The sequence below is a fragment of the Oryzifoliimicrobium ureilyticum genome, from assembly GCF_037199735.1.
Lineage (GTDB): Bacteria > Pseudomonadota > Alphaproteobacteria > Rhizobiales > Rhizobiaceae > Rhizobium > Rhizobium ureilyticus.
This window is the reverse complement of record NZ_JBBBVQ010000003.1, coordinates 1-57,671: the sequence shown is the minus strand read 5'-3', so window position 1 is coordinate 57,671 and position 57,671 is coordinate 1. Positions and strand designations below refer to the sequence as shown.

The window sequence follows — 57,671 nt, the reverse complement described above, 5'->3', positions numbered from 1 at the left end:
CTTCGGCGAACGTATGCTTGTATCGCTGCTCACTGCTTCAATCCGAATAGCTGGTTGTCCGGCCTTGAGCCGGAAGAAGGGCAATTTCGTGGAGGAGTTGCGTGAATATTGCTTTTGTCAGATTCCTTTTCGTGGCTCAACCGCTCTCTCGCCGCCTCATAAAGTTCTTGCCATAACTGCAAAAGAGCGCTTTGATACACTACCAATTCGCTAGACTATCGCGATGGCCATGGCATTCGCATGTAAAAGGCAGTCGTAAACGCTAGACTGCAACGCGCAGCATCAAGAGGCTGCAGGAACCTGTTTGACGCGAAGGACTCAACGCATTCGCGTCAAAACTAAATCGACACGTGACTGCATCAGGCAGGAGAGGTGAGATGAAGGTTCGAAGACTTTTTGCGAGGGGGGGAAGCGACGGGATCCATCAAGATGGCTTGCCGCGGATTGCGATCGTTGGACGCGGATTTTCAGGCATGATGATGGCCATCGCGCTGATGAAGCAGCTCAGGACGCCTTTCCATCTCCAGCTCTTTGATCCCTGTTCTTCGGTAAGTGGTGGACAGGCACTTTCTTCTCTTGGCACGTCCACAATTCTCAACAGCCGCGTCCGTGATCTTTCGGTCTCACAAGGAGAGACCGACGATTTTAACGATTGGCTCGCGAACAACAACGAGTTTCGTGCGACGGTCCCGGCGGCCATTCCCGGCTTTCGGCAAATCTTCGTCCCCAAGCAGCTTTTCAGCAATTATGTCTACCAGCGCTTTTCCGAAGCGTTGGCGCAGCGTCGCGACATCAGCGTTCGGATCCGTCAGGATGTCGCCAAAGCAATCCGAAAACAGCGCGATGCGAGCTTTCTGCTTGAATGCGAAGCAGGAGCATCGATTGCTTTCGATCACATCGTTCTTGCCACAGGCTACGGCATTTCCGAGATGCGGGACGATGGTGTAACAGAGACGCAGGTGCGCGCCCAACGTCTGGCCGCTCGGCCACACATCGTCTTGTTGGGAAGCGGTATCAGAGTTGTCGATCGGCTGTTTCAGCTCCGCGATGCGGGATTTAGCGGTCAGATATCGATTGTGTCCAAGCACGGCTTTCTGCCGCAGAGCCATACACCAAATGCGGCCGAACCGATTTTCCCGAAGGATGCTTTGCCGGAAAAGCTGTCGGAAATCGTCCGCTTTATCCGCAATGCGTGTCAAACTGCCGAGGACAATGGGCAAACCTGGCAATCCGTGATGAATGGTCTACGAGGCCACGCCCGCAGCTTGTGGCGAGATCTTCCTGCTGACAGGAAGCGTCAATTCAACAGGCATCTGCGTGCCATTTACGACAGCCATCGGAACAGATTACCGGAGGCGATGCATTTGCGGCTCGTTCGGGAACTGCAGCAGGGTCATACAACATTGGTTCGGGGCACTGTGATCAGGCAGAGCGTGACGGGGGTCGTCATCCGTAAAGTCAGAAGCCATACCGAGGAAACGCTTTACGCCGAACGAATTTTTGATTGTCGTTGTCAGGCGCCAATGCTGGAATCGCCCATCATTCAAAGCCTCTTCGCCAGGAAATTAGCCGCTGCCGACGAACTTGGACTCGGCATCGCCGTTGACGCCCGTGGCAAACCCTATCTCCCGGATGGAGCGATAACCGAAGGCATCTTCGCGCTTGGGCCGCTCGGCCTCGGAAGCTTGCCTGACATTGATCTCGTCCCCGAGATCGTCAACCAGGCTTACGCAGTGGCGGAAGAAATCGACCAGGCCATTTTTCCACGTACCGCCGCCGTTTGAAAGCTGAGTTGCGAGTGAGCCGGAACGCGATTGGCGCTTACTCTTTTCATCCAAGTTGCCCGCCTTTTTAGCTATCGTCCATCCCAGGTTCGTGGCGTCTGATCAGGTGGTGATGGGTGAGATAAATGAGCATCCCGGCACACATGATCGCCATGGCGAACCATGTGATCGCATAGACCAGATGGTTATTGGGAAAGGATATTACGGTCAGACCGCCGACCGGATACCCGCCTGGATTGGGGGTTGCATCGGCATCGATAAAATAGGGCGCTACGTCTTTGAGGTCGCGTTTTGCAGCGATGGCCGCGATGTCACGCGAGTACCAGCGATCTTCGTTCGGCACATTGGATTTCAGCAAGGTCCCTTTCGGCTCCGTCAGGCGAAGAAGACCGATGATTGTCGTGGTTCCGGATCTATTTCCCTCAAGTCGCGTAGCTGCGTCGCGCTTGTCGGATGGAATGAAGCCACGGTTGATCAGGATTGTCGTGCCGTCCGAAACGTGCAGAGGCGTCATGACCCAGTAGCCGGCGCCCAACTGCGTTGACGCGAAGACGAGTGTTTCGTGGCTGTGGTCGAATGTGCCGGTCGCAGATACCTTCCGGTACTCGTCTTTTTCCCCGTCTATTTGAGACCATTCGCTGCGGGAAGGGGCCACAACGGGATCGGCATGAACGCGCGCATCGACGCGCGCGATCAGGTCCTCTTTCCACGCTAGACGATGGACCTGCCACACACCGAGACCGGTTAGTGACGCGATTAGAAATACCAGGATGAGGCTGAAAGCGATAAACGCAACAGGGCGGCGAGGTTTATTAAGCTGAGGCAGCGTGCCGTTCATGGTTTTTGCGTTCTAGAGGAACTGGTGCGGGATCGCTCCCGCACCCGCTATCGTTCAAGGCATGTTCTTCATCATTTCCGGGCTCATCGGCATCATGTTCGTATTGAGATGATGCATGACCCAGAGGGATCCAGCGAGAGCAATCACGACGATGACGATGGTGAATATCAATGCCATCATCGTCCAGCCGCCCTCAGAACGCGTGTTCATATGGAGGAAGTAAATCATGTGAACGACGATCTGAATGGCACCGAGCGCCATAACCAATGCAGCGGTTACAGAGGCGTCCGAAAAGACATTTCCCATCACGAGCCAGAAAGGAATCGCAGTGAGAATGACGGACAGAACAAAGCCCGTCATATAGCTCTTCATCGTGCCATGACTCGCCTCATGCCCGTGAGCTGCATCATGGTTGTGTGAATGTGTGCCTGAGCTCATCCCAGAACTCCCAGAAGGTAAACGATGGAGAAGACGCCGATCCAGACGACGTCAAGGAAGTGCCAGAACATCGACAAGCACATCAGGCGGCGGCGGTTGGCCTCCACCAGTCCATGCATGGAAACCTGAACCATCAGCGTTATCAGCCAGATAATACCGAAGGTGACGTGGAGACCGTGCGTTCCTACCAGCGTGAAGAACGCGGACAGGAAGCCACTCCGCCAAGGACCTGCCCCCTCATGAATGAGGTTGGCGAATTCGTAGAGTTCCAAGCAGATGAAGGCCGCTCCGAATATCCCCGTAACGGCGAGCCACATCAGCGTGCTGCTCTTCTTGTCCTTCTCCATCGCCAGCATGGCAAAGCCATAGGTAATCGAGGAGAACAGCAGCATTGCCGTATTCACTGCCACCAGTGGCAGCTCGAAAAGATCCTTTGGCGAAGGTCCGGCCGCATAAGAGCGGCCAAGGACTGCATAGGTGGCAAACAGCACTGCGAAAATCAGGCAGTCGCTCATCAGGTAGAGCCAGAACCCAAGATTGGTGCTGTTTTCCGGGTGATGGTCTTCCTTCAGGTAAAATTCCGGCTCAGTGCCTTTTACCGTTGTCACGCTACTCATGTCTTATACCTGCCCCGCCAACACTTGCGTGCGCTTGTTTTCCGTCTCGGTAACCGTTTCGACCGGGATGTAGAAGTCGCGCTTGTAGTTAAAGGTATGCGCGATGCCGACGACCAGGATTGCCAAGAAGGACAAGGCAGCGAGCCACCAGATGTACCAGATCAGACCAAAGGCCATCGACACGCTGAAGGCAGACAGAATTACGCCCGTACCAGTGTTCTTCGGCATGTGGATCGGACGGAAGCCGCCCAGCGGACGATGATATCCACGGCTCTTCATATCGTACCACGCGTCGTGGTCATAAACGACAGGCGTAAATGCGAAGTTGTAGTCCGGCGGCGGCGAAGAAGTCGACCATTCCAGCGTACGACCACCCCATGGATCGCCCGTCACGTCACGGAGTTCTTCGCGTCTCAGGAAGCTGACAATAAGCTGGATGATGAACGAACCGATGCCGAGCGCGATGAGGAAGGCACCGAAGGCCGCAATGATGAACCAGATCTGCAGCGACGGATCTTCAAAGACGCGCATGCGACGTGTCACACCCATGAGACCGAGCACATAAAGCGGCGCGAAAGCAACCCAGAAGCCGACTAGCCAGAACCAGAAGGACATCTTGCCCCAGAAGGCGTCTAGCTTGAAGCCGAAGGCTTTCGGGAACCAATAGTTGACGCCTGCCATAAGGCCGAAAACTACGCCGCCGATGATCACATTGTGGAAGTGGGCGATCAGGAACAACGAGTTATGCAGCACGAAGTCTGCAGGCGGCACAGCTAGCATGACGCCCGTCATGCCGCCGATCACGAAGGTCAACATGAAGCCAACCGTCCACAGCATCGGCACTTCGTATCTGATACGCCCGCGATACATCGTGAACAGCCAATTGAAGATCTTCGCACCGGTCGGGATCGAAATGATCATGGTGGTGATGCCGAAGAACGAGTTGACGCTGGCACCCGAACCCATCGTGAAGAAGTGGTGCAACCAAACGAGGTAAGACAGGATCATGATCACGCAGGTCGCGTAAACCATCGAGGCGTAGCCAAACAGGCGCTTACCGCAGAAAGTAGCAACGACTTCGGAGAAGATACCGAATGCCGGCAGGATCAAGATGTAAACTTCCGGGTGGCCCCAAATCCAGATGAGGTTGACATACATCATTGGATTGCCGCCGAGATCGTTGGTGAAGAAGTTTGTACCAACATAACGATCAAGCGACAGAAGCGCCAAAGTGGCTGTCAGGATCGGGAACGATGCAACGATCAAGATGTTCGTGCAGAGTGAGGTCCAGGTGAAGACAGGCATCTTCATGAAGGTCATGCCGGGTGCACGCATCTTTACGATCGTCGCGATCAAGTTGATGCCTGACAAGGTCGTACCGACGCCAGCGACCTGAAGGCCCCAAAGATAGTAGTCCACGCCGACGCCAGGGCTGTAGGCAATATCGGAAAGAGGAGGATAGGCCAGCCAGCCGGTTTGCGCGAATTCGCCGACAAAGAGCGAGATCATGATGATCACAGCGCCGGCTGTCGTCATCCAGAACGAAAAGTTGTTCAGGAAGGGGAAGGACACATCACGTGCGCCAATCTGCAGAGGCACGACGAGGTTCATCAATCCTGTCACGAACGGCATCGCCATGAAGAAGATCATGATCACGCCGTGGGCTGTAAACACCTGATCGTAATGGTGAGCAGGCAGGTATCCGTCGCTACCGTTGAAGGCAATCGCCTGCTGCGTACGCATCATGATTGCATCCGCAAAACCGCGCAGCAGCATGATGATCGCAAGGATCACATACATGATCCCGATCTTCTTGTGGTCAACGCTCGTGAACCATTCCTTCCAGAGATATCCCCAGAGGCGGAAATAGGTGATCGCGCCGACGACAACCGTGCCGCCGAAGATGACGCCTATAAAGGTTACCAGGAGAATTGGCTCATGCAGGAAGGCCAAGGAATCCCATGATAACCGACCAAATATAAAGTGTAGCAGGTTCTCATTCGTGAACATGGTATATTCCAATACGTCTCAGCCGTTAGGGCTTTGTGTTGGCTTCGGGCTCAGCAGGGGCGGTGTGCGGTTGGCCATCACCCATTTGGTGGCCCGCACCCATGGAGTGCCCGGGGCTCATGCTGCCTTCAGTTTGGTTGTTGTTATTCTGTTGCGGAGCTTCGTCGCTTTTGGCGGGCGCTCCGTCCGCTGGGTGGGTTGCGCCAAGAGCGTTGGTTTTGGACCAATCACTGTCATATTGCAGGCGCTCTAGGTTTTCGTGGCTTTCCTTGCCGCCGCCGCCCATCATATCGATGTGCATCATCTGATCGACGCACATCTTTCCTGGCTGTGCGCACAGGTTCAAAATCGCGTTGTAGAGATCCTTATCCGCAGAGGCAAAGTACCGTACGGGCTCCTTCTCGCTCGGCTTGGCGAGCTTGAGATAGGTGTCGCGGTTCAAGGCAGTCCCCTGCGTCTTCACTTTCTGAACCCAGGCGTCGAAACCTTGCTGATCCAGGCCGTGGAACTTAAACCGCATGTGCGAGAAGCCAGGTCCGCTGTAGTTCGCAGAAAAACCGTCGGATTCACCGGGTTTGTTCACGACGGCGTTAAGCTCGGTCTGCATTCCTGGCATAGCGTAAATCTGGCCGGCCAAAGCAGGAACAAAGAACGAGTTCATCACTGATGTTGCCGTGATTTTGAACCTGATCGGCACATCTACCGGAGCGGCAAGCTCGTTTACGGTGGCGATCCCCAGGTCCGGGTAAAAGAAGAGCCACTTCCAATCAAGCGCCACCACTTCCACGGTCATCGGCTTTGTGTCGGCAGGTATGGAACGCTGCGCATCCAGCCGCTCAAGCGGGCGAAAGGGATCGAGCTTGTGCGTGCTGATCCAGGTTACTGCGCCGAGTGCGATAATGATCGCCAACGGTGCGGACCAGATCACCACTTCCAGGCGGGTGGAGTGATGCCAGTCCGGATCATAGGTCGCCGCCGTGTTTGACTGGCGATACCGCCAGGCGAAAAACACGGTCAAAATCATAACCGGAATGATGATCAGCAACATCAAGATGGTTGCGACAATAATAAGGTCGCGTTGCTGTTGGGCGATATCGCCGGAAGGCGACATGACGACCATGTTGCAGCCGGCCAACGCCAGTAGCGGCAACACGGACAGAAGTCGGGATAGCTTCTTGAGTTTCAGCACGTCTCTGAGCTCTTCTAGTTTTTTTCTGAACCGCGACTAAACCACCTTGGTCCGGGACGAAATGAGGTCTTTGGTCGCACCGCAGCAAATATGCCGCACTGCGGCATAAACTGACGCAGTGCATGTCCCCCGAAACACTCAAGAATGCAATAGGATTCTGTTTCGAGAGCGTTTTTTAAACCGCTAATTCTTGATCGGGAACATAGGCTGTTTACGGCATCGACAAGAGGAATGCACGGGAAAAGAGCGACAGCAACTTTTCAGCGTAAAAAAGCAACTCAATTCGAAACTATTTCAGCCGATTGGACTTGATAAGCTGGCGTATTGGTCCAAGATCAATTGTGAGGCGCTTTGTCGCAGCGCCTTAAACGAGGGAGGCGTTTTTCACCATGGCAGCTACTACACATTATGATGTTCCGTCGTCAACGTCGCTGGAAAGAGACGCACGGCAAATTCATGATGACAAGCCCGTTTCATCAGCCAATATTGCGATTGGTGTGGTCATCGGCCGCATGTCCGAATTTTTCGACTTTTTCGTTTTCGGCATAGCGTCCGTTCTGGTATTTCCGCAGCTCATTTTTCCTTTTGCACCGGATCGTCTAACGGGCACCCTATACTCGTTTGCGATCTTCTCGCTTGCCTTTATCGCCAGGCCCATCGGCTCTGTCGTCTTCATGGCGATCGATCGGCACTATGGCCGTGGGACCAAGTTGACGATTGCCTTGTTCCTCCTAGGCGGTTCAACCTGTGCAATGAGCTTTTTGCCGGGCTATGCAGAAATCGGCAGCACCGCGATTATCCTCTTGGCGCTCTTCCGATTAGGGCAAGGCTTTGCACTGGGCGGCGCGTGGGACGGTCTTGCATCCCTTTTGGCTCTCAACGCGCCGGAAAGGCATCGCAGTTGGTATGCGATGATCCCCCAGCTTGGCGCACCAATCGGATTTGCATTGGCCAGCACGCTCTTCGGGTTCTTTATCGCGAATCTCTCATCAGAAGATTTTCTGAGCTGGGGATGGCGCTATCCGTTCTTCGTGGCATTTGCGATTAACGTGGTCGCCCTTTTCGCGCGTCTGCGACTGGTAGCGACGAAAGAATTTGGCACCCTGCTCGAACAGCACGAGCTTGAAGCCGTGCGGGTACGAGACGTTATGCGCGTCCACGGCAAGGACATCTTGGTTGGCGCTTTCGTACCATTGGCAACATTCGCCATGTTCCACCTTGTTACAATCTTCCCGCTGGGGTGGATGAACCTCTATGGAACACAATCGATCGGTGCGTTCATGGTCGTCCAGGTCGTCGGCGCCATTATTGGAATTGGCACTGTCGTTGCGTCGGGCTTGATTGCCGATAGGATCGGTCGGCGCGCGCATCTTGCCATCTGTGCCGGCCTGATTGCGGTTTTCGCCTTTGTAGGGCCGATCATCATGGGCGCTGGCGACCGCGGTCACGACGCTTACGTTATCATCGGCTTTGCGCTCCTCGGTCTGTCTTTCGGCCAGGCAACCGGCTCGATTTCCTCCCGATTTGGGCAGGGCTATCGTTACACCGGCGCTGCCTTCACGTCGGATTTGGCGTGGCTGGTTGGTGCGGGCTTCGCGCCGCTTGTTGCTCTCAGCCTCTCCAGCCGGTTTGGACTTCCTTTCGTTGGATACTATCTTCTGTCGGGAGCGCTGTGCACCTTAGCGGCGCTTGCCTTTAGCCGGGCGCTGCAACAGAGGCAGTAGAACGATCTCAAGTGATCTATGCCGCCGGCTCGTGCTGGCGGCATTTTGCTTTTGACTGCAGCACGTTTGCGCCACCAGCGTAGCTTGTTCAGGTGAGCTTTAAAGCGTATTGGAATGCGCGAAACTGCCGACGAGACCTGAGCATGTCCCTATCTCCCCCCCAAAAACAGACCCGTCAGACGATTTTGCGCCTGTTGTCAGGTATGGCGAGCGCCAAAGAGATAAATCAATACCTTAAGCGATTTTCGCAACTTGATGCCAAGCAATTTGCCGTCGTGAAGCTGGATGGAGCCGTGCTGCGGGACGATTTGCAAGCCCTGACTTCCTCTTTATCTTTCTTGCAGGAAGTCGGTCTGACGCCGATCGTATTGCATGAGGCAACTGCCGAGATGGAAGAAGAACTCTCGGCGGCGGGTATCAATGTCGACGAGGTCGTTACACGAAAGGTCATCGGCTCTGATGCACTTTCCGTTGTCCGACGCGTTTTCCAGGTGGCTAATCTTCGGCTTGTAGAGGCTCTTCAGCAAAGTGGAACGCGCGCAACCTCGATTACCGGTGGGGTTTTTGAGGCAGACTATGTCAATCGCGAGAGACAAGGTTTCCTGGGTGCCGTAAGTGCTGTCCACCTTGGACCAATCGAAACGAGTCTGAACGCTGGGTCTATCCCCGTCATCAGCACGCTTGGAGAGACCGCGGGCGGCCAGATCCTGCACCTTGATGCGAATTCTGCAGTCAATGCGCTGGTGCAGGTGCTGCAGCCGTTTAAGATTATTTTCCTGACGAGCGTTGGCGGTCTCTTGGGGAGCAAGGGCCGTGTCATCGACTCCATCAATCTCTCGACCGAGTATGATCAGCTTCTTCAGCAGGAAGGTCTGGATGCCCAAACCAAGGTCAAGATCGAACAGATGAAAGAGCTGCTTGATCGCCTGCCCCTTGAATCGTCAGTCTCGATCACACATCCCGCTGATCTTGCCAAGGAGCTTTTCACCCATAAGGGCTCGGGAACCTTAGTGCGGCGTGGTGAACGCGTGTTGCGAGCCACAAGATGGGAAGACTTGGACCTCGAGCGGCTGCGGAAGCTGATCGAATCTGGATTTGGTAGGCGTCTGGTCGATGATTATTTCCAGCAAACAAGGCTGCTGCGCGCCTACGTCAGCGAAAACTATAGAGCCGCTGTCATCCTCGCGGAGGAGGGTGGGCTGGCCTATCTCGACAAGTTTGCGGTTCTCGACGATGCGCAAGGAGAGGGGCTGGGCCGTGCAGTCTGGAATGTTATGCGCCGGGAAACCTCGCAGTTGTTCTGGAGGTCCCGCCACAACAACCAAGTCAATATATTCTACTATGCGCAGTCCGATGGATGCTTCAAGCAGGAGCGTTGGAAGGTATTCTGGTACGGATTGGATGATTTCACGCAAATTCAGCAATGCGTCGCACACTGTGCCGTCCGTAAGCCGACGCTGATGGACGCATGAGACGTGAACGTCAAATAATGGAGTGGGCTGACGATGCGAAGCTCCAAATAGGTCCGAGATCCGAAGCGTAGGTGCTCACACGGATGCGTTCTAAAGTAGAGATCCGGCCCCAGTGTCTTGAGTATTTAAGCGGATTCAATCTTCTGCTCGGAACGCGCGGCCGTCAGTTCCGCTGTGGTATGGTTCAAGCGATCAGCCAGCACGCGCATTACTTCAACGGCCATTTCTGGAAAGTCGCTCAGTAGCTTGAGGAAATGTTCTTTGCTGATGCGAAGAACCTCAAGGCGTGACGTGGCGCGCACAGTCGCCGTTCGGGAAACGTCGCACAAAATCGCGATTTCTCCGACAATGGAGTTCGGCTCCGCGGTCGCTACCTTTATTTCTCCGGCCTGCGAGTCAACGACGATATCGGCGGTTCCGGCCAGCAGGACATAGGCGGCGTCGCCTTGATCTCCTTGGCGGAACAGGCTCTGACCGGGATTATAGGTCCTTCGGTCGGACGTCAGTGCCAAGAGCTTGAGCTTCGGCGGAGCAATGCGAGAAAAAAGCGGCACGCGCCGGAGCGTCTCTACTTCATCTCTCAACAACATCGTTTCTGTCCCCGGACTTGTCTAAGCCAGACCGGCAGTTGGTCTGGATTGCTCCATTTGAGCTTCTTACTGATCAATTACAGCCTATTACGATAACAGTTCCTTGAACATACCGTTGTTCTGAGAAAGTTCACGGTATTGACCGGTCTCTGCAAGGTTTCCTCTCTCGAAAACCAGAATCCGATCAAAAAGTTCAGCTACGCGCGCGTTTGAAAGCACCCAAAGGATGGCCGGCCGCTTTCCATGCTCATGCAGATTAACCACCACGTTGTGAATGATCTCATCCTGAACGCGTTGATCGAGGGCTGAGAGAGGTCGATTGAAGATGAAATAATCCGATCTCTTGAGTAGCGCGCGTGCCAGATTCAATTTTTGTCTTTGGACCATCGTCAGGCGTTTGCCGCCGGATCCCACGTCATATTCGAGCCCGACGGACAGCACCTCTTCATAGAGCCCAAGATCGTCGAAAAGATCGCCCATCATGACACGGATTCGGTCAGATGCGTCAGCCTGCTGGTAGACGATACGACCGAACAAGACATTATCCATCAAGCTGGCAGAAGCGATAAATTTGGAAGGATCGTACCGCTCGATCATACCTTCCAGATCTTCGGGCAGATTTTCGTGGAACTGCTTGCGAACCTCTACGATCTTGTTCATCAGGTCTTCAGATAGAAGACCGAAACGATAGCGCGGTTCGATATAGGCAAAGCTCAACCGGATCATTGAAACGCGGTCTTCTTCCGATACTTCGTCCCACGACCTGTTCTGCAGTTTTTGCAAAAGCCCCTGATATGTCGGGATGTCATCGGCCGTCATGAATGTGAGCTGCTGAAAAAATGGATGATCCGGGGGAAGATCGCGAAACAGCTCCACGACGTTATCAGCGATTTCGATACCCATCTTATACAGCGCCTCGCTGAGACCCGTTCGGGCGAGGAGCGTTCTGAAAAATGGATGTGCAGCCAGACGGCGATTGGTCATCATCGGACGGCGTAGCGTACCGAACAGTAGGTTTTCTCCGATTGTCGCCTGGGTGTTGTAACTGTTAAGGTCGAAAGGCACGACAATATCGGCGAGCTCTTCCCGTTCCATTCGCTGCCGGAGCGCACTACGAAGATCGACAATTCGATCCGCGATGGCCGCATGCGTTCCAATGTCCACGGTTGAGCGAAGCGCCAAGTCCATAATGTCTTTGGAGATCAAGACAGCGTCGAGGACAGGGCGGATCGCTTTTGGAAGATCGTCTGGGCCCTGAGCGCCGGCGGCATCATAATCTACCCAATCGCTATTCAGGTCGAGGACAGGATTGCCGGCTTTCATCGCCTCTGCCTGGTTCCACTTGAAGTGCAAGGCAGCCTGTCCCTCATATCCTGGATCAGTAAGAGGGGCATGCTTCAACCCGTAGAGCAGATTGTCTCGTAGGGTGCCATGGAAGAAGTAGTTATCTGACGATGCATAGGAAATGCGTCGTCCGGTGACAGCCTCGGGCAGATCAAGGATGTCGTTTCCGTCGACGGTGATACGACCGGAGTCCGGCCAGACCAGCCGCCCAATAACTTCTGCAAATGTTTCTGCACCGCTTCCGTTCGGCCCAACAATCGCAACCGTCTCGTTCGGCTTGATCTCCACCGAGATACCATCCAAAAGCCGTGCACCAAGTTCATCGTTGACGCACAGGTTGGTAACAATGAGAGGGGCTTTCAAAGGCTTGATGGGAGCGGTGGGAATTGACTGGATTCGCCGATCGATTAACGGCTCGATGTTGAACTGCTCGTAGACCTGAGCGTACTTGACCTGAACGTCCTGGCGCATCTGATCCCAGTCGATCAGTTCTTTCAGCGGTCCTGGCAGATCCTTATAGGCTGAAATCACGGCTATCAGCTGTCCTACGTCCAGCCGGCCTTGCAACGCGAGGTAACCGCCAATGGCGTAGAAGAGAAATGGTGTTACCTGCGCCAGGAAGTTGTTCAGAAATTTGACGAGGAATTTCCATTGGTAGAGATCGTAACGGATGGAAAAGATGAGACCGAGGCGAGAGGCGATATCGGCGCGTTCGAGATTTGATGTGTCGTTGCTGTGGATCGTTTCAATGCCGTCGACAATCTCGCCAACACGCCCCGATAATTCACGCGCCGTCAATTGCCGCTGACGGCCGAGCTCGAGAAGACGGCGGCGCATCCGCGGTATGACGATCGCTTGAACAGCAACGATCGCAAAGGCGATCATGCCGAGCCAAAAGTTCTGAATGATGATAAAGGCCAGCGCGGTTATCGCCTGGCCACCCAGCAAGGCAGGCGCGACAAAAGCGTCGCCAGTAAAGCCGCCGAGCGGCTCTACCTCTTCGTTTACCATCGTTGCGATTTCGGCCGACTTGACCGATTTGAAGTGCCGAGGTGGAAAGCGCAAAACGCGATCGATCAACTCATAACGAATGCGGCGCAACATGCGCTCGCCAAGCCGACCCTTGTAGGTGTTGATATAGAATTTGAAGAGACCGTTGAGGACGACGAGCGCCAGGAAAACAAGACTGAGCCCCATCAGCATCTGAAGGCGATTGAGCTCGAAGCCCTTGAAGAACTCGACTTTGCCGATAAACGGAATGTTATAGGCGAGATGAAGGAAGCGCTGCGTTGCGCCTTCGCCTTCAAATCCTCCCCCTTGAATGGGACCATTGACGATCTGTTTCGGCAGATCGAAAGATAGGAAATAGGGGATCATCGATATGGCAACGACGACCAATATCCAAAGTTGCTGAAGGCGCGTATTCTGCCAGATGTATTTTGCGAGATTGCTTTCCATATCAGGCACGGCCTCGCAGCCGTTCGATGCGGCGCTTTGACCATGACCTGCAGACAGGAATAGAAAGATCTGACGGAAGCATCGCCCGGTGCATTTTCCAAAGTTTGTGAGTTAAATCGCTGCTTGCCGCAGTCGCGAATCCTCTCTCCATCCCTCTCTATATCACAGGATTTTTACAAAGAGCGAGCCCATTACGTCGGTGCATTCAACATGGGATCTACTGTTGCGTCGTGTATGTTTTTCGATCAGGAATGTTCGCCAGCTGCAAGCAGTTCCAAAAGGATCTGAGCCGACTTATCTGCACCTTTCAAATCCAAACCTGCCTCGACAGGTTTTGGCTTTGACAGAGCATTGGCTATGTCTTCTGCGAGACGCTCTGCCGTCAGCGCATCCTCTGATATGATGGACGCAATTCCCATATCTGCCAGCCTTCGCGCTCGAACGGTCTGTTCCGTTTCGCCGCCTGCAACGAATGGGACGAGGATTGATCTGCAATTCGCAATGAGAAGATCGCAGACTGTATTATAGCCAGCCTGCGAGACCGATAGTTCTGCCCCCCGCATCAGGGAGGGAAAATCTCGCCGAAACCTTACAACAGAGACGTGGTCGGGTGTTTTCATCGACAGTGCCTGAAAATCGTCTTCAGGCAAATTCGGACCGGCGATCAGGAGCCATCGCTTGTCTTGTGCGACCATGTGCGAAGCTTGGAGAGCGGCATCCAACAGGTCCCGGCCAACCGCCCCACCGCCAGCTGAAACGAGAACGCCAAAGGCTTCCGTGGGGGCGGGCGGGGCAGCGGGAGCAACCAGCCCCGTATAATGAATACGGTCCTGGATTTTTACCGCGAGAGAAAATGTTTCTTCTAGCCGAATGAAGGAGGGATCGCCGTGCACGAGCACGGCATCGAAATGTGCTCGAATGAGATCGACCGTTTCCTGGTCTCTGCCCGGCTTGCGATTTTCCTGAAGCACGTCGCGAACCGAACTGACGATTTTCGGGCGAGGGGACATGTCTGCGATGGCTGAAAGGAGCGGTAGAAGCTCGAATCGCATCTGCCGGCGGCCGAATGGAAACGCTTCGATGACGACAATCGCAGGCTTGATGTCATGCAATGTGGCCAACAACAAGTCGCGGCGGATATTCAGAAATTCCTCCCTAGCCGGATTTCCGTCGCGATCGGCAAGACCTGAAAAGCCGGTGTTTGCTGCCACGACAGGAGGCAATGCGACGGTGCATATCTTGTCTCCCGGAAAGCCAGGAACTGGAAGCCCTCCGGTCACGACCGTTACGTCAAAGCCTTGTTTTGCAAGCGCGTTCGCGACGCGACTAGCGCGAGCAATATGCCCAATCCCCAGAAGATGCTGAACGTAGAACAGGACACGCTTATTCATGGCGCTCTTTACCATTCCGTTTCGAACATCTCGCTGAGTTGACGGATGCTCGCATGATAATCGAATTGCGTTCTGACACGAGTTTCTGCGGCAGCTCCCAGTCGCTTTCGCAAAGCCGGATCGCGAATGGCGCGCTCCAGCGCTTGTGCAAGTACAGTCGGGTCTTCCGGCGGCACCACAAGTCCGTTTACATCATTATCGAGAAGTTCTGGCACCCCTGAAACAGATGTCGAGATGCAGGCCAATGCTTGGCTGGATGCTTCAACGAGGACATTCGGCAATCCGTCCCGATCTCCGTCGCGTGCCACGCGGCAGGCAAGAGTAAAGAGGTCTGCACGCCTGTAGTGATCAAGCACTTCCTCCTGCGCCAACGCGCCCTTCCAACTGACGCGGTCGACAAGAGAAAGCTCGCCGGCGAGGCTTTTCAGCTTGCCCAGAGCCTCTCCGCCACCGATATGGTCAAATCGCCAATGAAGGTCTTTGGGAAGAAGTGAAAGGGCTTTCAACAGAACATCGAAGCCTTTTTTCTCTACAGCGCGTCCCACGCTTAAGATTGCAACCGGATTTTTCGGATCGCTTCCGTCGCGCTCGGAACGTTCGATGGTGCTGTGATCGAACCGTGCAAGATCAAGCCCATGATAACTGAGATGGATACGGTTAGGCTCCTGAGACATCGAACAAAGGTGATCGTAACCGGCCTTGGTACAGGTTACCACCCAGCGGGCTTGCGCGACTTTTTGTTTCAGATCCCAATCACCGGACGTCCAGATATCCTTGGCGTGCGCTGAACAGGTCCAGGGGATGTTAGTCAAAAGACTGGTATAGGCGGTAACGGAGGCTGGCGTATGGATGAAATGGGCATGCAGCCATTCGCCGTTTTGCGGCCATTCTCGCGCCAAAACCATGGCTTGCCCAAGGCGGCGAACTCGGTTTCGCGAGAAGTCACGCGGCAAGTCACGGAAGAACTGCTTCCACAAGCCCTTCACACCAGGCTGAAAGAAACTGGTCAATGCCGCCTTCAACACACGAAAAGGTTCTTCGTGGAGATACTCCGGAAGATAGAGGACGGGAGCTTTGATCTCGTCGTGGACCGGATGTCGCTTGGTATCCGTCGGGCGGCGCATGGAAATCAGGGCAAGGGAATATCCAGCGTTTTCCAGGCCAAGCAGTTCCTGCGCAATGAAGGTCTCCGAAAGGCGAGGATATCCCTTGAGGACGACGACGATTTTCTTTTGTTTATGCAAAGGAAACGTCACTCTGCGCCGACGATGGAAAGGCGAGGGCGGCTCTCCAGCCAAGTTCCGACGATGCCGGAGATATGGTTCAGTCCTTCCAGCTTACCAATACTACCGCTTTTTGACGGAGGAAGGCGCGTCCAAAGAGCCTTGAGCGCCGCTGCCATGTTTGCAGGATCGGCCGATTGTTCCGGTAGCAGCATGTCCACAAGTCCAAGTTCGCTGGCGCGGCGAGCCCGCAACAGTTGCTCCTGTCGCGGTCGAACGCGAGGGACGATGAGCGCTGGCTTGTCAAAGGAAAGAATCTCGCAATAGGTGTTGTAGCCGCCCATGGCGACGACCGCCTTCGCGCCTTTGATCAGGGTTTCCATCTGCGAGTCAAATTCTATGACTTCAAGCGAAGAAATGGCTTGTGCGCGCCCGATGAGTGCGGAACGCTCGGCAGCAGGCATATAGGGGCCGAGAACAACCAAGGCCTTTTCGGTGAGGGTTTGGTCGCTTTCATAAGCGCTCATCACGTCGTTGACGAGTTCGGCGCCATCGCCCCCACCGCCCGTGGTGACTAGGATGTAGTTATCGTCGCGAGCGTTCAACGATGTTACGGTTGACGATGCGTTGCGCTGAAGAAAGCCAACAAAATCCATCTTCCGACGTACGCTGTTCGGGACGTCAAGGCCCACGAGAGGGTCATAGAATTCCGGTGGGCCGTAAACCCAGATCGAATCGTAGAACTGGTCGATCTTTTCCATGACGCCGTTCTTTTTCCACTCGGCTTCGAGGAGATGCGGCGCATCCATGATTTCACGCAATCCAAGAACGAGAGTTGTTCCTCTGGCCTTGAGGTAGGCAAGTGTATCCTCAACCTCACCCTTCAGGCCCATCGGCTCCTTGTCGACGATGAAAATGTCGGGCTGAAACGTTTCTGCGGTGTGGCGGATAATCGATTCGCGCATCTTCAACGTATCGGCAAGATCGATATGCCTTGCCATCGACGTGTATTCGCCGTTTCGCAATTTGATGACGCTGGGAACTTTAACGAAGTCGACTCTCGCACGATAATCGAAGGCACCCGCGATCGTCGCACCGGAAATGATGAGAATGCTGAGGCCTCTATAGTCCTCCACCAGCGCGTGCGCTATGGTTCGGCAGCGCCTCAGATGGCCGAGCCCGAACGTGTCGTGGCTGTACATTAGAATTCGCGCATCCTCCAGCCGCTTGGCCATGGGAGCTCCTTTTCCGATAGGCGACACGTTAGCTCCTTCGTTGCACGAAGGTCAAAGACATGGATCGACGGATCGTTTTCCAGATCCTGTCATCACTAACCTTATTTGTAAGGGTCTGCTGCATCGCGCAACCCGTCTCCCAGAAAATTGAATGCCAAAATAACCATGACAACCGGCAAGACTGGAATGAGCAGCCAAGGATAAAATGCAATGACGCTAACACTGCGTGCTTCTGTCAAAAGGACGCCCCAGCTAGTGATCGGCGGGCGAAGCCCAAGACCTAAAAAGGAAAGAGCCGTCTCTCCGAGGATCATTGCTGGGATTGAAATCGTTGCCGACGCGATAAGGTGGGACATGAAGCCGGGAACCAGATGACGAGAGATCACCCTAGACGTTGATGCGCCCATCAATTGAGCCGCCTGAACGTAATCTTCTTCGCGGAGGGACAGAAGCTTGGAACGCACTGCACGCGCGAGCCCAGTCCAGTCAATGATGCCAAGAATAATGGTGATGCCGAAATAGATAACCAATGGGCTCCATGTCACCGGCATGATTGCCGCCAGTGCCATCCATAGCGGCAAAGTAGGCAATGATTGCAACACTTCAATGATGCGCTGGACAACGAGATCGAAGGGTCCTCCCCAATATCCCGCCAGCCCGCCAATCAAGATGCCGAGACAAAAGCTGATGCTGACGCCCAGAAGACCGATGGTCAGCGAAATCCGTGCCCCGTATAGTATTCTCGACAGCACATCTCGCCCCAACCGATCCGTCCCAAGGAGAAAGAGCTGGCCGCCGGGCGCTGCGCAGACAAGATGAAGGTCGCTTCTGATCAAACCCCAGAATTTGTAGCGATCCCCTTTGCAGAAGAAGCGCAAAGGCTGCACTTGATCAGGTTGATCGACATAAACTCTGCGAAGCGTATCCATGTCCAAGGTCATCCTTCGCCCATAAACGAACGGCCCGATAAAGCGACCTTCGTCGAAGAAGTGAATCCTCTGCGGCGGCGAATGGATGAAGTCTACATTTCGAGAGCTGAGCCCATAGGGCGCAAGGAACTCGACGAAGAAAATTGTCAGATAGGCCAACAACAAAAATACGCCTGACGCCAATGCAAGCTTGTGGCGTTTGAACTTCCACCACATTAGTTGTTTTTGTGAGGCAAAATGCAGCTTCGACACACCGCCGAAGGTCTTTTCGGCGGCGTCCGGATCAAATTCAGTTGCGGATACAAAATGTGGCAAGGGCGCGCCGGGCGGTGGCAAAGCAGACATCACTTGGTGCTCCTGCCTTGCAGGCGAATTCGCGGATCGAGAAATCCAAGGGCGATGTCTGAGACCAGCACACCAACAACATTCAAGAATGCAAGAAACATCAAGAATGAACCGGCTAGGTACATGTCCTGGCTTTGTAATGCCCTGATCAGCATGGGCCCGGTCGTTTCCAGCGAGAGAACTATCGCAACGATCTCAGCCCCGGAAATGATCGTTGGCAAAATGGACCCGATGTCCGCCACGAAAAAATTCAGCGCCATCCTCAAAGGATATTTGATCAGCGCGCGCGTCGGATGCAATCCTTTGGCGCGCGCCGTGACGACATATTGCTTCTGCATCTCGTCGAGAAGATTGGCACGCAGGCGCCGGATCATAGCCGCAGTTCCTGACGTGCCGACGATGATGACGGGGATCCACAGATGCGAAAGGATTGATCGCGCTTTCTCCCAGCTCATCGGCTGCGATAAGAAGCGCTCGTCCATGAGGTGACCGATCGATATCCCGAACCAGATGTTGGCGAAGTACATCAAGATCAGCGCCAGCATGAAATTCGGAATGGCGATACCGAGCAGGCCGACAAAGGTCAGGCCATAATCGCCCCAGCTATATTGGTGCGTCGCCGAGTAGATGCCGATCGGGAAAGCAATGAGCCAGGTCACAATGATGGTGCAGAAGGAAACCAGGATCGTCAGCCAAAGCCGGTCTCCGACCACCTCCGACACTGGAAGTTGATATTCAAAGGAATATCCGAAATCCCCTGTCAGCATGCCGCCGACCCAGTAGAAGTAGCGAACGACCTGTGGCTTGTCGAACCCATATTGCTTTCGAAGTTCTTCCATCTCCTGCAGGTTCGCAGCCTCGCCCTGGGCTCGTAACTCGGCGATCTGACTTTCAAAAAAATCGCCGGGCGGCAGCTGAATGATCGTGAAGATCAAGGCCGAGATGAGAAACAGCGTCGGTATCATGACGGTCAGCCGCCAAAGGATATAGCGCAGCATGGTCAGCTCTCCTCGTACCAGAAACTGTCAGGCATGTAGACGCCGAGGAATGACGTGGGGTCAAAACCATAAATCGCCTTTTCCGGGATGTTCTGTAGCTTGGATGAAGCCAAGATCGGCTGAAGCGATCCGTTCACAATCCCGATCGAGAACACCTGCTGCGTGTAAAGCGATAGCATTGCATGCCATATGCTTTTTCGCTCTTCCCGGTCAGTTGTGTTGCCCCATTGCTCAAGCAGTTTCAGGAGCTCCTGAACCTCAGGCAAATCCGGTGTCACTCCTTGCTGTCCGGCTGACAGATAATGCTGCCCCCACAGCGGCCATTGCATCTGATCGTCTGTTGTAGGCGCAAGCTGGCTTGGCGACATGTCCGGCGTTGGAACGCCGTTATCGATGCCGAACCAGATCGCCATAGTGATAGAGCCGCTCATTGCACGATTGCGGAAAATGTCTCGCTGAGATGTCCGCGTGTAGAGCGCGATACCGATCTCACGCCAATGATCGCGGATCAATTGCAGGACATCGGTGTCGAGCGTGCTTTCGCCTGCAGTCTCGACCGTTATCTCCGCGCGCCTACCGTCGGGAAGTTTGCGAATGCCGTCGTCGTGGCGTTCGCCGAGCCCCAATTCGTCCAGTAGTCGGTTTGCCTCGTCAGGGTTGTATTCGGCATAGGCCTTCGCATATTCTTCGCGATAGAGTGAGCTCTCCGGTAGCACCGTATCGGCGCTTTCCCGCGCAAGGCCATAGAACGACACCATATTGACTTCATGTCGGTTAACCGCCAGCGACAGGGCGCGCCGCATCCTGACGTCTCGAAACAGCTTATTCCAGGCCGGATCCGTGCAGTTGAGGTTCGGTAACAGAGCAACGCGCGCACCTCGTGCCTGCTTCCAAAGATTTACCTTCACCGGAAAGCGATGTTCGGCGTCTTTGAGGAAGGTGTAGTCGTTGAAGTCCAGACCCGTTGCTTGAAGATCAGACTCTCCGGCACCCGCCTTGGCGGAAATGATGGAGGACGAACTTACGTTGACGATGAAGCGATCGACGTAGGGAAGCTGGCGACCATTCTCGTCGACCCTATGAAAAAATGGATTTCGTTCGAAAATGAACTGTTCAGCCGGCGAGGCGGTGCGATTTTGCCACGGATCGAGCACGGGCAAATCAGGATTGAGTGCACGAGCCGCTGCTGCCATCTTGATATGGAGATCAACCCATTTTTTGATGCGATATTGCTTGAGCAGCGACGAAAGCCGGAATTCGTCCTGATATTTCTTGTGAAACTGCTTGAGGTAGTGGCCCGGTCCGAAAATCACTAAAGGCAGCGGGCCAGCGAGTGCAGGCAGAAAATTAGGATTGGGTTTTTCCCAGGTGTAGCGAACAGTGGTTGCATCAACGACTTCGAATTTCGGCAACTTTCCGTGCGGTCGAAGTTCCAGTGCTCCTCCACCGGGCGTCAATTCGTTGTTGAGAATGACGTCTTCCCACCAATACCGGAAGTCATCCACGGTAAAAGGCGCGCCATCCGACCATCTGTGTCCGTCACGGAGGCGAAAGGTGAAGATCCGGTCTTCTTCGGTTTCATAGGAGGAGAGAATATCAGGCTGAAAGTTAAGATGCGCATCGTAGCCCACCAGCCGTGCGTAGCCGTAGATGGTCATGTAACGAACGTCTTTGGCATTCCCGACGATCGTCCGAACATCTCCTCCATATCTGCCCGGAAGGCGGCCAAGGTCTTTCATGTTGACGACACGCGGATAGTTTGGCAACCGATCGGCCATCGGCGGAATACGCTGCGCCCGCAGCAGACTGCGGAGGAACTCCGGCTCGACATCGCGATCGGCGCCGGCAGACAGTTTCGGGGCCATCACGGTCGTCACGAGACCACCGAGGAAGGTCCGCCGGCTTACCATTGCCGTAACTCGTTGATCGTCACACCTTTGCGCGCACGCACCAGATGACCTTTGCCGAGATCTACATAGCCAAGTGTGTCGTCATCAGCCACGAATATGTTCTTCCATTTATCCTTGTTTGCCGGTCCATTTGCTTGCAGTGCATGGAAATCGAGCGGACGATCGAGATCCGGGAACGGCACGGCGGCAAGAAGCGACTTGGTGTATGGATGGACCGGGTCTCGCAGGATGATTTCTCTAGGGGCAATTTCCACGAGCTTGCCTTTATACATCACGGCTATTCGGTCCGCCATGTAGTCGACCACCGCGAGATTATGCGAGATAAACAGATAAGTCAGTCCAAGTTCTTTCTGCAAATCCTTCAAAAGATTGAGGATTTGTGCTTGGACCGATACATCTAGCGCCGAGACGGGTTCGTCGAGGATAATGAGCTCGGGGCCAAGTGCGAGTGCACGTGCAATCCCGATCCGTTGCCTTTGGCCACCCGAGAAGCTATGCGGGTATCTGTTGAGATGTCTCTGGTTGAGACCGATGGCGGCGACGAGCGATGCGACGCGCTTTTGACGTTCTTCGCCGTCGCCCCATTCATGGATCTGTAGCGGCTCGTTCAAGATATTCCGAACGGTCATGCGGGGCGAAAGCGAGGACACGGGGTCCTGAAAAACCATCTGGATTTTCGTCCGCAACTTGAAAAGTTCTGCTTTCCCTGCGGCAAGAACATCAACGTCTTTGTCACCGTCCTTGAAGATGACGCTGCCGGCATCGGCGGTAACTGCGCGCATCAGGATCTTGCTGACTGTTGTCTTTCCACAACCCGATTCGCCGACAAGTCCGAGACACTCGCCACGGCGGATATCGAAACTGACATCATCGACGGCCGTATGAGCAGCGGTCACAGTGCCCAAAAAGCCTTGCCTGCGTCCCTTATAGGTCTTCGACAGGTTCTTCACGGACAGCAGTATGTCTGATTGGGCTGTCGATTTTCTCGTCCGCCCCATCAGAGATTCCAAATGCAATGGAATTTCACGTAGAGGTTTCAGCCGCTCGCCCGGCTTCATATCGAAATGCGGAACCGCGGCCAGAAGACCCTTGAGATAAGCGTGCTGCGGATTTCGGAAAATCGCGTCGACCGGGCCTGCTTCCATGATTTCACCATGGTAAATCACCACCACCTCGTCAGCCATATTGGCGACGACGCCGAGGTCGTGGGTAATCAGCAGCATGGCCATATTCAGCTTTTGCTGGAGTTCCTTCAGAAGCTCGAGGATCTGTGCCTGGATTGTCACGTCCAAGGCCGTTGTCGGTTCGTCCGCAATAAGAAGGGCAGGTCGACAGATCAGCGCCATGGCGATCATGGCGCGCTGACGCATTCCTCCTGATAATTCGAAGGGATACATGTCATAGGTGCGCGATGGATTTGCAAAGCCGACCAGACCCAGCATCTCCTCCGTTTGCTGACGCGCCTGTTTCTTGTCGACGTCGCTGTGGATGAGGAGGACTTCGCTGATCTGATTGCCGACCGTATGGAGTGGCGACAAAGACGTCATCGGCTCCTGGAAAATCATCGACATACGGCGTCCGCGAATGCTTCGCATTTCTGCGCTATCGCGGCTGTACGTCAGGATGTCGCTGGTTTTGCCGTCTGCAGGATCGGTAAATAAAATGCGTCCGGATGCCTGTGCTTGGACGGGTAACAGACCCATCACCGATTGACTGATGACCGATTTCCCCGATCCCGATTCACCGACAAGCGCAGTCACTTTGCCCGGCAGCACTCGCAAGCCGGCACCCTTAACCACTCTTAATTGATCACCGAGAATGGAGAAGTTGATATCAAGATTTTCGATCCGCAACAGATCTGCCGCAAACCCCATGCTATGGTCATTCCCCAGTCATGACGCAGTGATCTGCGTGTTCCTTTTTTCATCACCCTATATTAGCGCTTATGGGGTGTCTAGTTTGTGACACTATAGATTCAGCTGCTTCACCGCAGTCGTGCTGCGTCTCTTATCACGATGCAGAAGTATAACTTGCTCAGCCTCCGAAAGACCGTCTTCGAGCAGGTCAAGCGGTCTATTTTCATTTAACGCAAGTGTCCTTTGCGGGTCGGGTTTGAGGATTGTCAGTTTCTGACGAATACCACGCAGCTTTTCTTCGCCAAGTTCTGTCCAATGGCCTCCGCAATAGGAGGCGAATGCATGGCTTCCAACGATCTCGCTATCATATTTTTTTGTCAGAACCTGGAGACGTTGTACTTCGTTGACGGCGGAACCAAATGCAGAAAAGGTCAGCCTGTCCCGAAGCCCCACGTTGCCGAACATGACATTACCGACATGAAGGCCCATTCCGAAACGAATTGCCGGGCGACCGTCTTCGGCGCGGGATCGATTGAGTTCCGTCATTCTGGCTTGCGCCTGATATGCTGCTGCCAGCGCGGCACGACAGGCTACCTTTGAAGGTTCCTTATGGCGGCCGCAGGGGTAGACGGCCAAGAAGCCGTCGCCGAGGAAGCTCAGGATCGCACCGCCGTTGCTGTTGAACGGTGTTGCTATAGCATCGAAGAACTGGTTGAGCATATCGATATAGGCCTGGCGCCCCTCTTTCTCGGCATAAAAGCTCGACTGGCGCATGTCACCAATCACCAGAGCGGCCCTGATCGTCTCGCCATCTCCGCGCCTGACCTGACCGTTGAGGACGCGCTTACCTGCGTCCGCCCCGAGATACGTGGTCAACATGTTGTTTGCGAGTTTACTCAAGACCGCCATTTTCGCGGCAACGGCCAGATGATTTTGCAAGGATAAAAGCGCTTCGATCATGTCGTCCGAAAAGCCAGTCAGGCTATCAGTCGACCAGGAGCCCATCATCCCCTGGACGGAATTGCCACTAAAAGGTTGAACGAAAGCGAAATAATCCGTCACGCCCTCTTTTTTTAAATCTTCGAAGATTGGGAATTCGTTCGGCGCCTCCGGCGTCAAGATCCGGCGCATATGCTGAAGATTATGATCGAGGAGGTAGTAGTAGGGGCTTTGCAGAAAAAGTTCCTGTTTGTCTTCGGCAACATGACGATAGCCCTCGATCGTCATTCCGCCGCTTCGCCGCCAAGTAAAGCCAAGCGCGTCGTAAAGAGGATGAAGCATGGAGAAACTGAGATGGATCCGACAGACAGGAAGGCCGGCAGCCGCCAGACGTTCACAAAATCCTCTCACAATAGTCTCAAGATCTTCCCCGACGAGTGCTGATTGGGTAAGCCACTTAGCAACTTGGCCAAGCAGGATATGCGAGACGATATTTTGTCCTGACTGCATCGCGGAGCCCCACTCTTCCTACACGTAACCGTCCTGAACACAGAGAAGCTCTGCTGGACTTAGACAGATTGAACGTCTGCGAGTCCAATTGGCTCCGGCGTAACCGGGTGCGAGACGAAAAATCGTATTCCAGATCTGACATAGTTCAGTCAGACCGTAGCTCAATCCCGCCTGTGTTATGTCACTTTACGATGAGCGGCTTGGAGGATGGGTTTCCATCCACTCCATCTTGCACTAGATCGTTTGTCGTTAGTGACAAAGAGGCATGCTGTGACTGAAACCCGCTCATTTACTGCTCTATCCGCCAAGCTCGACAACCGGTCGGCGCGCGCAGGAGTGATCGGCCTCGGTTATGTGGGCTTGCCTCTGGCAATGGCCATTGCACGCGCCGGCTTTGCCGTTGTGGGCTTTGACGTTGATCCCAAGAAGATCGAAGCACTTGAAGCGCACACGTCGTATATCGACGCGGTTTCCAAAGAGGATATTGCCGATGCGGTTTCCGCAGGGCGATTTACGGCGACGACGGACTTCGCCGCCTTGGCAGATTGTGATGTGATTGTCATCTGTGTTCCCACACCGCTGACCAAACACCGCGATCCGGATCTGTCTTTCGTTGAAGCGACTGCGACGGCTATCGCGGAAAGATTACGGCCGGGACAACTCGTCGTTCTAGAATCGACCACCTATCCCGGGACGACCGATGGCGTGGTCAAGATCATCCTCGAGAAGACAGGTTTGCAAGCCGGTTCTGATTTCTTTCTCGGCTTTTCTCCGGAGCGCGAGGACCCGGGAAATCGCGATTTCCGGACGGCCACTATTCCCAAGGTCATTGCGGGCGACGGTGAGCAGGCGCTTGCGCTGATGACAGCCTTCTATGGTGCAGTCGTTGATACGATCGTGCCTGTTTCATCGACGGCGACAGCGGAGGCAGTCAAGCTGACGGAAAACATCTTCCGCTCGGTCAATATCGCCCTCGTCAATGAGTTGAAGACTGTCTACGCGGCAATGGGTATCGACGTTTGGGAAGTCATCGACGCGGCGAAGACGAAGCCTTTCGGCTACATGCCTTTCTATCCTGGCCCTGGATTGGGAGGCCATTGCATTCCCATCGATCCATTTTACCTCACCTGGAAATCACGCGAATTCGAACTTCCCACGCGCTTCATCGAACTTGCAGGGGAAATCAATTCGGCGATGCCACGCTATGTCATTTCGAAACTCGCTGAAGCATTGGATGTAAAGCTGGGAAAGGCACTCAGCCGCTCGAAAGTCCTGGTGTTGGGGCTGGCGTATAAGAAGAACGTCGCTGATATCAGAGAAAGCCCGTCTTTGCGCCTTATCGAATTGCTGCACGAACGGGGTGCCAGCGCAGACTATTCCGACCCCTTCGTGCCGCAGATTCCAAAAACACGGGAATATCAGGCCTTGATGGGAATGCGTTCCATCGAACTACGGCAGGAGCTTTTGGCCGATTATGATGCCGTCCTCGTAGCGACCGATCATGATGATATCGATTACAAGATGATCGCTGCGGTCGCCCCACTCGTCGTCGACACCCGCAATGTGTTTGCAAAGCTCGGCTTGAACCTGCCTCATATCGTCAAGGCGTAAAGACCCCTTACCTACGAAAATGACTTGCGCATAGCGCTTGCGGCGGCGGCATAACCTCCGCTGCCGCCATCGATGAAATGCACATGGTCTTTGGACAGTGCCGTGGGGACGAAACAAGTCATAAGAGCAGAGTCCTGCGTGTGTAGGCCGTAGCGGGCGATGCCTTGCTGTTTCGCCTCGTCCAAAAGGGCCCGCAGACGCGCGAGGAGGGTGTCATCGATGTCGAGCGTCATCTTTAGGCCATCGTCAAATTTGCGAAAGTCGGAATTCCCAACGATATCAGATCGGTAAAGATCGGCGTTGAAGCGGCCGACGCTTATCTTCAGCGCCAGGGACCAGGCGGTCAAAACCATCTGAAGGCTAGCCGAAAGAGCACTGCGAACCCGTTGGCGTAGCCCCTTTCGCATTTGAGCTTCCCTAATGATCGGCCTGGGGGTGAACGCAAGCTTCAGCCCGTCTTCTGTGACCGGATGACCTTCACGCTGATAGGAACGGGTTAGTGTCGTAATTTTCAAGATGAGATCACGGAACTTCGCGCCGGTGTCTGCACCGCCCGGAGCGACGATGAGCGAGACAATTCGACCGTGTTTTGCCTTGATGGGACGCCAGCGACAGGAAAGCCCGCTGAAATCCGGAGCCGGTGGACTTAGGCCTTTGTCTTCGATGCGATAAGCACCTGTCTTCATCTGACGTTCTGCCCATGCGACGCCGCCGCCTGAAAACATCGCATAGGAAACATGCTCGCTTGCAGCATAACGCGCGACTTTGACGTCGTGGCCATGCCTTCGAATATCGGAAAGCGGGATGATGGCAATCCTGAGGTCCAGCTTCAGCTCTTGGCCGATCCACTGCCGCACGCCGAGCAGAGCATCCCGCACCTGCGCCTCGTAGGTCTGTGGCAAGGCGAGCGTCGCCCCATCGCCGCCAAACACAAATGGGTACCCTTTTCCACCGACAGCGTTTAAAACCGCGGAGATGACGCTCGCGCCGGCAATATTGACGTCCTTATACCGACCCGACGCAATGGCCTCCGTGGAGCTGACAATGTCAGCCATCGCCAAAAACCAATCGTCCGGTAGAGGGTGATAATTTTCATCCTCAGCAACGCCCTGAAAGTCGTTGAAGGTCTTGATGGATTTGAAAAAGGCTGGGCTCGACGCTGAGCTCATGGCTTATCTCATTGGTTGCTCATATCAATTCATGAACCCTCACATGAGATTTTGCAATGCTCTCGGCCGTCGTCGGTGTGCGGGCGAAGGCTGCTTCCCAATGGCCAATGCTCACATCGACTTTCAAAAGACACAATGATAAGCCGGCCTCTGGTGCGAAAGACTTGCCAAACGTTCCAGACCGCAGAGGAAGACATATGAGCCGTCTCGACAGCTTTATCCGCCGGCTAACTGCCCAAAGAGACATTCTCAATGCCGTGGCGGAACTCGTCGCCGAGACGCAAGGCCCGATCTTCGAATTTGGTCTTGGAAACGGGAGGACCTATGATCATTTGCGGGAGCTTTTTCCTGACAGACGGATCGTTGCGTTCGATCGTGAAGTCAGATCTTATGCCAGTTCTACGCCTCCGGCTGAGGATATGATTGTCGGCGACATCAGCGTCACAGGGCAACAATTTCTCGGCTCTGGCGCCGCTTTGGCACATGCCGATATTGGGACCGGTCATGACGATATCGATGCAGTGACGTTGACCTGGCTGCCTCAGCTTATGTCGGGCGTACTCGCCAAAGGCGGAATCGCGGTGAGCGGTCTGCCTCTTGGCCTGCCCGAGTTGCATCCATTGCCGCTGCCGATCGGGATTAAGGAAGGTCGATACTTCCTTTACCGCCGTGTTTGAACGGCTTGATCTTTACGCATCAATCGCCGGCAAATGAGAACCTGCAGAGCCTTGTTATGGGAGTAGCAAGATGTCGTATTGGGGTAGGGTCGTGGGCAGATCACGCACCTTGAGAAAGCGCTCCCCATCATCTTCAAAGAAGGCAATACAGTTTTCATAGTGTTCCGATAGCTCGCCTGTGAAGCGCCTAGTGCCCTCTTCACCATAAAACACCGGAGAGAATTCCATATAAAATGGAGTCCTTCTCGCAAGAAGCTCGATCATTGAGCGACTTGCCACAGGCTCATAACCTTCGATATCCATCCAGATGAGGGAAATCTCTTCGGTCGAAACTCCCGCTTCCTGCAAAATTGCAGGAGCGGGTTTGACATCGACTTGGATTTTGGCATCCGATGCGCTTTGCCTGATCGCACTGCTTTTTCCATGGTTTTTGCCATTCATATAGAAGTCGATTTTGCCTTCGCTTTCGCCCACGGCGACATTGAAGGCTTTAATCCGCTCGCCCAAGTTGTTCTGGTTTATATTGACGCTCAACAGCTTGAAATTGCGCGGATCAGGTTCAACACTGACAATGGTTTTGAAGGACCGGGAAAGAGCAAAATATAGACTTTGCGTACCAATATTGGCGCCGAGCTCAAGAAGGACGCCGTCGGCGCGTAGCAGGTTGCGCTCACGCATGATCGATAGAAGGCGGTTCACCTTGTCGCGGTCGAAGTGAGACTTTCGAAAGACTTTGCGACCGATATAGTCGTGCGGCGAAAAGGTAAGATGATGATCGCCGGCATCAACCGTCATGGATACGACCCTAGGGCTCATGGATTCGATGATGAAGCGCCGGCCGGTGGGCGTCTCAAACAGGCGACGCAGGAGCCGGCTTCGCGCTTTTTGAAGCCGCAGCCGCAACGATTTAGCATGTAGCCTAACGCCGAAGTCAAAAAACATAACTACACTGATCTTTCGGGAACCCGCGGAGGAACAATATAAACTTTCAATGGATCGGCACGGCCCCGGATGTGGATTTCGCGCGCTTCCAGCAAATCCATATCGGCCCCGGCGAGCTTAGCGACCTCCTCTGAGAAGACGGCGCTGGCGTCAAGCTCCTTAGCGACATTCTCGAGACGGCTGGCCACATTGACCGTATCTCCGATGGCGGTGAGGTTGCGCACTGCGCCGTAGCCAATTGTTCCAACCACGGCGGGACCTGCATGGATACCAATTGCGACCCGCAAGGGGTGCTTCAATTCGAGCAGGAGTTCCCCGCTCATCCTTGTCACTTCTGCTTCTATCGCGGTCGCCGCACGCAAGGCTCGGCGGCATCCTTCCTCTATCGAAACATCAAGCCCAAAGAGAGCCATGGCACCATCGCCGATGAATTTGTCCAAACGGCCCCCCTCTTGGGCGACCATTTTCCCGACGATTTCAAAATATCGGTTCAACAGGAAGACCGTATCGAAGGGTAAACGATTAGAGGCGATCGTGGTAAAGTTGCGAAGATCACAGAACAAAACTGCAATCTCTCTTTCGCGCCCTGGACTATCTTCTCGGGCGCCAAGCAGAACGCTTTCGCCTGAGGGAACCAAGAGTGGCGCTACCGTAATGTCCTCCTTCGGCCGAACTTGGCACGCCAAGCGGACATCACCCGATGCATTGATGCGCTTTAACGTCGCTTCCTCGTGTTTGTCGGGATCGGCGAGATTGGCTAGGCCCTTCAAGATCTGCACTCTGCAGGTTGAACACCGTCCCTTTCCCCCACAAGCCGAATAATGCGCGATACCGCCCTGCCGGCTTGCTTCCAGAATGGTATAGCCGCGGGGTACGCGCACAGTTTCCCCGCTTTGATAATGGATTGCTACCTGGTTGAGCCGATCCTGGAAGGATCGATGCGCGCGCAATGCCGCAATGGCGAGCAGACAGCCACCAAACGAGAGGTAAAGTGCCTCTCTTATCATTTGGAGTTCCTGCTGCGCGGTCCTGTTTTCGAAGAAGCCTCTGTTGACCGATGAAGAGTTTGTTGTTTCCGCAGCATAAAGTGGATCGGCCAGGGTTCGTCCCATCTCGACAAAGCCAAGAATGGAAAGGATCGGGATGAGCAAAGCGAGTGTCAGGAGAAGTGACGACCACGCGCTATACCAGTTCCGGTAGCGCAGCCAGAAATGCAGGCCTATGCAGCCATGCATCCAAACGACGAAGAGAGTTGCGACTTGCTGGATCCCATTTTCCGGAGAATTGATCCACAGGCTTGTCACCACGCTGTGATACGTGTCCGCGTAATCATAAAATTCGCTCGCAATGCGCGTGGCGACAATGTGCTGGATCAGAAGCATTGGAATCGCAAGTCCGAGGACAATCTGACCTGCTTCGGCAAGAGGCATCACGAGACTTCGCTTTATGTAGAGCGAGCGCATTGTCAGGATGACATGCACAGATAGCGCGCCGTAGAGAGCGGCGGTTCCCACTGGATTGCGCCACACCGACGCAAATATTCGGCGGCCACTCTCCGCCCAGGATAACGAAATCAAACCTAGCGTATGATTGATCAAATGAGTGACAACAAAGATGAAAATAATCAAACCCGCACCAAGGCGGATCCGTCGCAATCTTCGCTCCGGAAAAACATCCCCTAATTTAATCATGTTTCCCAGAGCGCATTGGTTGATTTAAGGAAAAGAAGAATTTGAGACTACGGTTACCGGTGTGACCCAACCGACCCGCGTGCGGCTTATATAATGCCGTAGGTTTAGATATCGAAACTTTTACGTGAAGAAGATGCATATTGCTTTTTACGCGCCATTAAAGTCGCCCTCTCATCCCGTTCCATCCGGAGACCGGCTCATGGCAAGGCTGCTCATGCGAGCCCTTGAAGAAGCGGGACACCACGTCGAACTGGTTTCTGACTTTCGCAGTTTTACGAAGGTGGCGGAAGAGGCAATCAATATTGAGCGTGCGGCGGCAGTGGAACGTGAGGCAGTGGAAAAACGCTGGCGCTCCGAAGGAGCCCCAGATCTCTTCTTCTGCTACCACCCTTACTACAAGTCTCCGGATTTGATTGGTCCTCGTCTGTGCCGGGATTTTCATATCCCTTACGTGACCGCAGAGGCATCTTACGCTTCGAAAAGGAATGATCAAGGATGGATGAGGTCTCAGTCTTTCGTGGCTGAAGGCCTGCGTCTTGCCGCTGTCAACATTGCCTTCACTGAGCGGGACCGACTTGGCCTGACAAAGGTGGTTTCCGACGACAAGATTAGGCATCTGCCGCCCTTCATCGATGTCTCAGCCTTTCGCGCAGCAATGCCGCAACCGACACCCGGCCGTCTCATTACAGTTGCTATGATGCGCGATGGCGATAAGCACGAAAGTTATGGCTTTCTGGCCGAGGCCTTGGCTGAGATTGAGGGAACGGATTGGAGTTTGGTAATTGTGGGTGATGGACCCCGTCGAGCCGATGTCGAGAAGCTGTTCTCTTGGCTGCATAACGATCGGATCGAGTGGCTTGGAGAAAAGCGGGCAGATGAGGTAGCAAATGAACTACTTTGCTCCTCGATTTACGTCTGGCCAGGATGTGCAGAAGCTTACGGGCTCGCCTATCTAGAGGCCCAGGCCGCTGGATTGCCGGTCGTTGCTTTCCGTACCGCTGGGGTGCCCGCCGTTGTGGATGATCAACGAACTGGCTATCTTGTGCCCGATCGTGATCCCCTTGCCTTGGCTAATGCCATCTCCGAACTTTTGAAGAACGAGAGCCGCCGACATCAGATGGCTCTGGAAGCACGGCGGTTTGTGCTTTGCGAAAGGTCACTCGATAAGGCTGGAACGGCCTTGGACCAAGTAGTAAGAAAAGTTGTGGAAGACCATCATGGACAATAAGTTTGCATGGACGGAGCTGCGAAACGAGCTCGATCGCGCTCTCGAAGATAGTCAGGTTGTCGATTTATGGCTTCGTGATGACGATGCGATTGAGGCCAGTCCGGCACTTGACAGGCTTCTTGCTGAAACGCGGGACAGGAACATCCCTCTGACGCTTGCGGTTATCCCTGCCTCTGCCAGCTCATATCTGTTCGAACGGCTGAAAGAAGAGGATCATGTAGAGATCGCAATTCATGGATGGTCGCACGAAAATCATGCGCCAACGCATGAGAAAAAGCAGGAGCTCGGCGCGCACAGGCCAGTTGCGGTAACATTGTCAGAACTGCAGAAGGGGAATGATCGGCTGAGGCTGCTTGCACAGAAATCCGATTTTCCAAGATCCAAGATTCTTACGATGCTTGTACCCCCTTGGAATCGAATTGCCGATGAGGTTTTGCTCGCAATTGAAGGGGAGCCTTTTACGGCCGTTTCTCTTTATGGGCGCGCACGCGAGCTTGGCGCGCTGAAGCAGCTCAATACCCACATCGATATTGTCGACTGGCATCACGGAAAGAAAGCAGTCCCCGCCGGTGATCTCGTTCAGCGCTTTGTTGAAAAGCTGAAAAGACGGCGCGAGACCAAAGACAGAGAGCCGATCGGCATTCTTACGCATCATCTCGTTCATGACGAAGATGCATGGAATTTCCTCCATCTATTCTTCGAAGCGACCGGCGCACATGCAAGCGTCAGATGGAGGTCGGCATCAGAACTCATGAGAGCCTAGAGACGAACGACCTGTCTATCGCGCGCCGCAAAAGCGCCGGAGAAGGAAGACTGAGCGTCCTGCTCCATTTTCTCCAACTGGTTATCGGTTCGCGACGGGGCATGGTGAAAAAGCGCAAAACGTTTCGCCTTTGCGGCTTTTGCCAGCTCTATGCCGTGCTGCCAAGTTGAATGCCCAAAGCCCTTGAAACGGACCATTTCATCTTCGTTATAAGTGCAGTCATAAACGACAAGGTCCGCATCTCGCATCATCTCGAGCGCGATGGGGTCTTGTTTCCCTGGCGTATGTTCGATGTCATAAATGAGAGCAAGGATGCGCCCATTCCATTGAAGTCGGTAGCCGATCGCTCCCCCCGGATGATTGAGCGGGAATGTTTTAATGTTGAGGCCGGGATAGGGTTCAAGGGTTTCGTTGGGGTGGAAATCGCGAAAGCGCATCGTCGCCTGGCAGATGTCCATGTTCACCGGAAACCAGGGAGGACTGATAAACTTCTTGATCATATCTTTGGTCGTCATCTTGCCATCAAGGTGACCAGACCAGATCGTAACCTCAGTCGAGGGATAATAGATCGCCTTGAACATCGGTAGGCCGATAATATGATCGTAATGGCAATGGGAAAAAAACAGGTCTACTTTTTCGATGTTCTCATCCAAAATAGCGAGACCGGCTTCTCGAATTCCCGAACCTGCGTCAAAGAGCAAGTGATGACTTCCGCATTTGACTTCAATGCAGGCTGTGTTCCCGCCATATTTATCGAATTCCTGACCTGAGACAGGAATGCTCCCTCTAGTTCCCCAAAATTTTACTTGGAATAGATCTGTCATTTCGTCTTCAGGTGGTTTCACAGGCTCATGATAATCATAGTTTCGAAGATATGCGAGGTCTATCCGTGAGCAAGGGCCCGTTCAGCGACGGTGCATGCAAACGGATACGCAACACCTCTGGACGGAGGGTTGCATCAATCGAAACTATCAACTTGACCTTTATGTAAGGTTTCCGCGGGAACATTTCATCGTCATTCACAACAATGCGAAGAACGGCGGGCCATTGTTCTTGATGCCAGTCATTTCGCCTTTCATCCAAGCTAAAATCCTGCGAAGACGGGCTTGGCAAAACGGACAAATCGGCTTGTGGCGCGGCGCACCCGTCTCATCCTTCTGACTTGGCGGATCGTGCGCAATTCAGATTATTAGCGTTGGAAAATTTGATGAAAATCTCTCTCACAGATGTCAATCCGCTGATCGGAATAGCATTGGCATCAGGAGGATATGCCTGTTTTGCATTACAGGACGCCCTCGTGAAGTGGCTGGTGACCGATTACGCGGTCCCCGAGATACTTTTCATGCGAAGCATCATCATTGTCATGATCAGCGGCGCCTGTGCCGCCTATCTCAGGCATCCATCTATCTTCCGCAGTCGTTATCGCAGCACGGTTGGTCTAAGAGCCGCGTTGATGTTGGTCGCTTGGCTGCTCTTTTACAACGCAGCAAAGCATCTGGGTCTTGCAGAACTGACGACCCTGTACTTTTCCGCCCCAATCATCGTGGTCGTCCTGTCGATCTTCGTGCTCAAGGAAAAAGTACATAAGGGCCGTTGGATTGCATGCATCGGCGGCTTCCTGGGGGTGATCGTTGCGACAAACCCAGTCAACTCGCCCAATCTTGTACCGGCAATGATGTGCGTCGCTGCGGGGTGCTGCTGGGCCTGGAGCACAATCCTCGCTCGTATGGTCAGCCGAACCGAAACGGCTTTAACGCAGATGTGGTCAACCAGCCTTTTATTTGCCGTGGCTTGCGCAGTTTCCTTTCCTTGGGTTTGGATTACGCCGACCCTTTCGGATTGGGGACTGATGGTCGCGCTCGGCCTCATCGCAACGCTTGGACAGTATCTTCTCTATGAAGGGTTTCGCCACGCACCGGCATCGGCACTGGCACCTGTCGAATACACTGGCCTGATCTGGGCGTTCGTCTACGGCTATATCATCTGGGCCGATATTCCGGCTGGCAATGTTTTTGTGGGAGCGATCATGATTGTCGCATCGAGCGGCTTTCTTGTCATATGGGAGCGGAGAGCGCGAGCTGGCGCAGCATCTCCGAGATAATTAGGATCGATCGGGCGAACAGCGCAGCGCGCACCTTCTCGATGTCTCTCGCGCTAAAGCTTTTGTATTATGTTTCTGTTATTCGGCGCTCCCCGTCAGCCTCGACCGAAAGCTGTTTCCAATCGAGGTCTTCCTGAAGCTCCAGATATTGGGTCGGACCAATCTTGTCGGTGTCGCGTAGTTCCTCCAGTTCCCGCCGTTGTGCGAGAACAGCCGTAATTGTCAGCTGTCGGCGGGTTTCCAGGCTTGCACGGACATGTTCGTCCGTTGGGGCCAGGCAGTGCTGACGCCATAAGGTACGGAGGCTATCGGCCTCAGGGCTTTTTTCCTGATCGAGACGTTTCAAGGCGGCTTCCGCCAAAGCGTGTCGGGCTGTCTCTAACTCAGTGGTCGCCTCCTTTTCGCGGTTCAACTTGAGAAAATGGATAAACGGCGCAAGAGTGGCCCCCTGGATGACTAGGGTTGCCAGCACCACCGCAAAGGCGGTGAGGACGACCAGATCCCGTTCGGGGAAATCGGCAGGCAGTGCAAAAGCTGTCGCAAGAGTGACGAGCCCTCTCATCCCCGCCCAGCCAAGAAGGAAAGTCTCTCCATTGGAGAACGGCGCTGGCTCGTTTCTCTTTCGATATCGATAAGAAAGAAAAGCATGGAGCAGGAACGCCATGACAAGGCGCGTCAAGATGACGGCCAGGATGATGATGGCGGCAAAGCCGCCTGCTTGTACGAGCCGTTCGGCCGACATGGCGGAAAGGATCCTGCGCGCCTGCAAACCCATCAGCAGGAACGCAACCACGTTCAAGAGAAAGACAATCGTCGTCCAGACGGCGAAAGAATGGACTCTCATCCGGGGCGAGTCTTCGACAGTCGACAGAACGGCAATGGTCATCGCGCTGGCGACCGTTGCAAGAACAGCTGATAGATGTAGATGCTCGGCAATCAACCAGGTTGCGAAGGCATAAACAAATTGGAGAAGCGTGCCGCCGACGGTGTTCTCCGTCATCGGTCGCATCCGTGAGACGAGATAACCAAAGACTATGCCGAACAAAATGCCGCCTGGAGCAGCAAAACCGATCTGCAGGGCCGTCGCGCCATCCAGGGTGCCGCGTGCCTGAATTGTCAATGCCGCGCCGAATATCAACAGCGCCGTGGCGTCGTTGAACAGACTTTCACCTTTGAGCAGCGTATCGGCTTTTCGCGCGACAGGCATGCTCGAAAGAACGGCGGTCGCTGCCGCCGCGTCAGGAGGAGCGACGATAGCGCCAAGCGTAAAGGCCACGGCAAGCGGCAGTCCGACCATCTGAGTGCCGATGACAACGACGACTAAAGCTGTCGCGACAACGGCAATGATTGCATAAAAGACGAGGGGCAGCATAAGCCGGCGGGCTGCCCCGAGGGGGAAATCATAGGCGGCATCAATCAGAACCGGCGCGATGAAAAGCGCAAGTGCAGTCGGTGGATCGATGGGGATCGTCGGTGCACCGGGCAACATGGCAACACCGACCCCAGCGGCAGCCAGGATGCCGGGATAGGGCAGGTGCATGCGACGCGTTATTTGCAACAGCAGGATCGCCACCGCCAACAATGCAACAAGCGTTTCAAAAAAGGTCATGGGCGCACATCAACTTGAGGTTTCCGATACATTGAAGCGGAAGCTGTGCGGATGTAAAGCTTTCGGAACATGCAAGTTTTAAGAAAGTCGGAGCGTGCCTCATGGACTATGACGTCGTAATTGTAGGCGCTGGTGCGGCTGGCATTGCAGCTGCAAGACGCCTTGTTGAGGCGCAGCGCTCCGTTCTTATCCTTGAAGCGAGTGATCGTGTCGGCGGTCGGGCCTGGACCATCGGTCTTTCCGGGATGCCTCTTGATATCGGCTGTGGATGGTTGCATTCGGCCGATCGGAACCCTCTCGTTGAGGTTGCGCGCTCTTCAGGTTTCACCATCGTGGATGGCCCAAGTGCGTGGCAGAGCCAATGGCGCGACTTGGGCTTTACGCAGAACGAGCAAAGAGGGGCGAGCGCTGCTTGGGATGCACTGGAGCGCCGCATTCGCTTTCAACCTCCGGCAAGCGACCGTGTGTCCGACGCCTTGCCGGCCGATGGGACCTGGAACTCATATTGCGATGCCATCAGCGGGTATTTGAACGGCGCGCCGCTGGACCGGCTCTCGGTCGCCGATTATCTCGCCTATGACGATGCGGCGACCGACTTCAACTGGCGTGTTTTGGAAGGCTATGGAACTTTGTTCGGTTCGCTTGTGCCAAACGTCGGCTTGCGGTTGTCGACGCCAGTTCGCCAAATCAAGTATGCTGGACGACAAATGCGGGTTGAAACAGATCGCGGGGTGGTCAATGCAGGCTCTGTAATCGTGACAGTCTCCACCAATGTCCTTGCCCGTAACGGCATCCTTTTTGACCGCGATGTCGAAACTCATATCGAGGCTGCATCTCAACTACCTCTCGGCCTTGCCGATAAACTGTTTCTTGAACTCGATGGGAACCACGGCCTGGAGCCGGAAACGCATCTGCTCGGCAATCCTCATAACGCGCAGACGGGAAGCTATTATATTCGCCCTTTCGGCCGGTCTATGATCGAGGGCTTTTTCGGTGGAAACGGTGCCGTCATCATTGAGCAGGCTGGACTGGTCGAGGCTTTTTCTTTCGCGCTGGATGAACTGACGTCTTTGCTCGGTCACAACATCCGTCGCCACCTGCGGCCTCTCTATGCGTCCGCTTGGTGTCGCACGGATTGGGTTCTCGGCTCATACAGTCATGCGTTGCCAGGCCACGCCGCTGCCCGTCAGGTCTTGGCGGAGCCTGTCAGCGAAAGGCTTTTCTTTGCCGGTGAGGCAAGCCATCGCACAGACTTTTCGACAGCGCATGGTGCGTGGGAAACTGGGTTGCGCGCGGCGGAGCAGTTGCTTTCCAGCTAAGCAGCAAAGACCATAAAGGAGGGCATTAGCAATCTCGGCTTTCTATCATCGGGCCGTGACGGCGATCGCCGGCTCGAATCATCGTGTCAATTGCAAACGCCATTCTAGATCTTTTGATTCCTAAATCGTGCGGTATAAAACGCGATTGATTTAGTCTTCGTGCTTCTAGGAATAGTTGCTTGAGATAGGGATTGGTAATCGCTAATGGTGGCGAGCACAAAAATGAGAAGGTGATATATAAGAATGCCGCCAGAGTTCCTTGTTACCCATTCTGGTGGCTTTCATGCCGATGAATTGCTGTCTACCGTGGTTCTAACGCGCCTATTTCCTCAAGCGCGCCTCGTGCGCAGCAGGGCACCGGAATGGATCACTGCCAACCCCGACCGCATTATCTACGATGTAGGGGCTGCCTATGACGTCGAAGCAAGGATATTCGATCATCATCAAAGGGGAGCGCCTTTGCGGGATGATGGCAATCCTTTCAGCTCTTTCGGATTGATCTGGAAGCACTATGGCCGTGACTATATCGCAGCCCTCAATGTTCCTTCCGAACACATCGATGACATCCATGCGGCATTCGATATAGATTTCGTTCTGCCGATCGACCTGATGGATAACGGCGCCTTGGATCCGTCTGTTGCAGGTCCGCTTTCGAACTTGACGCTACCATCCTTGCTAGAAGCGCTGAAGCCAGCTTTCGACGATCCGGATCCCAATGCGAACGACCGAGCTTTCTCGGAAGCTCTATCCATCGCGCGCAGCTTCGTGGAGGCTAGCATCGGTCGCGCTGCAGCGAGCTTACGAGCCGAAGCACTTGTCCATGCCGCGATCCTAAAAACGGGCGAGGGGCGGATCCTCGAGTTGCCGTCCGGCATGCCGTTCCGCAAAGCAATTGTCAAAGCAGGCGCAGAACATTTGCTTTTTGTCATTCATCCGCGAGAAAAAGATTGGTGCGTCACCGGTATTCGGCAAAGTGATGACAGTTTCGAGCTGCGAGCCAATTTGCCGGTAGCTTGGGCAGGATTGAACAACGGTGATCTCGAAAGAGTTAGCGGTGTTGCAGGGGCAAGCTTCTGTCATAACGGCAGATTTATTGCGGCCGCCAAAACGCGGGAAGCAGCTCTCGCGCTGGCCGAGCTTGCCGTGCAAGAAGCAGTGAAAAACTAAGCAGCCTTTTTGGCGCAGCCGACATAAAAGCCCGAGAGGACTTGCTCTTCGGCTCACGATGATCCGTGGAACAATTCGCCTTCTCGCGCCATTCAGCAGCCGTGCGAGGAAGGGAAGGCCGACCGTGATCAACGACCTCTGGTATAAGAACGCGATCGTCTACTGCCTTTCTGTGGAAACCTTCATGGATTCCAACGGAGATGGCGTCGGCGATTTTCAAGGCCTCCAACGGCGGATGGATTATCTCGCCGGCCTGGGAATAACGGCGATATGGCTGATGCCATTTCAGACCTCGCCGGGGCGAGACGACGGTTACGACATCTCCGATTACTACAATGTCGATCCCCGTTACGGTACCTTGGGCGATTTCGTCGAGTTCACTCATGCCGCCAAACAGCGCGGCATTCGCGTTTTGATCGATCTCGTTGTCAATCACACATCGGACCAGCATCCCTGGTTCAAGCAGGCCTGTGCCGATAAGAATTCGCACTATCGCGATTGGTATGTGTGGTCGAAACACAAACCCGCCAATGCGGATCAAGGGATGGTTTTCCCCGGCATTCAGAAAACCACTTGGACGCGGGATAAAACGTCAGGCGAATATTATTTCCACCGTTTCTATAAGTTCCAGCCTGATCTTAACACGGCGAATCCGCATGTTCAGGCGGAAATCCTGAAAATCATGGGCTTCTGGATACAATTGGGTGTCTCGGGTTTTCGTATGGATGCCGTTCCCTTCGTCATTGCTGAAAAAGGCGCGGACGTGACAACGCCCAAACAGCAGTTCGACATGTTGCGCACGTTTCGGGAATTCTTGCAGTGGAGAAAAGGTGATAGCATCATTCTGGCGGAGGCCAACGTCGTTCCCAAACAGAATATCCAGTACTTCGGTGACGATGGCGACAGAATGCAGATGATGTTCAACTTCCACGTCAACCAGGCTCTCTTTTATTCCCTGGCGAGCGCGGATGCATCGGTGCTCGCCAAAGCGATGATGGACACGATGACTCTTCCGCAGACCGGACAATGGGGAATGTTTCTGCGGAACCACGACGAACTTGATCTTGGTCGTCTCACTGAAACTCAGCGCCAAACGGTCTTCAATGCCTTTGGCCCCGATAAAAATATGCAACTCTTCGATCGCGGCATAAGACGGCGGCTCGCTCCGATGTTGAACGGCGATATTCGCAGGCTGAAGCTTGCCTACAGTCTTATGTTTTCGCTACCGGGAACACCCGTCCTTCGTTACGGCGACGAGATTGGCATGGGAGATGACCTCAACTTGCCCGAGCGCAACTGCGCACGCACGCCGATGCAGTGGTCAGATGAGCCGCAAGGCGGATTTACTAAAAGTGACGAACCCGTCCTCCCCGTGATAGCGCACGGGCCCTATGGCTACGACCATGTGAATGTCGCCTTCCAGAGACGTGATCCAGAATCGATGTTGAACTGGACGGAGCGAATGATCCGGATGCGCAAGGAAGCGCCCGAGATTGGCTGGGGCAGCATTGATGTGCTCGACAGCAAGAGCAAAGGAGTTCTTGCCGTTCGATATGACTGGCGCAACAACTCAGTGGTTGTGGTCCATAATCTCGAGGCGGGACCGGTCGAAATTAGCCTCGATCCCAGGATCGGTGATGAGGGTCGCTTCTTGATCGACATTATTGGAAACCAGGATAGTTCGTCCGATGAGGACGGCCGGCATCATATTGTTCTGGAGCCATATGGTTACCGTTGGTTTCGCGCAGGAGGGCTGGATTATCTTTTGAAGCGAAGCGAGGTATAGGCGTTGTGCAGGATCGCTTGTCCGTGGATAGAGGTGATTTCCGCCTCTGAGGTCTCGGCGTCGAGCACGCTCCTTAAACGGCTACAAAAGAAGCATCTTATGTGGACAGGATTGGAAATGGTTCGAGTAATGCTCGTCACGCTATCCTTACTGGCGTCGGTTACGACCGCTGCCGCATCAAGCGACGGCGCTTGGAACGCGCTATTTGCCAAGGCAAACGGTGCGTGCATCGGGCAATCAAAATTGATCGTGCCTGAGGCGACTGCTCCGGTCGTTTTCGATGACAGCGTGGGGAAAGTTGCCGTGCTTCTTCGCGGGTCGACCGGGCGAGGCAAGGCTAAAGTCAATCTCATTTGTCTCTATGACAAGAAGACCGGTCAGGTTGCGATTGAAGAATTTAGATGGCTCGGAAAGTAAGTTGCTCAATTTATGATTTAGCTGCTCTCTTCCAGAGACTGCATCGTCAAAGTCTGCGCTGGGAATGTTGACTGGTCATATTGCCGCGAACATCAGAGACCTTTGTAACACTTCTTATACCTTAAATAGGAAACATTGACATTAGATGCCGCGAATATTCAATACCGCGCTGCAATCTATGGGACGTATTAAGTTTCTATTGGGGTGCTGACTGCATAGTTTTGTCCAAACCGCGAGCAGGATGAGGACATTTTATGCCCGGACGTGCAAGCCTACGAATTAACACGGCAGCCGGTATCACTTTTCTCTTTGTCTTGGTTATCTGCATGCTTGGCGCGCTGATCTATTCTGCGGTGACGGAGATGAGGGATCAGGCCAACGAGCTTGACGACGCGCGAGCCGTGCATGCTGCACAATCGGCTATCCGCTCTTTTAGAAGCCGGTTGAATGCAACGGTGCGGGACAACGCTGTTTGGGACGAAGCTTATACCCATCTCAATGCCGATGATGGCCAAGATTGGGTTTACGAGAATTGGGGGAAGACAAGCCAGGACTATCCACTCTACGATGCGGCTGTCGTGATATCGTCAGATGGGCAGGTCTTCAGCGCTCACCTCAAAGGGGAGCAATTTGATCCGATCGCCTATTTCGGCTCAAGCATTCAGCGTCTTGCAATGAAGACACTGCAATCAGGCAAAGATCCAGTGACTGTCTTTGTGGCGACGAGAGATGGCCCCTACTTGATATCGGCCGGCGCAATTCAGCCCTATAAAGCTTTGGCCGATAAACCCTCAAAGACACTGCTTTTCGCAAAGCGGCTGACGAAGGACGTTATTTCAACGATTGATAAGGCTTTTGATATCGAGGGGCTGGAGTTGGTTACCCAGCCATCTGGTAACTTGCTCAGCCTTCCCCTGATCGACCTGGATGGAAGGGCTATTGCCTACTTTCACTGGCCAAGTCGTCTGCCCGGAACAAGCATCTACAACGCAGTTCACGGCTACTTGCTGAGTGCTTTGACGGTTCTGATCGGGTTTCTGGTGGCCATGCTTGTCACTGGCGCTGTTATAATCCGCAATTTGCATATGCAAGCCTCGATGGCAGAGAAGGAGGCCACCCACGATGTTTTAACCGGCCTGCTCAATCGGGCCGGCTTACTGCAGGCGATCGCTGCTCCTTTATCCGGAAGGGCTGGCATTGCCCCTGTTGGGTTGGGGCTCATTGATCTTGATGGGTTCAAAGAGGTCAATGATTCCTGGGGGCATGCGGTCGGCGACGAGTTGATTAAGCTTGTTGCGGATCGATTGAGAAACGTGCTCTCTGATAAGGTGGTGCTGGCGCGTCTTGGCGGCGACGAGTTCGCATTCCTGCGTGAATGTGACGAGATCGATGCTCAGGCATCAGCAGTCATAGAAGCCCTTCGCGTTCCGTTTCGCATTGGCGGTCGGACGATAGAAGTAGGGGCAAGCATAGGGCTTTTCTCTGACGCCGATGTCGATCTTGAAGGCCTCGAAGCTCTTCGGCGTGCAGACATGGCCCTTTATGAAGCCAAGGAAGCAGGACGTGGCTGCGTCGTTGTGTACCGGGAAGAGATGGACATCTATCGGCAGGAGAGAGCGCTTCTGGAGGAGAAGCTTAGAACTGCGCTGACGCTCGACCAGATCCAACCGGTATATCAGCCATTGGTCGATGCAAAAACCGGACAGCTCCGCGGAGTGGAAGCATTAGCGCGTTGGCGCCCGGACACAGGCCCTGTCAGTCCAGAGGTGTTCATACCTGCAGCCGAGCGCGCGGGGCTGATCGACGAGCTGGGGGAAAAGATTTTGGATGCAGCAGCACGAACGGTCGCCAGATGGGGAGACGTCGAACTTTCCGTCAACGTATCGCCGGTACAATTGCGTAATCCCGAGTTTGCCGAAAGAGTGGAGAGAATACTCCTGAAACGGAAATTCGAGCCCGAGCGCCTGACGCTTGAGATCACCGAAGGAGTGCTCATGTCCAATCCTGAACAAGCCAAGCGTGCAATCGCGCGACTGAAATCGATGGGCGTGCGCTTTGCTCTGGATGACTTCGGCTGCGGATATGCCAGCGTTGGCGCGTTGAGAGAGTTTGGATTTGATCGCATGAAGATCGATCGCTCGATGGTCGGCGCCATTGAAGAAGACAAAGGTGCGGACGTCTTGATGGCAACACTTGCCTTGGCCGCAGCCTTGGATATTCCGGTCACTGCAGAAGGGGTTGAAACGCAAAAGCAATCTGACATCCTGACAAACTCAGGATGTGACCAGTTGCAAGGTTATCTCGTCGGTCGGCCAATGCAGCCGGAAGACATCGCGTCAATCTATATTGCGAGCGAGCTTGTGACTGTGAACAAGAAGGCGTGACAGCATCGTATGTTAAAAATGGACATCAATGAAGGATGGCGGGGCGAGCGGGCTTCAACCACGCCATCCAAGTTCGACTCAGGGAGGTGCTACCGCGCTGCCCAATTCGCTCCGCGGCGCAGAATTGTTTTCATCTGCGGTACCGCAAATTCCTTGGCCTGATGTCCCAATGAGGAGTAGAAAACGCGTCCTTTTCCATAATTGCGCTTCCAAACGACAGGCATGACGACACCATCGATCCACCATGCGTGATCGCCGGTAAATCTTGTTGTCGCGAGTACTTCGTTGGAAGGATCAACGTGCATATAATATTGCTCTGAGGTGTATGGAAAATCCGTGATGCCTTCCATGAGCGGATCGTTCGGCTTTGTGATGTTGACCTCATAGTCGATGATGTTGCCGGGATGGGCAACCCATTGGCCGCCAATCATAAATTGATATTCGACGCATTCGCGAAAGCTGTCACCGGCGCCACCGTGGAAACCTGCAATTCCGACACCGTTTTCGACAGCCGCTGCAAGGTTTTTTATTTCCTCTTTCTCAATCTTCGACATAGTCACGATGGGAATAACGAGGCTGAGATCATGGACCGACGGGTCTGCAAATGCTTCTGTGCTATGCTCAACATAGACTTTGAAGCCGTCTTCTTCGAGCATGTCTTTGACAATGACGGCACATTCCTGAGGTTCGTGGCCGCTCCATCCGCCCCAGACAATTAGTGCTTCCCGCATCTCATTCCTCCTTGCGATTATTTACCGAGCTGGCCATCGACCAGCGATGCTTCCAGTGGGGCGGGGCGCTCCACGTGCGTTGTAATCGACACGGCAGCGCCTGTGTCGGATGCGGTCTGAAACGCCTCCATCACCTCCAGGACATGAAGGGCCAGATCGCCATTTGCTCGGTGCTGTCGATTCTCCCGGATGGCGTGAGCCATGTCTGCCACCCCGATGGATCGATAGTTGCCATCAGCATAAGGAGACGTCAGCTGTTTTTCTTCAAACTCGCCTCCCTTGCGCAGCAGTTGGACCTCACCACCAAAATGGTTTGGATCAGGGACGATCAGCGTTCCTTCCGTGCCGTAGATTTCGAGTGGCACATGCTTGTGGCCGGCGACATCGAAGCTCATTCCCATCTGGACGATTGCGCCGTTGGCAAAGGCAAGGACGCCGGCAACATGTGTCGCGACATGCACTGGAATTTTTTCGCCATTCCGCGGTTCGCTCGTAATCAGCCTTTCCTTGCGCGGCGAGGTTGCAAAGCCAGCAACTTTCGCTACTTGGCCCAAGAGATTGACGAGGTCGGTGATGTAGTAAGGCCCCATGTCCAGCATCGGTCCGCCTCCGACTTCGTAATAAAAGGCCGGATTCGGGTGCCAGCGTTCATGGCCTGGGCACATAAATGTTGCAGTGCCGCCAACAGGCACACCCAGAACGCCTTCATCGACGAGTTTTCGTGCCGCTTGATGTCCGCCGCCAAGAAAAGTATCTGGTGCAGCGCCAATACGAAGCCCCTTTGCTTTTGCAGCATCCGCGAGTTTCTTGCCCTCAGCAAAGTTTATTCCCAAAGGCTTTTCGGAATAGGTGTGCTTGCCTGCCTCCAATGCTCTTAGTCCGACCTCGACATGCGCCTTTGGAATCGTCAGATTGACAATGATGTCGATCAAGGGATCTTCGAGCAGGTCATCAACAGCGCGGGCCTGCACATTGAACTCTGTCGCTCTTGCCCGCGCAATCTCCTCGTTCACATCAGCAATCCCACGAATATCCAGAATGGGAAAGGATGCCATAGCTTTGAGGTATGCTCCGGATATGTTACCGCATCCGATAATCCCAATGCCGACTTTGTTCATTGAATTCCTCCCATCGTACTCTAAGAAAGGCCACTAAAGTGCTGGCCCTGTTGTGTTCCAGGGTGACTCGTAGAGTTCATAAAGAGCCACCGCTGCCGCCCCTTGCGCCCAAAGCTCGTCGCTTGCCGTATCGAAAACGAGCTCGGCAACCCCAGCCAGTGAAGGCGGAACGGCGGCGTTAAAACTGCTGCGGATACTCTCTACAAATGGCTCACCCAATTCCAGGCTTGAGCCGGTGATGATGACCCGAGGCGGAGCAAACAGGGTCACGATGTTCGCAAGAGTGAGCCCTACGGCAGTACCAGCGCGTATCGCCGCGCTGATGAGTTCGCAATCTTCTGCCTGAATTAGTGTCTGAGCGTGTTGCATTCCTCTGCCAAGCCGAACGGCTTCGGCAAAACGGCCATCTGAAGAACGGGAACCAAGGATTGCGAGTTCGCCGGCTTGGCTTGCAAGGCGGACGGTTCCCTCATTTACAAGCCCGATTACCAAGTCGCCAAGGTTGTGGCTAAGTCCGCCGGCACCGCGAAACAACTGGTTTTGATGAAGCACGCCAAGCCCCAAGGTCTGTTCCAGCGAAATTAGAACAAGATCTTCAAGATCCCGCGCCTGTCCGAACCAGTGATAAGCTAGCGTGATGGCATGCGCATCGCTCTCGATAAGCGTCGGCGCATTAAGCCTCGCCGTCATTTCCTCGGCGAAATTCACATTCGGCTCGCGCAAAATCGGGCTGCTTCGAATTTTCCCGGTTCGATGCTCGATGACGCCGGGAAGCCCAAGGCAGATCATGTCAACATCATCAAGCGAAAGGTCCGCATCGACGACGCAGCGGCGAACTCCATCTTCAACAAGGTCAGCGATGACACCGATGGGTTGTCGGTCGACGCGGATGGGCAAGCTTAGACTTGAAAGAACGTTGCCGCAAAAATCGGTGAGCACAAACACCATACGACTGGCAGCAATCTTCGCTCCGACCACTCTTGCGGCGTCAGGATTAAGGACCAGCATGACGCGGGGGCGGCCCCGTGCTGCTTCCGACCTGATATCGCCGAGGTGCCGCGTCAAGATGAGGCCATCATCCAGTAAAGATGCAGTGATCGCAGACACCGTGGTGGTCGACAACTGCGTCCTCTCGCTGATTTCAACCCGTGAGATGGGGCCATGTCGCCTGATCGTGTCAAGCACGCTCAGCCTGTTGATCGCGCGCATCAATTCCGGATCTGCAGTCTTCATACTCTCATACAATCAGTGTCGGTTGACGAAGCGGATTAAAATCGGAGGTCGGATTAAATAGCGACGATCCGGGCCGCAGTGTCAAGCTGGTTGAGTATAAATTGTTCATTTTGCCTTGACATAGACCAAGCTGTCATATGAATTAATCCGCACCGGGGAATAAATGGTGAGGACAGCCCGGGGAGGATCACGAACATGACCCATAAGCACGCAGGCGCAAGCCTGGGCGGCAGACTGAGATCTTTTGCCGCGACCGCAACAATCGCCATGACACTCGGATGCGGAAACGCTTCGGCGGCCACGGTTGTCAAATGGCTGCACGTCGAGTTGGACCCAAAATCTGTGGCCGTCTGGGAGGAGATTGCCAAAGACTATGAGGCAAAGCACCCGGATGTTGATGTGCAGCTTCAGTTTTTGGAGAATGAGGCATTCAAGGCCAAGCTCCCAACGCTTCTTCAATCCAATGACGTTCCAGATTTCTTCTACAGTTGGGGCGGCGGCGTCCTCGAGGAGCAATCTAAGACCGGTGCGCTGAAAGACCTGACATCCGTTTTTGACGCTGATGGCGGGAAGCTTCGTCAAGCTTATAACAGCTCGGCGATCGATAGCCTTTCATTCGACGGCAAGGTTTGGGCCTTCCCCTACCGCGTCAGCCTTGTGAGCTTCTTCTACAACAAAGCGCTTTTTGCCAAAGCGAACGTCAAGGCAGAGGATATTAAGAGCTGGGATGATTTTCAGAATGCCGTCAAAAAGATCAAGCAGGCTGGAATAGTGCCAATTGCCGGCGGCGGCGGTGAGAAGTGGCCGATCCACTTCTATTACAGTTATCTGATCATGCGCGATGGCGGACAGGCGGTGTTCGATGCGGCGCGAAAGGGCGAAGGCAAGGGTTTCATGGATCCTGCCATCATAAAGGCGGGCGAGCAGCTTGCTGCTTTCGGCAAGCTAGAACCGTTCCAGGCTGGTTATCTCGGCGCAACTTGGCCCCAGGCGCTGGGCGTTTTTGGCGATGGCAAGGCAGCGATGATTCTCGGCTTCGACAATACCGAAGCGAACCAGCGCAAGAATGCAGGCGATGGCAAGGGGCTTTCCGCTGATAATATCGGCCGCTTCGCGTTTCCAGTCGTTGAAGGCGGCGCAGGAAAGGCGACCGATACGCTGGGCGGTATCAATGGCTGGGCATTGACGAAGAACGCCTCGAAAGAGGCCGTCGATTTCGCCGCGTTCCTTACCAGTAAGGAAAATGAACAAAAGATGGCTGCCGCCGGTATGATCCTGCCAGTGGCGACAGGGGCCGACAGCGCCGTCAAGGATCCTCTTCTGGCAGATTCGGCGAAACAGCTCAGCACCTCGACCTGGCATCAGAACTTCTTCGATCAAACTCTTGGCGCTGCGGTTGGACGTGTTGTCAACGACGTGTCCGTTGAAATTGTGTCGGGACAAATGACCCCGGAAGAAGGCGCCCAGCAGATCCAGGACGCCTTCGAGCTTCGGTGATTGAAGGCCGGGATGCCGCAGCTGACGGCATCCCATTACTGCCTTGAGGAACACGGTGATCATGACGAATATTTCCTTGGAGTCCGTGCCGGTCTCTGCGCGCAGATTGGTTGGTCAAAAGCGCAAGCAAAGTTCTGTGGCACATGATCGTGCCTTAACCCTGCTGATCTTTCTTCCTCCCGCGCTTTTGCTCTTTACCTTGTTCGTCATCATGCCGATGGGGGAGGCGGCTTGGTACAGCCTCTATCGCTGGAACGGCTATGGAACGCCCACTGAATTCGTTGGGCTGAAGAATTTCCAGATCCTGTTTGGCAACGCTGCATTTTCTCAGGCTCTGATCAATAACGGCCTGATCATCGTCATCTCCATCCTCGTGCAGATACCGCTGGCCATCTGGCTTGCCACCATGCTTGCGCATCGTCTTCCGGGGGTGGTCGGGTTCAGGCTGATTTTCTTTCTACCGTATGTTCTCGCTGATGTTGCTGCCGGATTAATCTGGCGTTTTGTTTACGACGGCGATTACGGTCTTTTTGCTGCCATTTCGAATTTCTTCGGGTTTGCCAACCCCTATGTCTTGGCCAACAAAGACGTGGCAATCTATGCCGTTCTCGGCGTCATCGTCTGGAAGTATTTCGGTTTTCACATGATGCTGTTCATTGCCGGGCTGCAGTCGGTCGACAAGGCCGTTCTGGAGGCTGCCGAGATCGATGGTGCCACAGGCTGGCAGAAGTTCCGTTATGTCACGCTCCCAATGTTGGGATCGACAGCACGGTTGTCAATTTTCTTCGCGGTGATCGGCTCTCTTCAGCTGTTTGACATGATCATGCCGCTCACGGGCGGTGGACCGTCCAATTCAACGCAGACAATGGTCACCTTTCTATACACCTACGGCGTCATGCGAATGCAGGTCGGTCTCGGAAGCGCAGTCGGCGTCGTTCTTTTCGTGATCTGTGTGACACTTGCCTTCGGCTATAAGAGGATTTTCATGCGCCATGACTGACTCGGCCAACACAGTTCGTCTGCCGCTTCATACGAAGCTCTATCTTTACACTTCGCTGACCGTCATCGCGGCGATCGTGCTGGTGCCTCTTCTGACGACGGCACTCGGCGGGTTCAAAACCCTCGGGGATCTGCGTGTCAATCCGTTTGGTCTGCCTGCCGATTGGCAGTGGTCGAATTACGGCGATATCCTTCTCGGGGAACGTTATTGGCTGCAGATCTTCAACTCGCTCGTCATAGCGGTTCTCACTGTCTTCCTGACGCTTACCGTATCTGCGATGGCGGCTTTCACCTTTGCGCATGTTAAGTTCTTCGGTTCCTCGTTCCTGCTGAACTATTTCCTGCTCGGTCTGATGTTTCCTGCGGCTACCGCGATTTTGCCTCTGTTCATCCGCATCCGGGATCTCGGTCTCCTGGACACCTATTGGGGCGTCGTTCTGCCTCAGGTAGCGTTCGGGCTCGGAATGAGCATTCTTCTGTTTCGCAATTACTTCCGCAACCTGCCGGAGGAACTTTTCCAGGCTGCCTTTGTCGATGGATGTGGTTACCTGCGATTTTTCTGGCATATCTCTCTACCGCTCTCGCGGCCGATCATCGCAACAGTCGCTATCGTTTCCTTCGTGGGAAGCTGGAACAGCTATATCCTGCCGTTGATCATGCTGAACTCCGAGTCTAAATATCCTTGGCCGCTTGGGATCATGGTCTATCGCGGCGAATTCGGAACGGAATGGCAGCTGGTGCTCGCCTTCATCACCTTGACCATCCTGCCGACGGTCATCGTTTTCTTCCTTGCCCAAAAACACATCATCGCAGGCCTGACGGCCGGCGCGGTCAAATCCTGATTAGGAGAGATCCATGGCTTCGGTAGACCTTAAAAATATCAGCAAGTCCTACGGTGCGCTCGGTGTTATTCACGACATCTCGTTGGCGGTTGGCGATGGCGAGTTCATTGCGCTCGTTGGGCCGTCCGGTTGTGGAAAATCGACACTCTTGCGGATGATTGCTGGGCTCGAGGAAATTACAGAAGGCGAGATCTTGATCGGTGGGAAGGTTGTCAACGGCATGACACCGCGCGAGCGCAACATCGCAATGGTGTTTCAGTCCTACGCGCTCTATCCCCATATGACCGTTGCGGAAAATATGGGGTTTAACCTCAAGTTGGCCGGCCATTCTAAGGACGTCATTACGCAGCGGGTTGCCGAAGCGGCGCGAATGCTCGATCTCGGCAAGCTGCTGGACCGCAAGCCATCACAGCTTTCCGGCGGCCAGCGTCAGCGTGTTGCGATGGGACGGGCAGTTGTGCGCAATCCCGCAGTTTTTCTGTTTGACGAGCCATTGTCGAATCTGGACGCAAAGCTTCGCGTCCAAATGCGCAGTGAAATCAAGACGCTCCATCAAAAGGTGCGGACAACATCAGTCTATGTCACCCATGATCAGATCGAAGCGATGACCCTTGCCGATCGCGTGGTCGTGCTGAATCAAGGACGGATCGAGCAGCAGGGCACGCCCATCGATCTCTACAAGACGCCGGCGAACTTGTTTGTCGCTGCTTTCATCGGATCGCCTGCGATGAACCTGATCGAAGGCGTGGTCGACGGCGAGGGCGATGAACCTGCCGCTCGACTAAAGGATGGAACAGCCATTCGCATTTCAAAAAATCGCAAAGTCACACGTGGTCAATCTATCACCATCGGCTTAAGGCCAGAACATATCGGATCGGTCAATGGCGGAGATGTCGCGTTGAGCGGCAGGACAATCCTTGTCGAACCGACCGGCGCGCAGACCCATGTGATTTTTGAGGTGGCTGGCGAGCAACTGACCGCGGTTGTCGATGGTGAGCAGGCTGTCGGTCTCAACAGCAGTTTTTCCGCAAGCGTTCATCACGAGCGCGTTCACGTCTTTGATCGCGCCAGCGGAATTGCGCTTTAGCCGGGCCAGACCCTGTCCAGTTCACGGTTTCGGCCTTCGCCGCCTAGATACTGCTCGCGCTCGCGAAACCCACAAACGCATGTCTAGGTTCTTCATTCGCGCTGCTGTTCTTCTGCCTTGGAGTCAGCAACGTCCTCCACCTTTTCCGCCTTTTCGGCGAGTGTCTTGCTGAGCTCGCGTAGCTTTTGCTCGTCCAGTTTCTCGATACCGACAAATTTGTTTTGAGCCTGAGATGTCAGGATAAGCTCGTCCAGCTTTGCCTGGAGGGCCCGGCCGTCGCGATTTTGAGAATTTTGCAGCACGAAGACCATCAAGAACGTGATGATGGTGGTTCCGGTATTGATGACCAGTTGCCAGTTTTCAGAATAGTTGAAGATGGGTCCTGAAGCAGCCAAGACGAGCACGAGAATGACGGCTGAAACAAACGTCACTGGTCTGCCTGACCATTCCGCGACCAAAGTAGCGAATTTTGAGAAAAAGCTCGACATAACAACCTCTTTTCTCCCGGCGTGTCATAACAAACTAGGATGGTTGAAGTTCCTGCCTCCTGTCGGGCGACTTCCGCTTACGGTGATCAAGCAAGCTCACAAAGCTGCCATTGATCAGCGAATGCCAGCTGCAATGATCCCTTTCAAAATGAAATCGATGCCAGTCAGAAAATCATCGCGATCATCATGTGTGCGCATACGCTCCGCATTCGACTGCACAAACGGGTACTGATCCGCCGACAGCTGTGACCACGCGCTCGCCACCTCATCAAGGAAGTGAGATCTTTCTAATGCTTGTTCCCGGGCCAATTGAGCATTTGCTGCATTCTGGCTTCCAACCCCAAGCATATACATGAGTAACGTTGAAGCAGCAGCCCATTCCTGATTCTGATGAACACCAACTGCGCGAATATGCCCACCCAGGTGCTCCAGGAGGCGGATCATGGCGATTTGTGTGGGAAAGCGCGTGAGCGTCGAACCGATCCAGGGATGGTCGTCCAGAAGATCGAATAAGCTTGAGGCCAACCCACGAATAGCATGAGCAGGCGATTCATGATCGACGATCGTCGCAATGGCAGGATGCAAAACGGCATCGCATGCGGCCGCTAGAAGGTCATCCTTGTCATTGATGTGCCAATAAATCGCGCCGGCGCCCGTTTCAAGTCGCGACGAAAGCGCCTGGAACGTTAAGCCTTTCTCGCCATCTCGGTCGAGGATCGCGATGGAGGTCTCAATTATCGCCTCTCGCGTAAGAGCGTTTTTTCGTCGGCTTTGCGTCTCGCGTTGTTCTCTCTTCATCATTTAATCTTGACACATATGGAATAGTATTCCAACTATGGAACGACATTCCATAACAAGAAATCTCGGAAATATTTATCGGGAAGGATCAATCGTCATGCCGACCGTTACAATCATTGGCGCTGGACTTGGTGGACTCACCCTAGCGCGCGTGCTTGCTCGCCACGGGATCCCGAGCAAAGTCTATGAAGCCGGGATTTCGGTTGATGCACGCGGGCAGGGAGGACTGTTGGATATTCATGAGTATAATGGGCAGTTGGCTCTGCAAGCCGCCGGTCTGCTCGATGAATTCCGCCGGCTGACCATCAAGGGAGCAGACGCGAAACGAATAACCGACAAAGGCGGCAACATTCTTCTATCCTGGCCAAGTCATGGCACCCGCCCCGAAATTGAGCGTGGTGAACTAAGACGTCTTTTGCTGGAATCCCTTCCGCCTGAGACGATCGCGTGGGGACATAAGCTCAAAGAAGTCACACCGCTGGACGGGGGCTCTCACAGGCTTCTCTTCACCAATGACGTGGAAGTGCGAACCGACTTGCTTGTTGGCGCCGATGGCGCTTGGTCGAAGGTTCGTCCGCTTCTCACATCGGTCAAACCGTCTTATGTCGGTATCTTGTTTGTGGAAACATGGCTGCTGGACAGCGATCGACGCCATCAAGCGACGGCAGACATGGTCGGTGACGGCACATTGATGGCTGTGGCACCGGGCCAAGGTATCTTCGCACATCGGCATGGCGATGGTTGCCTGCAGGGTTATATCGCCTTGAAGCGACCGCAGCGGTGGATAGAGGGTCTGGACATCTCGACACCCGCAACTCTGTCAAAGCAGATCCTTGCGGAGTTTGAAGGTTGGGCTCCTGAGTTGACGGCGTTCCTGACCAAGTGCGAGACAGCGCCGATTCTTCGTCCCATCCATGCCCTTCCGGTCGCACATCGATGGGAGAGGGTGAAGGGCGTGACGCTTGTCGGCGATGCGGCTCATCTCATGTCTCCCTTTGCAGGGGAGGGAGCCAATCTTGCCCTCCTGGATGGCGCGGGATTGGCAAAAGCGCTCGCGTCTAACGCGGATAACTGGGAAGCGGCACTTACTCGTTACGAGGAGGAACTTTATGCGCGAACCGAGCCATGCGCGATTGAGACAGATCGGAACTTGAACCGTCTATTCAGCGAGAATGCGCCGCACAGCGTGATTGAACTATTCGAAGGAATTTTATCGAGCACGGCAAACACCGACAAATATCATGCATGAAGATGCTGCAACGGCAGCCAATCTTACCCTGCAGCGGCAAGTTCCTGCGCAGGAGCTTTGTCTTCCGCAAGCATGTGATCATGCCATGCTCTTGTCTGATCGGCAATTTTCTTCAGCAGCGGGACACTATAATGGCGGACATCGATCGCTTCTTCGGCAGTGGCAATTCTATTGAGGTCAAGGACCTCAAGATTGCTGAAATCATTCGCGACATGGCGCCAGATTGCATTAAAATATGCCAAGCGCTCCCTGGTCACGCCGAAGTGGCTTGGGATCTTGTGATCTGGTGCTTCTTCTAGTGGAATAATGACCAGAACTTTCCGATCCGTTTGCTGTATGAAGTTGCAGAACTGCAATACGCAATGCGGATATGCGTTCATCTCAAGTTCTTCATCAGCAATACCGGGCCAATAGCCGTTCGCGTAATCAACGAATGCTCCATAAACAAGCAGCTTCGGATAATGCTGTAGCTTGTATTCTTCTGAAAGAAAAAAGCGGAGATAAAAGACCCGATCAATGTAAGTCTTCGGATCGAAAGCCTGAGGCGCGTTATCGAATGTGGCTTTGCCGGCGAGGCCGCTGAAATGTGCTATGGCGCCTGATTGGCAGTTGGCCATGATGCGCAGATGACGTGGTTCCTGCTGATTAAAAAACTCTCCTCGGTAAATCTTTTCCCTGACGTCGCTATCATGAAAAGCTCGTCCAGATATCCAGTCGGCCTTTTCTGGATTTACTGGGATGTTGCTGGTGTCCAAGTCAGGGAAAAGTCTCTTGAGTTCCTGCAGGACCCAGCTTTCGATCCCCATGTGCATGATCCGGCAAGAAAATACAAAATGGACGATGCTGCGCTCCTTTTCGAGTGCTGCGAACCCGACGAGGCCGTGATAGCCGTACTTATCCCAGACGAATATGCTGAAGCAGTCATAACGCAAAATATCCGAGATGAGCTCTGGCGCGCTACCGGCTGCGACGCGTGATTTCGTGAAGTTCAACTGATTGCTTCTGTTGATCAGTTCCTCGATCCGGCTGGCAAAATCGAGGTTATCCATGCGGTGAACCATCGTCAGGCAGATTTCACAGGAACGAAGAAATTCCTCCTGTGGTAGGTTTGATGTCTGGCTATCTCGCAAGCGTGTTTCCAACATCCGATATTCCTCAATCCTGCTTTTGCGAACACCTTTTGTTTGTTCCAGCAGATCGATGAGGGTGAGGTTACATTGATCGGTGTTGGCATCCACTACAGAGATATCCGGGAGGAGATGTTTAACCTCCTGCAGGTTATGGATGTTGTCATCGATAAAGAGGACGTTCTCGGCGCGGAGCTGCATCTCCGAAATAAGCTGTTTGATCACCGGTGCTTTCGGCGAAAACGAAATTTTCGGAAACACGAACTGGTCCCATAGGCCAAACTCAATGAGCTTTTTCTTGGCAACGTCCGTATCGTTCTTGGAGCAGATCGCAGAAACGATGCCTTGACCGTTCAGCGTTCGGATATATGCGGCGCGTTCGGAAAACAGCTGAACGTCATCATTTTCGGCAAGTGTTCCGCTCCACAACGTGTCGTCGAGATCCCATACGATCAGCTTGATGTTCATCGGCGAGCTCACTTTCCGCTTCAAATGTAGTTTGTACAGCGCCTGAATGCGCTTTAGAGAGCAACCAAGTTAAGAAGCGAATTTTGCGCCAGCCTTGCGTGTGCGGACGGCGCCTTCCTCCATTGCTGCCTGTGAAAGCCGATGCTAAATTGGGATAGGCTTTGATTCGCCGCGCTCATACGGTCCTCGGCTGTTGAGCAGAGCGATATGGACTATATTCCATATCGTTTTCACCCATGAAGGGTTCAGGTTTTCATGGTGTGGACGAGGGCAGTCGTGAGCTTTTTCGATAGATTAGAACCTTATCATGTCTATCCGACCGATGAGTTCGATATAGCACGCGAGGTCTTTCGCAGATCTGTAACGCAGGTAGAGATCGAATTATTCTCTTATTGCAACCGCCGGTGCTGGTTCTGTCCCAATGAGCACATCGACCGCATCACTCACAATGAGTATATGCGGCCGGAGCTATACACGTCGATCATTTCTCAGCTTGCCTCAATCCAGTTCTCTGGAATGATCACCTATAGTCGCTACAACGAGCCGCTGGCTGACAGGATCATTCTTGACCGTCTTCGCGAAGCGCGTGCCGCTCTCCCAAATGCGCTGCTGCATACCAATACGAACGGCGATTATTTGGACCACGACTATCTGAACGAGCTTTATGACGCAGGAATGCGCTCGCTTAATATTCAGATCTATTTGAAGAACCATGAGCGCTACGATCATGAGAAGATTATCAAGCGCGGAGAACAAACCCTAAGACGTCTCAACCTGCCTTACGTGATGACGGTCAATGAGCCGGGAGTGTGGTACGAGATGGCGCTCCAATTCAAAGATATGAAAATTCGCCTTTATGGGCGTAATTTCGAAGTGAATGGCACAAGCCGCGGGAACCAAGTCGACATCAAGAAAGACTATGTCCGAACCTTGCCGTGCAATATTCCATTTTGGAACGTTTATGTGGACTATAACGGCAAGATGGTGCCTTGCTGCAATTACCGTTCTGATATCGCTGCACATGAAGAATATATTCTGAATGATCTTAACCTCCAGCCCAGCATTTTCCTGAGCTATGCAAGTTCCAGAGCTGCAGCGTTTCGACGGTCAATGCTCACTTTGGAAGAGAAGAAAGGCGCCTGTTCGAACTGCCATTTCGGGCTTGAGGAGCTTAATTCTCACCGTCTAAACAAAATAGCTTCCACTGTGGCTGCATAGCACCTAGCGTCTTGGGGGCCGAAAGCGCGAGGGTTCTGTCGAGCCAAACGATGCGGTTGGAGCTTTTCTGTGCCTTAATGGCTTATCGGTCATTGGCTGGATCTCATCCCCTTGGTCAACTTTTGCGCAGCGCTTTCCTCTCATGGTTTCGGCTCATGTTCTGGCTTAGGTGGGCTTCGTTCCGATAATGTTTGAAGGCCATTTGCTTTTTATCGAGATCCGCTAAATGGAAATCGCCGGAAGGCGTTCGTTGCTAGCGCGGACCCGCCTCTCAGAACGTCATGTTATTGAGATTTCGCTAAGTCGACATCGCCCTGCTGATATATATCATTTACAATCAATGACTTGTAAGAAAATTGATTTTGTTCTGTCTTGGGCTGTTGACTGATGAGCTGGGGTGGGTCTATAAGCCCGCTCACTGACGAGGGCGGCGGGCGCTGCAAGCGGTTGTTGCCTTTGTATCTTGTTTCCTTGATTGGCTGGATTGCTGATTGTGCGGGTTTTGGCTTTTGAGCTGGGACTTGTTGGAGACGGATTGACTGGGATTACTGGTCTGTTTTTTGACAATTGAAGATGAGAAGAAAGAGAAACGTGGGCGGCGGAGTTTCGCGGTTTCTGGTAGGTTTAGGCTTATCTGGGACTTTTGAATGACTTTGGCGGTCACGTTTTGAACAAGAGAACACGGATTGTTCGAGCTTTGAAGTTTGAATGATTTTGTGAGTTCTCGTCGATTCAGAATAGTGNGAATGACTTTGGCGGTCACGTTTTGAACAAGAGAACACGGATTGTTCGAGCTTTGAAGTTTGAATGATTTTGTGAGTTCTCGTCGATTCAGAATAGTGATTTAGCTAGATTGAATTCTCAACATGAGAGTTTGATCCTGGCTCAGAACGAACGCTGGCGGCAGGCTTAACACATGCAAGTCGAGCGCGTAGCAATACGAGCGGCAGACGGGTGAGTAACGCGTGGGAATCTACCCTATACTACGGAATAACGCATGGAAACGTGTGCTAATACCGTATGTGTCCTTTTGGAGAAAGATTTATCGGTATAGGATGAGCCCGCGTTGGATTAGCTAGTTGGTGGGGTAAAGGCCTACCAAGGCGACGATCCATAGCTGGTCTGAGAGGATGATCAGCCACATTGGGACTG

Annotated in this window: 45 protein-coding genes and 1 rRNA gene; 20 read left to right on the top strand and 26 right to left on the bottom strand. The window is 53.8% G+C overall.

Annotated features, from left to right (window positions below; translation table 11 throughout):
• The first annotated feature begins 377 nt into the window (after positions 1 to 377).
• Positions 378 to 1,784 (top strand): FAD/NAD(P)-binding protein, encoded by a 1,407-nt coding sequence (locus VQ830_RS06025; RefSeq protein WP_337267181.1) that lies wholly within the window; start codon positions 378 to 380, stop codon positions 1,782 to 1,784.
• Between the two features lie 67 nt (positions 1,785 to 1,851).
• Here the strand turns inward: VQ830_RS06025 and VQ830_RS06020 are convergent, their stop codons facing one another.
• From VQ830_RS06020 to cyoA, 5 genes are read right to left on the bottom strand one after another with little or no spacing between them, the layout of a single operon-like run.
• Positions 1,852 to 2,622 carry an SURF1 family protein gene (locus tag VQ830_RS06020; protein WP_337267180.1) on the bottom strand — a complete coding sequence of 257 codons (771 nt, stop codon included), beginning with the start codon at positions 2,620 to 2,622 and terminating at the stop codon, positions 1,852 to 1,854.
• A 54-nt stretch (positions 2,623 to 2,676) separates the two neighbouring features.
• Complete coding sequence (gene cyoD / locus VQ830_RS06015) at positions 2,677 to 3,060, bottom strand: cytochrome o ubiquinol oxidase subunit IV (protein ID WP_337267179.1); 384 nt, start codon at positions 3,058 to 3,060, stop codon at positions 2,677 to 2,679.
• A complete protein-coding gene (gene cyoC / locus VQ830_RS06010; RefSeq protein WP_337267178.1) occupies positions 3,057 to 3,677 on the bottom strand; it encodes a cytochrome o ubiquinol oxidase subunit III in 621 nt (206 codons plus the stop codon). Before cyoC ends, cyoD begins: the two co-directional genes overlap by 4 nt.
• Positions 3,678 to 3,680: 3 nt before the next feature.
• The gene (gene cyoB / locus VQ830_RS06005; protein ID WP_337267177.1) at positions 3,681 to 5,687 is read right to left on the bottom strand and encodes a cytochrome o ubiquinol oxidase subunit I; all 2,007 of its coding nucleotides are present in this window, start codon (positions 5,685 to 5,687) and stop codon (positions 3,681 to 3,683) included.
• A gap of 25 nt (positions 5,688 to 5,712) precedes the next feature.
• Positions 5,713 to 6,876, bottom strand: a complete 1,164-nt coding sequence (gene cyoA / locus VQ830_RS06000) for a ubiquinol oxidase subunit II (protein ID WP_337267176.1) — start codon at positions 6,874 to 6,876, stop codon at positions 5,713 to 5,715.
• Positions 6,877 to 7,265: 389 nt separating this feature from the next.
• Here cyoA and VQ830_RS05995 point away from each other — a divergent pair, with 389 nt between their 5' ends.
• Both VQ830_RS05995 and VQ830_RS05990 read left to right on the top strand, forming a co-directional pair.
• Positions 7,266 to 8,600 carry an MFS transporter gene (locus tag VQ830_RS05995; protein ID WP_337267175.1) on the top strand — a complete coding sequence of 445 codons (1,335 nt, stop codon included), beginning with the start codon at positions 7,266 to 7,268 and terminating at the stop codon, positions 8,598 to 8,600.
• A 143-nt stretch (positions 8,601 to 8,743) separates the two neighbouring features.
• On the top strand, positions 8,744 to 10,072 hold the full coding sequence (locus tag VQ830_RS05990; RefSeq protein ID WP_337267174.1) for an acetylglutamate kinase: 1,329 nt from the start codon (positions 8,744 to 8,746) through the stop codon (positions 10,070 to 10,072).
• A 125-nt stretch (positions 10,073 to 10,197) separates the two neighbouring features.
• On the opposite strand, the gene VQ830_RS05985 is transcribed toward VQ830_RS05990, so the two are convergent.
• The 10 genes from VQ830_RS05985 to VQ830_RS05940 all read right to left on the bottom strand — a co-directional run bounded on the left by VQ830_RS05985 (position 10,198) and on the right by VQ830_RS05940 (position 24,800).
• Positions 10,198 to 10,662 (bottom strand): cyclic nucleotide-binding domain-containing protein, encoded by a 465-nt coding sequence (locus VQ830_RS05985; protein WP_337267173.1) that lies wholly within the window; start codon positions 10,660 to 10,662, stop codon positions 10,198 to 10,200.
• An 87-nt stretch (positions 10,663 to 10,749) separates the two neighbouring features.
• Positions 10,750 to 13,464: an ABC transporter transmembrane domain-containing protein gene (locus VQ830_RS05980; RefSeq protein WP_337267172.1), complete on the bottom strand. Its 2,715-nt coding sequence runs from the start codon at positions 13,462 to 13,464 to the stop codon at positions 10,750 to 10,752.
• Positions 13,465 to 13,709: 245 nt separating this feature from the next.
• On the bottom strand, positions 13,710 to 14,855 hold the full coding sequence (locus tag VQ830_RS05975; RefSeq protein WP_337267171.1) for a glycosyltransferase family protein: 1,146 nt from the start codon (positions 14,853 to 14,855) through the stop codon (positions 13,710 to 13,712).
• 8 nt (positions 14,856 to 14,863) lie between these two features.
• Positions 14,864 to 16,099, bottom strand: coding sequence for a glycosyltransferase family 4 protein (locus tag VQ830_RS05970; RefSeq protein WP_337267170.1), 1,236 nt, complete (start codon positions 16,097 to 16,099; stop codon positions 14,864 to 14,866).
• Between the two features lie 8 nt (positions 16,100 to 16,107).
• Positions 16,108 to 17,313 carry a glycosyltransferase family protein gene (locus tag VQ830_RS05965; protein ID WP_337267169.1) on the bottom strand — a complete coding sequence of 402 codons (1,206 nt, stop codon included), beginning with the start codon at positions 17,311 to 17,313 and terminating at the stop codon, positions 16,108 to 16,110.
• A gap of 101 nt (positions 17,314 to 17,414) precedes the next feature.
• Entirely contained in the window at positions 17,415 to 18,587 is a 1,173-nt protein-coding gene (locus VQ830_RS05960; protein WP_337267168.1) for an ABC transporter permease, read from the bottom strand.
• A complete protein-coding gene (locus VQ830_RS05955; protein ID WP_337267167.1) occupies positions 18,587 to 19,585 on the bottom strand; it encodes an ABC transporter permease in 999 nt (332 codons plus the stop codon). Before VQ830_RS05955 ends, VQ830_RS05960 begins: the two co-directional genes overlap by 1 nt.
• A gap of 2 nt (positions 19,586 to 19,587) precedes the next feature.
• Positions 19,588 to 21,495, bottom strand: coding sequence for an ABC transporter substrate-binding protein (locus VQ830_RS05950; protein ID WP_337267166.1), 1,908 nt, complete (start codon positions 21,493 to 21,495; stop codon positions 19,588 to 19,590).
• Entirely contained in the window at positions 21,489 to 23,369 is a 1,881-nt protein-coding gene (locus tag VQ830_RS05945) for an ABC transporter ATP-binding protein (RefSeq protein ID WP_337267165.1), read from the bottom strand. The genes VQ830_RS05950 and VQ830_RS05945 overlap by 7 nt, the downstream gene beginning before the upstream one ends.
• 93 nt (positions 23,370 to 23,462) lie before the next feature.
• Positions 23,463 to 24,800, bottom strand: a complete 1,338-nt coding sequence (locus VQ830_RS05940) for an adenylate/guanylate cyclase domain-containing protein (protein ID WP_337267164.1) — start codon at positions 24,798 to 24,800, stop codon at positions 23,463 to 23,465.
• A gap of 270 nt (positions 24,801 to 25,070) precedes the next feature.
• On the opposite strand from VQ830_RS05940, the gene VQ830_RS05935 reads away from it, so the two are divergent.
• Complete coding sequence (locus VQ830_RS05935; RefSeq protein ID WP_438617337.1) at positions 25,071 to 26,411, top strand: nucleotide sugar dehydrogenase; 1,341 nt, start codon at positions 25,071 to 25,073, stop codon at positions 26,409 to 26,411.
• A gap of 11 nt (positions 26,412 to 26,422) precedes the next feature.
• Here VQ830_RS05935 and VQ830_RS05930 read toward each other — a convergent pair whose 3' ends face one another.
• Positions 26,423 to 27,580 (bottom strand): DUF3095 domain-containing protein, encoded by a 1,158-nt coding sequence (locus VQ830_RS05930; RefSeq protein ID WP_337267162.1) that lies wholly within the window; start codon positions 27,578 to 27,580, stop codon positions 26,423 to 26,425.
• A 197-nt stretch (positions 27,581 to 27,777) separates the two neighbouring features.
• Between VQ830_RS05930 and VQ830_RS05925 the strand changes: the two genes are divergently transcribed.
• Positions 27,778 to 28,257 carry a class I SAM-dependent methyltransferase gene (locus tag VQ830_RS05925; RefSeq protein ID WP_337267161.1) on the top strand — a complete coding sequence of 160 codons (480 nt, stop codon included), beginning with the start codon at positions 27,778 to 27,780 and terminating at the stop codon, positions 28,255 to 28,257.
• A 54-nt stretch (positions 28,258 to 28,311) separates the two neighbouring features.
• On the opposite strand, the gene VQ830_RS05920 is transcribed toward VQ830_RS05925, so the two are convergent.
• Positions 28,312 to 29,199 (bottom strand): FkbM family methyltransferase, encoded by an 888-nt coding sequence (locus tag VQ830_RS05920; RefSeq protein ID WP_337267160.1) that lies wholly within the window; start codon positions 29,197 to 29,199, stop codon positions 28,312 to 28,314.
• A 2-nt stretch (positions 29,200 to 29,201) separates the two neighbouring features.
• Positions 29,202 to 30,890 carry an adenylate/guanylate cyclase domain-containing protein gene (locus VQ830_RS05915; protein WP_337267159.1) on the bottom strand — a complete coding sequence of 563 codons (1,689 nt, stop codon included), beginning with the start codon at positions 30,888 to 30,890 and terminating at the stop codon, positions 29,202 to 29,204.
• A gap of 133 nt (positions 30,891 to 31,023) precedes the next feature.
• Here VQ830_RS05915 and VQ830_RS05910 point away from each other — a divergent pair, with 133 nt between their 5' ends.
• Together VQ830_RS05910 and VQ830_RS05905 are read left to right on the top strand one after the other, a co-directional pair.
• On the top strand, positions 31,024 to 32,118 hold the full coding sequence (locus VQ830_RS05910) for a glycosyltransferase family 4 protein (protein ID WP_337267158.1): 1,095 nt from the start codon (positions 31,024 to 31,026) through the stop codon (positions 32,116 to 32,118).
• Positions 32,108 to 32,881 (top strand): polysaccharide deacetylase family protein, encoded by a 774-nt coding sequence (locus VQ830_RS05905; RefSeq protein WP_337267157.1) that lies wholly within the window; start codon positions 32,108 to 32,110, stop codon positions 32,879 to 32,881. The genes VQ830_RS05910 and VQ830_RS05905 overlap by 11 nt, the downstream gene beginning before the upstream one ends.
• Here VQ830_RS05905 and VQ830_RS05900 read toward each other — a convergent pair.
• Positions 32,878 to 33,705, bottom strand: a complete 828-nt coding sequence (locus VQ830_RS05900; protein WP_337267156.1) for an MBL fold metallo-hydrolase — start codon at positions 33,703 to 33,705, stop codon at positions 32,878 to 32,880. The two genes, VQ830_RS05905 and VQ830_RS05900, sit on opposite strands and share 4 nt — an antisense overlap.
• 383 nt (positions 33,706 to 34,088) lie before the next feature.
• Between VQ830_RS05900 and VQ830_RS05895 the strand changes: the two genes are divergently transcribed.
• Positions 34,089 to 34,982 (top strand): DMT family transporter, encoded by an 894-nt coding sequence (locus tag VQ830_RS05895; RefSeq protein WP_337267155.1) that lies wholly within the window; start codon positions 34,089 to 34,091, stop codon positions 34,980 to 34,982.
• Positions 34,983 to 35,049: 67 nt separating this feature from the next.
• Here VQ830_RS05895 and VQ830_RS05890 read toward each other — a convergent pair whose 3' ends face one another.
• Positions 35,050 to 36,591: a cation:proton antiporter gene (locus VQ830_RS05890; RefSeq protein ID WP_337267154.1), complete on the bottom strand. Its 1,542-nt coding sequence runs from the start codon at positions 36,589 to 36,591 to the stop codon at positions 35,050 to 35,052.
• 101 nt (positions 36,592 to 36,692) lie between these two features.
• On the opposite strand from VQ830_RS05890, the gene VQ830_RS05885 reads away from it, so the two are divergent.
• The 5 genes from VQ830_RS05885 (at position 36,693) to VQ830_RS05865 (ending at position 43,664) form a co-directional block, all read left to right on the top strand.
• Positions 36,693 to 37,910, top strand: coding sequence for a flavin monoamine oxidase family protein (locus VQ830_RS05885; protein ID WP_337267153.1), 1,218 nt, complete (start codon positions 36,693 to 36,695; stop codon positions 37,908 to 37,910).
• 243 nt (positions 37,911 to 38,153) lie between these two features.
• Positions 38,154 to 39,077, top strand: a complete 924-nt coding sequence (locus VQ830_RS05880; protein ID WP_337267152.1) for an MYG1 family protein — start codon at positions 38,154 to 38,156, stop codon at positions 39,075 to 39,077.
• A 124-nt stretch (positions 39,078 to 39,201) separates the two neighbouring features.
• Entirely contained in the window at positions 39,202 to 40,863 is a 1,662-nt protein-coding gene (locus tag VQ830_RS05875) for an alpha-amylase family protein (RefSeq protein WP_337267151.1), read from the top strand.
• A 117-nt stretch (positions 40,864 to 40,980) separates the two neighbouring features.
• A complete protein-coding gene (locus VQ830_RS05870; RefSeq protein WP_337267150.1) occupies positions 40,981 to 41,280 on the top strand; it encodes a hypothetical protein in 300 nt (99 codons plus the stop codon).
• 254 nt (positions 41,281 to 41,534) lie between these two features.
• Positions 41,535 to 43,664 (top strand): bifunctional diguanylate cyclase/phosphodiesterase, encoded by a 2,130-nt coding sequence (locus tag VQ830_RS05865; protein ID WP_337267149.1) that lies wholly within the window; start codon positions 41,535 to 41,537, stop codon positions 43,662 to 43,664.
• Positions 43,665 to 43,753: 89 nt separating this feature from the next.
• Here the strand turns inward: VQ830_RS05865 and VQ830_RS05860 are convergent, their stop codons facing one another.
• The 3 genes from VQ830_RS05860 to VQ830_RS05850 are packed head-to-tail and all read right to left on the bottom strand — an operon-like array spanning position 43,754 to position 46,746.
• Positions 43,754 to 44,395, bottom strand: coding sequence for a ThuA domain-containing protein (locus VQ830_RS05860; protein ID WP_337267148.1), 642 nt, complete (start codon positions 44,393 to 44,395; stop codon positions 43,754 to 43,756).
• Positions 44,396 to 44,412: 17 nt separating this feature from the next.
• The gene (locus VQ830_RS05855) at positions 44,413 to 45,513 is read right to left on the bottom strand and encodes a Gfo/Idh/MocA family protein (RefSeq protein WP_337267147.1); all 1,101 of its coding nucleotides are present in this window, start codon (positions 45,511 to 45,513) and stop codon (positions 44,413 to 44,415) included.
• 33 nt (positions 45,514 to 45,546) lie between these two features.
• Positions 45,547 to 46,746, bottom strand: coding sequence for an ROK family protein (locus VQ830_RS05850; protein WP_337267146.1), 1,200 nt, complete (start codon positions 46,744 to 46,746; stop codon positions 45,547 to 45,549).
• Positions 46,747 to 46,941: 195 nt separating this feature from the next.
• Between VQ830_RS05850 and VQ830_RS05845 the strand changes: the two genes are divergently transcribed.
• The 4 genes from VQ830_RS05845 to VQ830_RS05830 all read left to right on the top strand — a co-directional run bounded on the left by VQ830_RS05845 (position 46,942) and on the right by VQ830_RS05830 (position 51,171).
• Positions 46,942 to 48,243, top strand: a complete 1,302-nt coding sequence (locus VQ830_RS05845) for an ABC transporter substrate-binding protein (RefSeq protein ID WP_337267145.1) — start codon at positions 46,942 to 46,944, stop codon at positions 48,241 to 48,243.
• Between the two features lie 61 nt (positions 48,244 to 48,304).
• Positions 48,305 to 49,243, top strand: coding sequence for a carbohydrate ABC transporter permease (locus tag VQ830_RS05840; RefSeq protein WP_337267144.1), 939 nt, complete (start codon positions 48,305 to 48,307; stop codon positions 49,241 to 49,243).
• Positions 49,236 to 50,084, top strand: coding sequence for a carbohydrate ABC transporter permease (locus VQ830_RS05835; RefSeq protein ID WP_337267143.1), 849 nt, complete (start codon positions 49,236 to 49,238; stop codon positions 50,082 to 50,084). The genes VQ830_RS05840 and VQ830_RS05835 overlap by 8 nt, the downstream gene beginning before the upstream one ends.
• A gap of 13 nt (positions 50,085 to 50,097) precedes the next feature.
• Positions 50,098 to 51,171: an ABC transporter ATP-binding protein gene (locus VQ830_RS05830; RefSeq protein ID WP_337267142.1), complete on the top strand. Its 1,074-nt coding sequence runs from the start codon at positions 50,098 to 50,100 to the stop codon at positions 51,169 to 51,171.
• A gap of 92 nt (positions 51,172 to 51,263) precedes the next feature.
• On the opposite strand, the gene VQ830_RS05825 is transcribed toward VQ830_RS05830, so the two are convergent.
• Positions 51,264 to 51,659 carry a low affinity iron permease family protein gene (locus tag VQ830_RS05825; protein ID WP_337267141.1) on the bottom strand — a complete coding sequence of 132 codons (396 nt, stop codon included), beginning with the start codon at positions 51,657 to 51,659 and terminating at the stop codon, positions 51,264 to 51,266.
• 114 nt (positions 51,660 to 51,773) lie between these two features.
• On the bottom strand, positions 51,774 to 52,244 hold the full coding sequence (locus VQ830_RS05820; RefSeq protein ID WP_337267140.1) for a TetR/AcrR family transcriptional regulator C-terminal domain-containing protein: 471 nt from the start codon (positions 52,242 to 52,244) through the stop codon (positions 51,774 to 51,776).
• A 310-nt stretch (positions 52,245 to 52,554) separates the two neighbouring features.
• Here VQ830_RS05820 and VQ830_RS05815 point away from each other — a divergent pair, with 310 nt between their 5' ends.
• On the top strand, positions 52,555 to 53,706 hold the full coding sequence (locus tag VQ830_RS05815) for an FAD-dependent oxidoreductase (RefSeq protein WP_337267139.1): 1,152 nt from the start codon (positions 52,555 to 52,557) through the stop codon (positions 53,704 to 53,706).
• A 23-nt stretch (positions 53,707 to 53,729) separates the two neighbouring features.
• Here the strand turns inward: VQ830_RS05815 and VQ830_RS05810 are convergent, their stop codons facing one another.
• Complete coding sequence (locus VQ830_RS05810) at positions 53,730 to 55,301, bottom strand: HAD-IIIC family phosphatase (protein ID WP_337267138.1); 1,572 nt, start codon at positions 55,299 to 55,301, stop codon at positions 53,730 to 53,732.
• Positions 55,302 to 55,577: 276 nt separating this feature from the next.
• On the opposite strand from VQ830_RS05810, the gene VQ830_RS05805 reads away from it, so the two are divergent.
• Both VQ830_RS05805 and VQ830_RS05800 read left to right on the top strand, forming a co-directional pair.
• Positions 55,578 to 56,519: a radical SAM/SPASM domain-containing protein gene (locus tag VQ830_RS05805; RefSeq protein WP_337267137.1), complete on the top strand. Its 942-nt coding sequence runs from the start codon at positions 55,578 to 55,580 to the stop codon at positions 56,517 to 56,519.
• Between the two features lie 862 nt (positions 56,520 to 57,381).
• Positions 57,382 to 57,671: ribosomal RNA gene (locus VQ830_RS05800) — 16S ribosomal RNA — on the top strand; the annotation flags it as partial.

What these genes read in the sequence shown, in the direction of transcription:
- VQ830_RS05900 (WP_337267156.1), bottom strand. Translation starts at nt 33,705, where the DNA reads ATGACAGATCTATTCCAAGTAAAATTTTGGGGAACTAGAGGGAGCATT.
- VQ830_RS05955 (WP_337267167.1), bottom strand. Translation starts at nt 19,585, where the DNA reads ATGCTGCGCTATATCCTTTGGCGGCTGACCGTCATGATACCGACGCTG.
- VQ830_RS05920 (WP_337267160.1), bottom strand. Translation starts at nt 29,199, where the DNA reads ATGTTTTTTGACTTCGGCGTTAGGCTACATGCTAAATCGTTGCGGCTG.
- VQ830_RS05850 (WP_337267146.1), bottom strand. Translation starts at nt 46,746, where the DNA reads ATGAAGACTGCAGATCCGGAATTGATGCGCGCGATCAACAGGCTGAGC.
- VQ830_RS05940 (WP_337267164.1), bottom strand. Translation starts at nt 24,800, where the DNA reads ATGCAGTCAGGACAAAATATCGTCTCGCATATCCTGCTTGGCCAAGTT.
- VQ830_RS05870 (WP_337267150.1), top strand. Translation starts at nt 40,981, where the DNA reads ATGGTTCGAGTAATGCTCGTCACGCTATCCTTACTGGCGTCGGTTACG.
- VQ830_RS05950 (WP_337267166.1), bottom strand. Translation starts at nt 21,495, where the DNA reads ATGGTAAGCCGGCGGACCTTCCTCGGTGGTCTCGTGACGACCGTGATG.
- VQ830_RS05925 (WP_337267161.1), top strand. Translation starts at nt 27,778, where the DNA reads ATGAGCCGTCTCGACAGCTTTATCCGCCGGCTAACTGCCCAAAGAGAC.
- cyoD (WP_337267179.1), bottom strand. Translation starts at nt 3,060, where the DNA reads ATGAGCTCAGGCACACATTCACACAACCATGATGCAGCTCACGGGCAT.
- VQ830_RS05855 (WP_337267147.1), bottom strand. Translation starts at nt 45,513, where the DNA reads ATGAACAAAGTCGGCATTGGGATTATCGGATGCGGTAACATATCCGGA.
- VQ830_RS05810 (WP_337267138.1), bottom strand. Translation starts at nt 55,301, where the DNA reads ATGAACATCAAGCTGATCGTATGGGATCTCGACGACACGTTGTGGAGC.
- VQ830_RS05995 (WP_337267175.1), top strand. Translation starts at nt 7,266, where the DNA reads ATGGCAGCTACTACACATTATGATGTTCCGTCGTCAACGTCGCTGGAA.
- VQ830_RS06020 (WP_337267180.1), bottom strand. Translation starts at nt 2,622, where the DNA reads ATGAACGGCACGCTGCCTCAGCTTAATAAACCTCGCCGCCCTGTTGCG.
- cyoC (WP_337267178.1), bottom strand. Translation starts at nt 3,677, where the DNA reads ATGAGTAGCGTGACAACGGTAAAAGGCACTGAGCCGGAATTTTACCTG.
- VQ830_RS05930 (WP_337267162.1), bottom strand. Translation starts at nt 27,580, where the DNA reads ATGAGCTCAGCGTCGAGCCCAGCCTTTTTCAAATCCATCAAGACCTTC.
- VQ830_RS05835 (WP_337267143.1), top strand. Translation starts at nt 49,236, where the DNA reads ATGACTGACTCGGCCAACACAGTTCGTCTGCCGCTTCATACGAAGCTC.
- VQ830_RS05885 (WP_337267153.1), top strand. Translation starts at nt 36,693, where the DNA reads ATGGACTATGACGTCGTAATTGTAGGCGCTGGTGCGGCTGGCATTGCA.
- VQ830_RS05990 (WP_337267174.1), top strand. Translation starts at nt 8,744, where the DNA reads ATGTCCCTATCTCCCCCCCAAAAACAGACCCGTCAGACGATTTTGCGC.
- VQ830_RS05830 (WP_337267142.1), top strand. Translation starts at nt 50,098, where the DNA reads ATGGCTTCGGTAGACCTTAAAAATATCAGCAAGTCCTACGGTGCGCTC.
- VQ830_RS05865 (WP_337267149.1), top strand. Translation starts at nt 41,535, where the DNA reads ATGCCCGGACGTGCAAGCCTACGAATTAACACGGCAGCCGGTATCACT.
- VQ830_RS05880 (WP_337267152.1), top strand. Translation starts at nt 38,154, where the DNA reads ATGCCGCCAGAGTTCCTTGTTACCCATTCTGGTGGCTTTCATGCCGAT.
- VQ830_RS05845 (WP_337267145.1), top strand. Translation starts at nt 46,942, where the DNA reads ATGACCCATAAGCACGCAGGCGCAAGCCTGGGCGGCAGACTGAGATCT.
- VQ830_RS05860 (WP_337267148.1), bottom strand. Translation starts at nt 44,395, where the DNA reads ATGCGGGAAGCACTAATTGTCTGGGGCGGATGGAGCGGCCACGAACCT.
- VQ830_RS05945 (WP_337267165.1), bottom strand. Translation starts at nt 23,369, where the DNA reads ATGGGGTTTGCGGCAGATCTGTTGCGGATCGAAAATCTTGATATCAAC.
- VQ830_RS05960 (WP_337267168.1), bottom strand. Translation starts at nt 18,587, where the DNA reads ATGTCTGCTTTGCCACCGCCCGGCGCGCCCTTGCCACATTTTGTATCC.
- VQ830_RS05975 (WP_337267171.1), bottom strand. Translation starts at nt 14,855, where the DNA reads ATGAATAAGCGTGTCCTGTTCTACGTTCAGCATCTTCTGGGGATTGGG.
- VQ830_RS05910 (WP_337267158.1), top strand. Translation starts at nt 31,024, where the DNA reads ATGCATATTGCTTTTTACGCGCCATTAAAGTCGCCCTCTCATCCCGTT.
- VQ830_RS05895 (WP_337267155.1), top strand. Translation starts at nt 34,089, where the DNA reads ATGAAAATCTCTCTCACAGATGTCAATCCGCTGATCGGAATAGCATTG.
- VQ830_RS05915 (WP_337267159.1), bottom strand. Translation starts at nt 30,890, where the DNA reads ATGATTAAATTAGGGGATGTTTTTCCGGAGCGAAGATTGCGACGGATC.
- VQ830_RS05825 (WP_337267141.1), bottom strand. Translation starts at nt 51,659, where the DNA reads ATGTCGAGCTTTTTCTCAAAATTCGCTACTTTGGTCGCGGAATGGTCA.
- VQ830_RS05965 (WP_337267169.1), bottom strand. Translation starts at nt 17,313, where the DNA reads ATGGCCAAGCGGCTGGAGGATGCGCGAATTCTAATGTACAGCCACGAC.
- VQ830_RS06025 (WP_337267181.1), top strand. Translation starts at nt 378, where the DNA reads ATGAAGGTTCGAAGACTTTTTGCGAGGGGGGGAAGCGACGGGATCCAT.
- VQ830_RS05890 (WP_337267154.1), bottom strand. Translation starts at nt 36,591, where the DNA reads ATGACCTTTTTTGAAACGCTTGTTGCATTGTTGGCGGTGGCGATCCTG.
- VQ830_RS05980 (WP_337267172.1), bottom strand. Translation starts at nt 13,464, where the DNA reads ATGGAAAGCAATCTCGCAAAATACATCTGGCAGAATACGCGCCTTCAG.
- cyoB (WP_337267177.1), bottom strand. Translation starts at nt 5,687, where the DNA reads ATGTTCACGAATGAGAACCTGCTACACTTTATATTTGGTCGGTTATCA.
- VQ830_RS05840 (WP_337267144.1), top strand. Translation starts at nt 48,305, where the DNA reads ATGACGAATATTTCCTTGGAGTCCGTGCCGGTCTCTGCGCGCAGATTG.
- VQ830_RS05905 (WP_337267157.1), top strand. Translation starts at nt 32,108, where the DNA reads ATGGACAATAAGTTTGCATGGACGGAGCTGCGAAACGAGCTCGATCGC.
- VQ830_RS05985 (WP_337267173.1), bottom strand. Translation starts at nt 10,662, where the DNA reads ATGTTGTTGAGAGATGAAGTAGAGACGCTCCGGCGCGTGCCGCTTTTT.
- VQ830_RS05815 (WP_337267139.1), top strand. Translation starts at nt 52,555, where the DNA reads ATGCCGACCGTTACAATCATTGGCGCTGGACTTGGTGGACTCACCCTA.